54 protein-coding genes, 1 tRNA gene and 1 pseudogene (2 of these 56 cut by a window edge) are annotated in these 56,468 nt (G+C 69.0%); 39 read left to right on the top strand and 17 right to left on the bottom strand.

The features are described from left to right. Positions 1-683, top strand: the final stretch of a protein-coding gene (locus IEY84_RS06740) for a bifunctional metallophosphatase/5'-nucleotidase (protein ID WP_183543610.1). The gene continues 1,141 nt to the left of window position 1, outside the view; the window shows 683 of its 1,824 coding nt (coding positions 1,142-1,824); its start codon lies beyond the left edge, outside the window; its stop codon occupies positions 681-683. Between the two features lie 73 nt (positions 684-756). On the opposite strand, the gene IEY84_RS06735 is transcribed toward IEY84_RS06740, so the two are convergent. After that, a complete protein-coding gene (locus IEY84_RS06735) occupies positions 757-1,032 on the bottom strand; it encodes a hypothetical protein (protein ID WP_183543608.1) in 276 nt (91 codons plus the stop codon). Between the two features lie 89 nt (positions 1,033-1,121). Continuing rightward, complete coding sequence (gene nucS, locus IEY84_RS06730) at positions 1,122-1,796, bottom strand: endonuclease NucS (protein ID WP_183543606.1); 675 nt, start codon at positions 1,794-1,796, stop codon at positions 1,122-1,124. Between the two features lie 88 nt (positions 1,797-1,884). On the opposite strand from nucS, the gene IEY84_RS06725 reads away from it, so the two are divergent. Beyond that, a complete protein-coding gene (locus IEY84_RS06725) occupies positions 1,885-3,051 on the top strand; it encodes a 3-hydroxyacyl-CoA dehydrogenase NAD-binding domain-containing protein (RefSeq protein WP_221208629.1) in 1,167 nt (388 codons plus the stop codon). An 18-nt stretch (positions 3,052-3,069) separates the two neighbouring features. On the opposite strand, the gene IEY84_RS06720 is transcribed toward IEY84_RS06725, so the two are convergent. Beyond that, complete coding sequence (locus IEY84_RS06720; protein ID WP_229788409.1) at positions 3,070-3,561, bottom strand: SRPBCC family protein; 492 nt, start codon at positions 3,559-3,561, stop codon at positions 3,070-3,072. Between the two features lie 60 nt (positions 3,562-3,621). Here IEY84_RS06720 and IEY84_RS06715 point away from each other — a divergent pair, with 60 nt between their 5' ends. Genes IEY84_RS06715 through IEY84_RS06705 form a run of 3 tightly spaced genes read left to right on the top strand, consistent with a single transcriptional unit; the run spans position 3,622 to position 7,038 of the window. Beyond that, positions 3,622-5,400: a 3-hydroxyacyl-CoA dehydrogenase family protein gene (locus tag IEY84_RS06715; RefSeq protein ID WP_183543602.1), complete on the top strand. Its 1,779-nt coding sequence runs from the start codon at positions 3,622-3,624 to the stop codon at positions 5,398-5,400. Positions 5,401-5,445: 45 nt separating this feature from the next. Continuing rightward, positions 5,446-6,234 carry a hypothetical protein gene (locus IEY84_RS06710; protein WP_183543600.1) on the top strand — a complete coding sequence of 263 codons (789 nt, stop codon included), beginning with the start codon at positions 5,446-5,448 and terminating at the stop codon, positions 6,232-6,234. Positions 6,235-6,261: 27 nt separating this feature from the next. After that, complete coding sequence (locus tag IEY84_RS06705) at positions 6,262-7,038, top strand: alpha/beta fold hydrolase (RefSeq protein WP_183543598.1); 777 nt, start codon at positions 6,262-6,264, stop codon at positions 7,036-7,038. 35 nt (positions 7,039-7,073) lie between these two features. Here IEY84_RS06705 and IEY84_RS06700 read toward each other — a convergent pair whose 3' ends face one another. The 3 genes from IEY84_RS06700 to IEY84_RS06690 all read right to left on the bottom strand — a co-directional run bounded on the left by IEY84_RS06700 (position 7,074) and on the right by IEY84_RS06690 (position 10,424). Beyond that, positions 7,074-8,372 (bottom strand): HNH endonuclease, encoded by a 1,299-nt coding sequence (locus tag IEY84_RS06700; RefSeq protein ID WP_183543596.1) that lies wholly within the window; start codon positions 8,370-8,372, stop codon positions 7,074-7,076. Between the two features lie 445 nt (positions 8,373-8,817). Then, positions 8,818-9,480, bottom strand: coding sequence for a response regulator (locus IEY84_RS06695; RefSeq protein ID WP_183543594.1), 663 nt, complete (start codon positions 9,478-9,480; stop codon positions 8,818-8,820). Continuing rightward, on the bottom strand, positions 9,477-10,424 hold the full coding sequence (locus tag IEY84_RS06690) for a HAMP domain-containing sensor histidine kinase (protein ID WP_221208628.1): 948 nt from the start codon (positions 10,422-10,424) through the stop codon (positions 9,477-9,479). Before IEY84_RS06690 ends, IEY84_RS06695 begins: the two co-directional genes overlap by 4 nt. Positions 10,425-10,525: 101 nt before the next feature. Here IEY84_RS06690 and IEY84_RS06685 point away from each other — a divergent pair, with 101 nt between their 5' ends. After that, positions 10,526-11,815: an ArsB/NhaD family transporter gene (locus tag IEY84_RS06685; protein WP_183543590.1), complete on the top strand. Its 1,290-nt coding sequence runs from the start codon at positions 10,526-10,528 to the stop codon at positions 11,813-11,815. Here the strand turns inward: IEY84_RS06685 and IEY84_RS06680 are convergent. Beyond that, positions 11,794-12,348 carry a CGNR zinc finger domain-containing protein gene (locus tag IEY84_RS06680; protein WP_183543588.1) on the bottom strand — a complete coding sequence of 185 codons (555 nt, stop codon included), beginning with the start codon at positions 12,346-12,348 and terminating at the stop codon, positions 11,794-11,796. The two genes, IEY84_RS06685 and IEY84_RS06680, sit on opposite strands and share 22 nt — an antisense overlap. 38 nt (positions 12,349-12,386) lie before the next feature. Between IEY84_RS06680 and IEY84_RS06675 the strand changes: the two genes are divergently transcribed. Further along, complete coding sequence (locus tag IEY84_RS06675) at positions 12,387-13,403, top strand: EamA family transporter (protein ID WP_183543586.1); 1,017 nt, start codon at positions 12,387-12,389, stop codon at positions 13,401-13,403. 4 nt (positions 13,404-13,407) lie between these two features. Here the strand turns inward: IEY84_RS06675 and IEY84_RS06670 are convergent, their stop codons facing one another. From IEY84_RS06670 to mce, 4 genes are all read right to left on the bottom strand, one after another. Then, the gene (locus IEY84_RS06670) at positions 13,408-14,610 is read right to left on the bottom strand and encodes an AI-2E family transporter (RefSeq protein ID WP_183543584.1); all 1,203 of its coding nucleotides are present in this window, start codon (positions 14,608-14,610) and stop codon (positions 13,408-13,410) included. After that, positions 14,607-15,776 carry a hypothetical protein gene (locus tag IEY84_RS06665; RefSeq protein WP_183543582.1) on the bottom strand — a complete coding sequence of 390 codons (1,170 nt, stop codon included), beginning with the start codon at positions 15,774-15,776 and terminating at the stop codon, positions 14,607-14,609. The genes IEY84_RS06670 and IEY84_RS06665 overlap by 4 nt, the downstream gene beginning before the upstream one ends. A gap of 319 nt (positions 15,777-16,095) precedes the next feature. Beyond that, positions 16,096-17,436, bottom strand: a complete 1,341-nt coding sequence (gene ccrA / locus IEY84_RS06660) for a crotonyl-CoA carboxylase/reductase (protein WP_183543580.1) — start codon at positions 17,434-17,436, stop codon at positions 16,096-16,098. Positions 17,437-17,573: 137 nt separating this feature from the next. Continuing rightward, positions 17,574-18,023, bottom strand: coding sequence for a methylmalonyl-CoA epimerase (gene mce / locus IEY84_RS06655; protein ID WP_183543578.1), 450 nt, complete (start codon positions 18,021-18,023; stop codon positions 17,574-17,576). A 145-nt stretch (positions 18,024-18,168) separates the two neighbouring features. Here mce and IEY84_RS06650 point away from each other — a divergent pair, with 145 nt between their 5' ends. From IEY84_RS06650 to IEY84_RS06635, 4 genes are all read left to right on the top strand, one after another. After that, positions 18,169-19,356 (top strand): acetyl-CoA C-acetyltransferase, encoded by a 1,188-nt coding sequence (locus IEY84_RS06650; RefSeq protein WP_183543577.1) that lies wholly within the window; start codon positions 18,169-18,171, stop codon positions 19,354-19,356. Between the two features lie 152 nt (positions 19,357-19,508). After that, positions 19,509-20,474, top strand: coding sequence for a methylmalonyl Co-A mutase-associated GTPase MeaB (meaB, locus tag IEY84_RS06645; protein ID WP_183543575.1), 966 nt, complete (start codon positions 19,509-19,511; stop codon positions 20,472-20,474). Between the two features lie 225 nt (positions 20,475-20,699). Then, positions 20,700-21,203, top strand: a complete 504-nt coding sequence (locus IEY84_RS06640; RefSeq protein ID WP_183543573.1) for a PH domain-containing protein — start codon at positions 20,700-20,702, stop codon at positions 21,201-21,203. Between the two features lie 91 nt (positions 21,204-21,294). Beyond that, on the top strand, positions 21,295-22,254 hold the full coding sequence (locus IEY84_RS06635; protein ID WP_183543571.1) for a co-chaperone YbbN: 960 nt from the start codon (positions 21,295-21,297) through the stop codon (positions 22,252-22,254). Here the strand turns inward: IEY84_RS06635 and IEY84_RS06630 are convergent. After that, the gene (locus IEY84_RS06630; RefSeq protein ID WP_183543569.1) at positions 22,227-23,138 is read right to left on the bottom strand and encodes a LysR family transcriptional regulator; all 912 of its coding nucleotides are present in this window, start codon (positions 23,136-23,138) and stop codon (positions 22,227-22,229) included. The genes IEY84_RS06635 and IEY84_RS06630 overlap by 28 nt on opposite strands. A 73-nt stretch (positions 23,139-23,211) precedes the next feature. On the opposite strand from IEY84_RS06630, the pseudogene IEY84_RS06625 reads away from it, so the two are divergent. Then, a pseudogene (locus tag IEY84_RS06625) lies at positions 23,212-24,048 on the top strand (EamA family transporter); the annotation flags it as partial. 24 nt (positions 24,049-24,072) lie between these two features. Here IEY84_RS06625 and IEY84_RS06620 read toward each other — a convergent pair. Further along, complete coding sequence (locus IEY84_RS06620; RefSeq protein ID WP_229788407.1) at positions 24,073-24,816, bottom strand: NUDIX domain-containing protein; 744 nt, start codon at positions 24,814-24,816, stop codon at positions 24,073-24,075. An 83-nt stretch (positions 24,817-24,899) separates the two neighbouring features. Here IEY84_RS06620 and IEY84_RS06615 point away from each other — a divergent pair, with 83 nt between their 5' ends. The 3 genes from IEY84_RS06615 to IEY84_RS06605 all read left to right on the top strand — a co-directional run bounded on the left by IEY84_RS06615 (position 24,900) and on the right by IEY84_RS06605 (position 27,635). Then, the gene (locus IEY84_RS06615; protein WP_183543565.1) at positions 24,900-25,484 is read left to right on the top strand and encodes a carboxymuconolactone decarboxylase family protein; all 585 of its coding nucleotides are present in this window, start codon (positions 24,900-24,902) and stop codon (positions 25,482-25,484) included. Beyond that, on the top strand, positions 25,481-26,380 hold the full coding sequence (locus IEY84_RS06610; RefSeq protein ID WP_183543562.1) for an RNA polymerase sigma-70 factor: 900 nt from the start codon (positions 25,481-25,483) through the stop codon (positions 26,378-26,380). Before IEY84_RS06615 ends, IEY84_RS06610 begins: the two co-directional genes overlap by 4 nt. Before the next feature lie 64 nt (positions 26,381-26,444). After that, complete coding sequence (locus IEY84_RS06605) at positions 26,445-27,635, top strand: MFS transporter (RefSeq protein WP_183543560.1); 1,191 nt, start codon at positions 26,445-26,447, stop codon at positions 27,633-27,635. A 29-nt stretch (positions 27,636-27,664) separates the two neighbouring features. On the opposite strand, the gene IEY84_RS06600 is transcribed toward IEY84_RS06605, so the two are convergent. Beyond that, positions 27,665-28,708 carry an NAD(P)-dependent alcohol dehydrogenase gene (locus tag IEY84_RS06600; protein WP_183543557.1) on the bottom strand — a complete coding sequence of 348 codons (1,044 nt, stop codon included), beginning with the start codon at positions 28,706-28,708 and terminating at the stop codon, positions 27,665-27,667. A gap of 92 nt (positions 28,709-28,800) precedes the next feature. Next, positions 28,801-32,220 carry a M36 family metallopeptidase gene (locus IEY84_RS06595; RefSeq protein ID WP_183543555.1) on the bottom strand — a complete coding sequence of 1,140 codons (3,420 nt, stop codon included), beginning with the start codon at positions 32,218-32,220 and terminating at the stop codon, positions 28,801-28,803. A gap of 139 nt (positions 32,221-32,359) precedes the next feature. Here IEY84_RS06595 and IEY84_RS06590 point away from each other — a divergent pair, with 139 nt between their 5' ends. The 4 genes from IEY84_RS06590 (at position 32,360) to IEY84_RS06575 (ending at position 35,359) form a co-directional block, all read left to right on the top strand. Next, positions 32,360-33,139: an enoyl-CoA hydratase/isomerase family protein gene (locus IEY84_RS06590; protein ID WP_183543553.1), complete on the top strand. Its 780-nt coding sequence runs from the start codon at positions 32,360-32,362 to the stop codon at positions 33,137-33,139. Between the two features lie 5 nt (positions 33,140-33,144). Next, a complete protein-coding gene (locus IEY84_RS06585; protein WP_183543550.1) occupies positions 33,145-33,480 on the top strand; it encodes a hypothetical protein in 336 nt (111 codons plus the stop codon). A gap of 111 nt (positions 33,481-33,591) precedes the next feature. Then, positions 33,592-34,383, top strand: a complete 792-nt coding sequence (locus tag IEY84_RS06580) for an electron transfer flavoprotein subunit beta/FixA family protein (protein ID WP_183543548.1) — start codon at positions 33,592-33,594, stop codon at positions 34,381-34,383. A gap of 22 nt (positions 34,384-34,405) precedes the next feature. After that, entirely contained in the window at positions 34,406-35,359 is a 954-nt protein-coding gene (locus IEY84_RS06575) for an electron transfer flavoprotein subunit alpha/FixB family protein (protein ID WP_183543546.1), read from the top strand. Between the two features lie 151 nt (positions 35,360-35,510). Here the strand turns inward: IEY84_RS06575 and IEY84_RS06570 are convergent, their stop codons facing one another. Next, positions 35,511-35,783 (bottom strand): hypothetical protein, encoded by a 273-nt coding sequence (locus tag IEY84_RS06570; RefSeq protein ID WP_183543544.1) that lies wholly within the window; start codon positions 35,781-35,783, stop codon positions 35,511-35,513. Here IEY84_RS06570 and IEY84_RS06565 point away from each other — a divergent pair. From IEY84_RS06565 to IEY84_RS06525, 9 genes are all read left to right on the top strand, one after another. Continuing rightward, positions 35,665-36,852, top strand: a complete 1,188-nt coding sequence (locus IEY84_RS06565) for a phospholipase D-like domain-containing protein (RefSeq protein WP_268244438.1) — start codon at positions 35,665-35,667, stop codon at positions 36,850-36,852. The genes IEY84_RS06570 and IEY84_RS06565 overlap by 119 nt on opposite strands. A 23-nt stretch (positions 36,853-36,875) precedes the next feature. Next, on the top strand, positions 36,876-37,787 hold the full coding sequence (locus IEY84_RS06560; RefSeq protein ID WP_183543540.1) for a phosphotransferase family protein: 912 nt from the start codon (positions 36,876-36,878) through the stop codon (positions 37,785-37,787). A gap of 39 nt (positions 37,788-37,826) precedes the next feature. Then, positions 37,827-38,249: a hypothetical protein gene (locus IEY84_RS06555; protein ID WP_183543538.1), complete on the top strand. Its 423-nt coding sequence runs from the start codon at positions 37,827-37,829 to the stop codon at positions 38,247-38,249. 70 nt (positions 38,250-38,319) lie between these two features. Then, complete coding sequence (locus IEY84_RS06550) at positions 38,320-39,570, top strand: glutamate-5-semialdehyde dehydrogenase (protein WP_183543536.1); 1,251 nt, start codon at positions 38,320-38,322, stop codon at positions 39,568-39,570. Positions 39,571-39,613: 43 nt separating this feature from the next. Beyond that, positions 39,614-39,775 (top strand): hypothetical protein, encoded by a 162-nt coding sequence (locus tag IEY84_RS06545; RefSeq protein ID WP_183543534.1) that lies wholly within the window; start codon positions 39,614-39,616, stop codon positions 39,773-39,775. 11 nt (positions 39,776-39,786) lie between these two features. Further along, positions 39,787-40,431, top strand: coding sequence for a nicotinate-nucleotide adenylyltransferase (nadD, locus tag IEY84_RS06540; protein ID WP_183543532.1), 645 nt, complete (start codon positions 39,787-39,789; stop codon positions 40,429-40,431). Between the two features lies 1 nt (position 40,432). Then, positions 40,433-40,807, top strand: coding sequence for a ribosome silencing factor (gene rsfS, locus IEY84_RS06535; RefSeq protein WP_183543530.1), 375 nt, complete (start codon positions 40,433-40,435; stop codon positions 40,805-40,807). 6 nt (positions 40,808-40,813) lie between these two features. Then, positions 40,814-41,458: a histidine phosphatase family protein gene (locus tag IEY84_RS06530; RefSeq protein WP_183543527.1), complete on the top strand. Its 645-nt coding sequence runs from the start codon at positions 40,814-40,816 to the stop codon at positions 41,456-41,458. 62 nt (positions 41,459-41,520) lie between these two features. Continuing rightward, positions 41,521-41,593 (top strand) — tRNA-Ala (locus IEY84_RS06525). A gap of 145 nt (positions 41,594-41,738) precedes the next feature. On the opposite strand, the gene gdhA is transcribed toward IEY84_RS06525, so the two are convergent. Further along, positions 41,739-43,088, bottom strand: coding sequence for an NADP-specific glutamate dehydrogenase (gene gdhA / locus IEY84_RS06520; RefSeq protein ID WP_183543525.1), 1,350 nt, complete (start codon positions 43,086-43,088; stop codon positions 41,739-41,741). A gap of 216 nt (positions 43,089-43,304) precedes the next feature. Between gdhA and purU the strand changes: the two genes are divergently transcribed. From purU to IEY84_RS06465, 11 genes are all read left to right on the top strand, one after another. Next, positions 43,305-44,207, top strand: coding sequence for a formyltetrahydrofolate deformylase (gene purU / locus IEY84_RS06515; RefSeq protein WP_229788404.1), 903 nt, complete (start codon positions 43,305-43,307; stop codon positions 44,205-44,207). Positions 44,208-44,247: 40 nt separating this feature from the next. Beyond that, on the top strand, positions 44,248-46,752 hold the full coding sequence (locus IEY84_RS06510; RefSeq protein WP_183543523.1) for a GcvT family protein: 2,505 nt from the start codon (positions 44,248-44,250) through the stop codon (positions 46,750-46,752). Positions 46,753-46,844: 92 nt separating this feature from the next. Then, complete coding sequence (gene glyA, locus IEY84_RS06505) at positions 46,845-48,140, top strand: serine hydroxymethyltransferase (RefSeq protein WP_308424446.1); 1,296 nt, start codon at positions 46,845-46,847, stop codon at positions 48,138-48,140. Then, entirely contained in the window at positions 48,140-49,357 is a 1,218-nt protein-coding gene (locus IEY84_RS06500) for a sarcosine oxidase subunit beta family protein (RefSeq protein ID WP_183543520.1), read from the top strand. The genes glyA and IEY84_RS06500 overlap by 1 nt, the downstream gene beginning before the upstream one ends. Before the next feature lie 12 nt (positions 49,358-49,369). Next, positions 49,370-49,660, top strand: a complete 291-nt coding sequence (locus IEY84_RS06495; protein ID WP_183543518.1) for a sarcosine oxidase subunit delta — start codon at positions 49,370-49,372, stop codon at positions 49,658-49,660. After that, positions 49,657-52,566, top strand: a complete 2,910-nt coding sequence (locus tag IEY84_RS06490; RefSeq protein WP_183543516.1) for a sarcosine oxidase subunit alpha family protein — start codon at positions 49,657-49,659, stop codon at positions 52,564-52,566. The genes IEY84_RS06495 and IEY84_RS06490 overlap by 4 nt, the downstream gene beginning before the upstream one ends. Next, positions 52,559-53,191, top strand: coding sequence for a sarcosine oxidase subunit gamma (locus IEY84_RS06485; RefSeq protein ID WP_183543514.1), 633 nt, complete (start codon positions 52,559-52,561; stop codon positions 53,189-53,191). The genes IEY84_RS06490 and IEY84_RS06485 overlap by 8 nt, the downstream gene beginning before the upstream one ends. Then, positions 53,191-54,564: an L-serine ammonia-lyase gene (locus IEY84_RS06480; protein ID WP_183543512.1), complete on the top strand. Its 1,374-nt coding sequence runs from the start codon at positions 53,191-53,193 to the stop codon at positions 54,562-54,564. The genes IEY84_RS06485 and IEY84_RS06480 overlap by 1 nt, the downstream gene beginning before the upstream one ends. A 29-nt stretch (positions 54,565-54,593) precedes the next feature. Further along, complete coding sequence (locus tag IEY84_RS06475) at positions 54,594-55,478, top strand: bifunctional methylenetetrahydrofolate dehydrogenase/methenyltetrahydrofolate cyclohydrolase (protein WP_183543510.1); 885 nt, start codon at positions 54,594-54,596, stop codon at positions 55,476-55,478. Further along, positions 55,475-56,356 carry a dihydropteroate synthase gene (gene folP, locus IEY84_RS06470; RefSeq protein WP_183543508.1) on the top strand — a complete coding sequence of 294 codons (882 nt, stop codon included), beginning with the start codon at positions 55,475-55,477 and terminating at the stop codon, positions 56,354-56,356. The genes IEY84_RS06475 and folP overlap by 4 nt, the downstream gene beginning before the upstream one ends. Then, positions 56,353-56,468 carry the 5' end (the start) of a bifunctional folylpolyglutamate synthase/dihydrofolate synthase gene (locus IEY84_RS06465; protein WP_183543506.1) on the top strand. It continues 1,222 nt past the right edge of the window, so only the first 116 of its 1,338 coding nucleotides appear in the window; it begins with the start codon at positions 56,353-56,355; its stop codon lies off the right edge, out of view. Before folP ends, IEY84_RS06465 begins: the two co-directional genes overlap by 4 nt.

Here is a 56,468-nt window from a genome sequence, read left to right as displayed (position 1 = left end):
GAGCGGTCGTCGAGGACGTACCCATCATCGACTTCGTCAACTACGTCCAGGCTGACGCGGTCAAGGCCGCGCTGACCGGCGATGACGCGGCGCTGCCGGTGATCTCGATCGCGGCTCCGTTCAGCCGTGCCGCCTCCTTCCCTGCGGGCGAGGTGACCGTACGCGACGTGGCGGGCCTCTACATCTACGACAACACGCTGATGGCTGTGCGGGTGACCGGAGCCCAGCTCAAGGACTACCTCGAGTTCAGCGCGCGCTACTTCAAGCAGGTCAGCGGTACAGGTCCGTTCCCGATCGCGGACGTGACCAACGCGCCGACCGACACCGCGCCCAACGGCACGCCCGACTACAACTTCGACACCATCGCCGGCCTCGACGCCGCGCTGACCTACGACATCGACGTCTCGGCCCCGGTCGGCTCGCGGATCACCGCCCTCGCCTACGACGGGGTCGCGGTCACCGATGCGCAGGAGTTCGTGCTCGCGGTCAACAACTACCGCCAGTCCGGCGGCGGAGGCTTCCCGCACGTCACCGACGCCGCGGTGGTCTACAACCAGCAGGTCGAGATCCGGCAGCTGCTCATCGACTGGGTCACCGCCAACCAGGTCATCGACCCCGCGGCCTTCGCCTCGGTCGACTGGCGCCTGGTCTCCGGCGGCGAGCCGATCACCGTCAGCTCCTGAGCGCCGAGTCGGCTCGTTGTGACCGAAGATCTCGCCGAGTCGGCTCGTCATGACGAGCCGACTCGGCGAGTGTTCAGGTCAGTTTGCGCCGACTCGATGAGTCGGCGGGCTTGATCCAGTTGAGCAGCTGACTCATCGAGATCAGTAGGTCGTCCAGTCTCCGCTCCACGCCGTCCAGGCGCGCGTTGACCGCCTCGATCGCAGCGTCGGTGCGCTCCATCCGGCTCTTGATCGCGTGGAACTCTGCCGTGTGCATCTGCTGCATCGTCAGGAGGTCGATCATGATCGCCTCCACGTCGCTCACGGACAGGCGGCCCCCAACGCCATGCCCCGAGTAATTGATGGACATGGTGTGAATCTTGTCACGCTATTTCATGCGAAACGTAGGGAAAGGTGTTTCGCCGAGGTGAACTTGCCTGGACGTGCACCAACTGTTGATCAGAAGAGTCTCTCGGTCGGGTCGTCGAGGCCGCGGAGCGCGTCGTAGTCGACGATCGCGCAGGTGATCCCGCGATCTTCGGCGAGCACGCGCGCCTGCGGCTTGATCGCCTGGGCGGCGAAGATGCCTCGTACCGGAGCAAGCAACGGGTCGCGGTTGAGCAGCTCGAGGTAGCGGGTCAGCTGCTCGACCCCGTCGATCTCACCGCGCCGCTTGATCTCGACCGCGACCGACTTCCCGTCGGAGTCGCGGCACATCAGGTCGACCGGGCCGATCGGGGTGGGGTACTCGCGGCGTACGAGGGTCAAGCCCTCGCCCAAGGTCGCCGGGTGGTCGGCGAGGAGCTCTTGGAGGTGCTTCTCGACGCCGTCCTTCTGCAGGCCGGGGTCGATGCCGAGCTCGTGGGAGGACTCGTGGTGGATCTCGTCGATCAGGATGCGCAGGGTGTCAGCCGTCTTGGAAGTGACCGTCCACTCGAGGCGGCCGTCGTCGGCCTTGCTCTCCGAGAGGGTGCAGGGCGGCGACATCCAGTTGAGGGGCTTGTAGGAGCCCCCGTCGGAGTGGACCAGCACCGATCCGTCGGCCTTGAGCATCAACACCCTGGTGGCCATCGGTAGGTGGGCGGTGAGCCGCCCCGCATAGTCGACCTGGCAGGTGGCAACGACGAGTCTCACCGGGAGAACGTATCGCATCGCCCCATGTGAGCAGCGTCACGCCATCGGGGGTTACTCATGGGTAATAAATTTGGCAGTCTTCCGTCGCATGACGGTTTCGACCCAGGGTTCCATCCACGACGTGCTCGTACTGCCCTACCTCAACCACGCCATCCGCATGCTCGAGTCCGGCTACGCCAGCGCCGCCGACATCGACAACGCCATGCGCTTCGGCTGCGGCTACCCCCAGGGACCGCTGGCCACGGTCGACGAGATCGGCGCGTCCGCCGTACGTGACGCACTGCTCGCCCGGTTCGAGGAGACCGGCGACAACCTCCACAAGCCGGCTGGTCTGCTCACCGAGATCGCCGACGGCGCCGGCTCCTTCACCGCAGCGGCCGGGGATGACGTACGGCCTCCGCAGCTGCGCCACACGATCGAGAAGATCGGCGTGGTCGGCACCGGCACGATGGCCTCGGGCATCGTCCAGGTCTTCGCCCAGGCCGGGTACGACGTCGTCTTCGTCGGACGCTCGCCGGAGAAGGTCGACGGGGTCGTCGCCGGGATCACCAGGTCGCTCGACAAGGCCATCGCGAAGGGCCGCTCGGACGAGGAGACCAAGGCCGCCGTCCTCGGTCGTCTGACCGGCACCACCTCGCGCGAAAATCTCGCCGACGCCGACCTGGTCGTCGAGGGCATCGCCGAGGATCTCGACATCAAGACCGAGCTCTTCAAGGACCTCGACCGGATCACCAAGGCGGGCGCCATCCTGGCCACGACCACCAGCTCGATGCCGATCACCGAGCTCGCCAAGGTCACCTCGCGTCCCGGCGACGTCATCGGGATGCACTTCTTCAACCCGGCGCCGGTCATGAAGCTCGTCGAGGTGGTCACCACCGACCTGACCTCGCCCGAGGTCGACGAGACCGTGCGCGCGCTGTCCGCGGCCGTCAAGAAGGTGCCGGTCTCCTGCGGCGACCGCTCCGGCTTCATCGTCAACGCGCTGCTGTTCCCCTACCTCAACGACGCCGTCAAGCTGCACGAGGCCGGCGTCGCGATGGACGAGATCGACGCCACGATCAAGGAGACCGCCGGGTTCCCGATGGGTCCCTTCGAGCTCCTCGACGTCGTCGGCAACGACGTCTCCCTCGCCATCCAGTCCGAGCTCCGCAACGAGTTCGGCGAGCCCGGCTTCGACCCCGCCGCACTGCTGATCCAGAAGGTCCAGGAAGGCAAGCTCGGCCGCAAGACCGGCGAGGGCTTCCACACCTACTGACCCACCCTCCCCGGGCTGTCAGGGGTGGGGGTAGCCGCGGCGTACGGCTCGGTCCAGGATTCCTAGGGTGGCCCGGATCGACTTCTGGTCGATGACCGGGAAGATCGCCTTCCACTCGGGGAGGGCGGTGGACCAGTCACAGTAGGAGGTGACGCGGGTGTCGCCGGAGTCGAGCTGCTCGAGCACGTAGCCGAAGCGGTGGCCGATCGGCGGCTTGATGGTGCCGTCGATCGTCCACTCGATGGCCCTGCCGGGCTCGAACCCGGTGATGATCACAGTGACGTCGTACCTGCCCATCGGGTAGTCGCCGAGGGCCTCGCGGTCCATGTGGACGACGAACCGGTCGCCGACCGCGGCGACCACGGGTCCCTCTGCGGACTGGAGCATGCCCGAGGAGTCGATGGCGACGTGGCCGTCGGGGTCGGTCAGGACGGCGAAGATGTCGGTGGGGGAGGCGGGGATGATCCGCTCGGCGTCGATGCGCTCGCTGGTCTGGGTCTCGTCGGTCACGGGAGCCGAATCTAGCGGCATCCCGGCGTGCCTCGATCGCGCCATGGCAGGATGCGGGACATGAGTGAGCGCACGATCGAGACAGTCGGAATCGTCGGCCTGGGCACCATGGGTGCCGGGATCGCGGAGGTGTTCGCCCGCAACGGGTTCACCGTCGTCGGGGTGGAGCGGGACGAGGAGGGCCTCGAGCGCGGCAAGGAGCACCTGGCTCACTCGACGGGGCGCGCGGTCAAGCGCGGCAAGCTGAGTCCGGAGGAGCAGGACGCCCTGCTCGGCCGGATCTCCTTCGCCACCGACGCGACGGCTCTCAAGGACGTCGACATGGTCGTCGAGGCGGTCGTGGAGTCGATCGAGCTGAAGAAGTCGATCCTCGCCACCCTCGACGAGATCGTGGCTCCCGAGACGATCCTGGCGACGAACACCTCGTCGCTGTCGGTGACCGAGATCTCGACCGCGTCCAAGCACCCCGGCCGGGTCGTCGGCGTGCACTTCTTCAACCCGGCGCCGGTGCAGAAGTTCGTCGAGATCGTACGCACCGTGGTGACCGAGCCCGACGTGCTCGAGGACGCCCGCGAGGTCGTCGGCAAGCTCGGCAAGTCGCCGGTGGTCTGCGGCGACCGGGCCGGGTTCATCGCCAACGCGCTGCTCTTCGGCTACCTGAACCACGCGGTCTCGATGTTCGAGGGCCACTACGCGACCCGCGAGGACATCGACACCGCGATGCGGCTGGGCTGCGGCTACCCGATGGGGCCGTTGGCGCTGCTGGACCTGATCGGGCTGGACACCTCCTACGAGATCCTCGACACGATGTATCGCCAGGGTCGCGACCGGCTGCACGCCCCGGCGCCGATCCTGAAGCAGATGGTCACGGCCGGGATGCTCGGGCGGAAATCGGGCCGCGGCTTCTACACCTACGAGGGCGCCGACTCGCCGATCGTGGTCCCGGACGCCCTCACCCCGAGCGCCGACGCGACCCACGAGCTGCGCCGTGAGATCACCAAGATCGGCGTCGTCGGAACCGGCACGATGGCCTCCGGGATCGTCGAGGTCTTCGCCAAGGGCGGCTACGACGTGACGTACGTCGGGCGCAGCCAGGACAAGGTCGACGGTGTCGCCGCGCGGATCACCAAGAGCCTCGACAAGGCGATCGGCCGCGGCAAACTGGAGGAGTCGGCGAAGCCGGAGATCCTCGGCCGGCTGACCGGCACGACCTCGCTGGACGACTTGGCCGACGTCGACATCGTCGTGGAGGCGATCGCCGAGGACCTGGCCATCAAGACGACGCTCTTCGAGAACCTCGACGACATCTGCAAGCCCGGTGCGATCCTGGCGACGACGACCTCGAGCCTGCCGGTGATCGAGCTGGCGAAGGTGACCAAGCGGCCCTCCGACGTCGTCGGGATGCACTTCTTCAACCCGGCGCCGGTGATGAAGCTGGTCGAGGTCGTCTCGACCGTCACCACGTCCGAGGAGGTATCCGAGACCGTCCGGGCGCTGTGTGCGAAGGTCGGCAAGTCGCCGGTCTCGTGCGGGGACCGGGCCGGTTTCATCGTCAACGCTCTGCTCTTCCCCTACCTCAACGACGCGGTCAAGATGCTCGAGGGCCACTACGCGACTGCCGATGACATCGACACCGCGATGAAGCTCGGCTGTGCGCTGCCGATGGGGCCCTTCGAGCTGCTCGACGTGGTCGGCAACGACGTCTCGCTGGCCATCGAGCGGGAGCTCTACCTGGAGTTCCGCGAGCCGGGCTTCGCGCCTGCGCCGCTGCTGGAGCACCTGGTCACCGCGGGCTACCTCGGCCGCAAGACCGGTAAGGGGTTCCGCGACTACTCGTGACGCGGTCACCGCGGGCCCGACCACCGTGGCAGTACGCTGAATGACGTGGGACTTCTGATCGCACTCCTCATCGTCGTCGCGGTGATCGGGACCGTGGTAGTGACCAACAAGCGCTCGCAGGCGCGAGCGCTGGAAAAGCAGCGCGCTGACCTCGAGCCGGTCAAGCAGCTCGCCTTCGAGGACGTGACCGCGTTCGGTGAAGAGCTGCAGAAGCTCGACCTGGACATGGCCGGCAAGGAGCTCGACGAGGGCGCCAACGCTGACTACCAGCGCGCGCTGGACGAGTACGAGACGGCGAAGCGCACGGTCGACAAGATGACCGTGCCCGACGACGTCAAGAAGATCACCACGATCGTCGAGGACGGCCGCTATGCGATCGCCTGCGTCGAGGCTCGGGTCGCCGGCGAGCCGCTGCCGAAGCGCCGCCCGCCGTGCTTCTTCGACCCGCGCCACGGCCTCTCGGTCGAGGATGTGGAGTGGGCGCCGCCGGGCGGCACTCCTCGTGACGTACCGGCCTGCGCGCTCGACGCAGAGCGGGTCAAAGCCGGTGCCGAGCCCGACACCCGGAAGGTGATGGTCGGCAACGAGCGCGTTCCCTACTGGCAGGGTGGCCCGGCCTACCGGCCCTACGCCGCCGGCTACTTCGGCGCCTTCTCGCCGATGGACTGGATGTTCGCCGGACTGATGTTCAGCGCCTTCGGCGGCTTCGACGCCTTCGGGGAGATCGGCGAGGGCATGGGCGATGCGATCGGTGGCATCGGCGAGGGCATGGGGGACATGTTCGGCGGCATCGGTGACGGCATCGGCGACATGTTCGACGGCTTCGACTTCTAGCCTCGGCCGCTCCCGTACGATCCTTCGGTGACTCTTCATACGCTCGAGCTCGGCGAGACCGGTAGTCGTGTCGTCTTCCTGCACGGACTCTTCGGCCAGGGACGCAACTGGAACACGCTCGGCAAGCAGCTGGCCGACAAGCACCGGGTCACGCTCGTGGACCTGCCTCACCATGGCCGCTCCCCGCAACCTGACACCTTCGACTACCTCGAAGTGACCGCGGCCGTCGCCGAGCTGCTCTCGGCCGAGGAGCCCGCAACCGTGGTCGGCCACTCCATGGGCGGCAAGGTGGCGATGCTGCTCGCGATCACCCGTCCCGAGCTGGTGGCGAAGCTCGTCGTGGCCGACATGTCTCCGGTCGTCTATGAACGCGTCGGCGGCTTCAAGACATACGTCGACGCCATGCAGAGCCTCGACCTGGACTCCATCACCCGCCGCGAGGAAGCTGATGCCGGGCTGCAGGAGGCGGTCCCCGACCCGACGGTCCGTGGCTTCCTGCTCCAGAATCTGCGCCGCGACGGCGACAGCTGGCGCTGGTCGATGAACCTCCGCGTCCTCGGCCGCGACCTCGACCAGATCGGCGCCTGGCCGGCCGACCAGCTGAAGGCGTACCAGCCTTACGACGGTCCGGTGCTGTGGGTGGCCGGCGAACGGTCGAACTACGTCACCGACGAGTACGCGCCTGAGATGAAGGCCTGGTTCCCGCGCTACCGCAAGGTGACGATCAAGGGCGCCGGACACTGGGTCCACTCCGAGAAGCCGGAGACCTTCCTCGCGGCTCTCCGTCAGTTCCTCGGCGACTGAGACTCTCCGCCAGCCGGGGCCGCAGTCGACTCCGGTCAGGCGGCGAGGTCGTGGTCGAGGAGTACGTCGCGCAGGGTGAACTCGGCTTTGGACAGTGGCGGTTTGTCCGGTTGCCAGGTGTCGGGTGGCGGGCTGGTGTAGGTGTGTCCGGTGGGTGTGATGGTGATGATGCTGCCGTCTGGTCCGGGTCTGGCTTGCCAGCCGAGGGCCTCCTTGGCTTGATTGCATCGCTCGCACAAGCCTTGGAGGTTCGTCGCGCTGGTCTTCCCTCCGTCCGCGTGGCGTTCGATGTGGTCGACGTTGCGGGTCGGGGCGTCGCAGCCGTTGGTGCGGCAGATCCCGCTGTCGCGGGTGGTGATGAACTCCGCGAGCCCGTCGGGGGCTTTCCTGGAGCGTGATTCCATCGCGATCAGCCGCCCTGCAGGGTCGGTGAACAGCCGCCGGACGAAGACCTCGGCATCGGCGAGCGCGTCACGGGCCCAGGTCGCGGGGACGGGCCCGTAGCCCTCGACCATCGCGGGCCGATCTGTGTCATTGGCGAGGGAGTCTGCGGTCATGACGATCTTGACCTCGATCCGAGGCTTCACACCTTCGGCGCCTGCGCGTCCGGTGACCCTGTCGACCAGCGTGTCGGCCATGACCTGGCCCCGGGTCCGCCCATCACCAGCCGCCTGGGCAGTCTTCGCGGCCTGATCCAATGCTGCGTAGACAGCGACACCGTCCTTGACCGGAAGCAGCGCTCCGAGCCAGGTCATCGTGTCCGGTGCCGGCCGGACACTGACCCGACGGTCCTTCTCCGCACTGGCAGCACGAGCCACGACGGATTCCTGGTCGAGGGTGATCGCGACCTTCTTCGCGGCGTTCTCGAGCTGCTTGAACCCCATTGACACGACCGCCGGCGGTTCGCCGCCGGGGTCGAGAGCGCAAAGCTGGTAGTCGATGACCCGCCGGTCCTCCACCGACAGGCAGGCGGTCTCGCGGGCGAGGATGCTGGCCTGCCACTGCGAAAACAACCCGGTCTTCATCAACGCATACGTGTGCGGCATCTCTGCCACCAAGACCTTCGCCAGCCCCAACGCGCTTGCACCTTTGGCGGGTGAGATCCGTCGCGCCAACGCGATCTGGGAGGCGACCCCTTCACCGAGCTTCCGGTCAGGAACCCCAGCCTCAGCCTGCCGGACGCGGACAGCGTCCTCGAGACGTACCGCCGCTTCTGCCTGCACGGCCTCCGCGACGCACTTGACCTCTTCGAGCCGAGTGATCCAGTCGACCAATTCCCCCTCGGCCGCACCCACAGGTGGCCCGGTGAGGAGCTGGTCGACGGTCTCGTTCATACCCGCAATTATATGCGAAACAGCACCCCGAATCTACCTGTTTGCGCAGGTCATCCTCGAATTACGCGGTCCGTGAACATGTAACGTGATCTCCGCGCCACACCCTCGCCGCCGCCCCGATACTGGCGAAATTCTTTCTCGATCGGGTGCCGGGTCAAGGATGGCCGTAGGCCACCGCGAAGCGGCGCCCGAAGGGCGTCCTTGAGGCGGTGGCTGATCGAGAAACACTCGAGATCGGGTCGGCGGCGAACCTTGAAACGAAGAAACAGTCGCGTAGCGAGGTGTCCCGAACCGACCGCGTTGGTCTCGACACGCCTCCGCCTAGCGGCTCCGGCGGCTCGACCAGCGGGGTGGCCCGGCGGCTCGACCAGCGGGAGCTGGGTCTCGACCAGCGGGGAGAGGCGGCTCATCCACCGGGGAAAGCGGCTCATCCAGCGGAACGAGCTCACGGCTCGATGAGCCCAGCCCGAATCGCGTACCGAGTCACCTGAGTCCGATCACGAAGCCCTAGCTTGGCGAGGATGTTCTCCCGATGCCGCTCGACGGTCTTGTAGGAGATCGTGAGCTCACGCGCGATCTCGCGAGTCGAATGCCCCTCGGCGATGAGCTTGAGGACCTCGTCCTCGCGTTCGGTCAGCACGGTCCGCGGCAGACTCTCTCCGCGCCGGAGCCGATCGAGATAGTCGCGAACCAGCGCGCTCATCGCCCCGGGATAGACGAAGGCCTGACCTCGCATGGCGGTTCGACAGGCATCGACCAGGTCCTCGTCGGCGACGGACTTGAGGACGTAGCCGCTCGCGCCGACCTTGAGCGCCTCGAAGAAGTACTGCTCGTTGTCGTGCATCGAGAGCATCAGCATCTTGGGAGGCGTACGCATCCGAGCGATGGTGCGCGCGGCCTGCAGCCCGGTCATCCGGGGCATGGCGACGTCCAGGATCACCAGGTCGACCTGGACATCGCGGAGGGCGGCGACGGCCTCGGCACCGTCGGCCGCCTCGGCGACCACCTCGAGGTCCGGCTCGGCGTCGAGGATGAGGCGGACCCCGCGGCGTACGAGGGTGTGGTCGTCGGCCAACAGGATCCGGATCTTAGGCGGCGTGGGAGTCACAACGGCACCTCCAGGCGGACGGTGGTGCCGTGGCCAGGGGTGCTGGTCACGCTCAGATCGGCGCCGACGAGCAGGGCCCGCTCCCGCATGCCGCTGATCCCGGCGCCGGCCACGAGGTCGGCGTTGCCGCGGCCGTCGTCGGAGACGGTGAGGACGACCTTGTCGCCGACCTTGCACAACGAGAGCTCGGCGGTAGCGGCGTGGGCGTGGCGGACGACGTTGGTGAGCGCCTCCTGGGCGACCCGGTAGATCACCAGCTCGCGGTCCTGCGGCAGCTCGGGAAGCCCGCGCCCGATGGTGCGGCGTACGGTCGTGCGGCCGAGGGCGCCGACGTCGGTGGCCAGCGAGGCGAGCGCGGCGTGCAGGCCGAGGTCCTCGAGGACTCCGGGCCGCAGCTGCCGGGCCACGCGGCGTACGTCGTCGATGCCGGTCCGGGCCGACTCGCGGACCGCGGCGAGCTCGGGGCGGACCGTCTCGGGCACCTGTCGCTCCAGCCTCTTGAGCCCCAGGAGTACGACGGTGAGCGACTGCCCGACCTCGTCGTGGAGCTCCTGGGCGATCCGGTGGCGCTCGGCCTCTTGAGCGGCGAGCGCCTTGGCGTTGCTGGTGCTCCGCTCGGTCTCCAGGCGCTCGAGCATGGCGTTGTAGCTGGCCACCAGGCGTGCGCCGGCGCCATTGCCGAGGGTCGGCAGACGCTGGTCGGGGGAGAGGTGGTCGACCGAGTCCATGGTGCGGATCACCCGGTCGATCGGCGCCAGACTGCGCAGCAGCAGGAGTGCGTTGAGCGTCGCCATCACGACCAGCCCGACCGCCAGCACCACCGCCTCCGAGGCCAGGACCCGCTCCGAGACCCGGGCCGGCGACAGCGCCAGGACCAGGGTGCCGACACAGAAGAGCGTGCCGTTGGTCAGGCAGACCCGCCAGTAGAGCGGTAGATGACTCATGTACCAACCCTGACATGTCCTCTGGTCAGGACTTATGGGTGGCAGCACCCATTCGGATCAGGTCTCCGGTAACGGAGGGTCGATGGCATGGAGCTCAACGCATGATCGTGTACGCAGCGGTGGCGATCTTCATCGTCACCTACGGCCTGATCGCCACCGAACGCGTCCACCGCGTCGCCGCCGCCCTGGGTGGCGTCGCCGCGATGGTCGCGCTCGGGATCATCAGTGCCGAGTCGGCCTTCTACAGCCACGAGACGGGGGTGGACTGGGACGTCATCTTCCTGCTCTTCGGGATGATGGTGATCGTCGGTGTCCTCAAGCAGACGGGCCTGTTCGAGTTCCTCGCGCTGTGGGCGGTCAAGCAGTCCGGTGGCCGCCCTGCCCGTCTCGCCACCCTGCTGATCCTGGTCACCGCGGCGCTCTCTCCGATCCTCGACAACGTGACCACGGTGCTGCTCGTCACGCCGGTCACGCTGTCGGTCTGCGAGCGCCTGGGCCTGAACCCGATGCCGTACCTGATCTCGCTCATCCTGGCCGCGAACGTCGGCGGCACCTCGACGCTGATCGCCGACCCGCCCAACATCATCGTGGCCAGCCGGGCCGACCTGACCTTCACCGACTTCCTGGTCCATTCACTGCCGCTGTGCCTGATCCTGCTGGTGGTGCTGATCGGGCTGGTCCGAGTGCTCTTCCGCACGGAGCTGCGTGGCAAGGTCGACCTGAACGGCTTCATCGAGCCACCCGCCTCGGCGATCCCGGACCGCGGGCTGCTCTACCGCTGCCTGGCCGTCCTGGCCCTGGTGATGCTCGCCTTCGGCCTGCACACCGAGCTCCATCTGGACCCGTCCCTGGTTGCGATGCTCGGGGCCGGTGCGATGGTCGTCGTCTCCCAGACCAGGACGGAGGCGTTCCTGGCGGAGGTCGAGTGGTCGACGCTGGCCTTCTTCATGGCGCTGTTCGTGCTGGTCGGCGGGCTGGTCGAGGTCGGCGTGATCGGATCCCTGGGGTCGTATGCCGCCGACCTGATGGGCGACAACGAGCTCGCCGGGGTGACCGGTCTGATGATCGGATCGGCAGTCGTCGGCGGGTTCGTCGACAACATCCCCTATACCGCGGCGATGGTGCCGATCGTGGAGGAGATGGTCGCCGCGACACCGTCCTCGGGCGCCGACAGCCCGCTGTGGTGGGCCCTCGTCTTCGGCGCAGATCTCGGCGGCAACACCACGGCCGTCGCCGCGGGCGCCAACGTGGTCGTGCTCGGTCTCGCAGCCAAAGCCGGTCATCCGATCAGCTTCTGGACGTTCACCCGGTACGGGATCGTGGTGACCGCCGTGACGCTGGCAGTCGCCTGGGTCTACGTCGCCCTCCGCTACTTCGTGCTCGCGGCCTGACGCTCCCGATAGGCGGCAACGGCGTTGCGGTTCGTGCAGGTCGGCGAGCAGTAGCGCTTCGAGCGGTTGCGGGACAGATCGACGACGACTCCCTCACAGCCTTCGTCGGCACAGATCGAGAGCCGAGACAGCTCGTCGGCGCGGATGACGTCGACCATGGCCATCGCGGTCTCGACGGCGATCCTCGTCGCCAGCGGCGCGTCGGGCTCCGTGGCATGGATGTGCCAGTCGTAGCTCGTGTGGCGTACGAGCTGAGGCGTCGCGCGGTGCTCGGCGAGCATCTCGTTTGTCAGGCGCACGGCCTCGTCGCGCTCGGCGGTGAGCAGATCGCGCAGCCGGACGCGGAGGGCGCGGACCTCGTCGAGCTCGGCTCGGTCGCGGTCGTGCCGACCCGTGTAGTCGTACGTCACGAAGAGCTCGTCGAGCGCCGCCACGGTCGCCAGCTCGTCGACCGAGCCGGGGGAGAGGGCGAGGGTGTTCGCCAGCGCCGCGGCCGCCTGGAGGCCTACCTCGGTGTCATGGGTGAAAACCATGTTGACACATTACCGTGTCGCTGGGATCGTCATGTGCCATGACGACTTTGACCAATGACGAGGCGGTGCCGCAGAGCACGCAGAAGACGCCGCTGGTGGCTGCCGGACTGTTCTTGGCGGTCGTCTCGGCGGTCACGTTCAGCCTTTCCGGACCGCTGGGACGCGGCCTCTTCGACACCGGCTGGTCGACGGGCGGCGTGCTGATCTTCCGCGTCGGCATCGGTGCCCTCGTGCTCGCGCCCTTCGCGGTGCGCGCGCTCGCTGGGCGGTGGCGCAGCGTCATCGCGAGCTGGCGGGTCGTGGTGGCGTACGCACTGCTGGCCATCGTGGTGCCGCAGTTCGCGTTCTTCTCCGCGGTGCAGTGGATGGCGGTCGGGCCGGCCCTGCTGATGGAGTACATGGGAGTGGTGCTCGTCGTCGCCTGGATGTGGCTGCGTCATGGGGAGCGGCCCTCGAGGCTGACGATGGTGGGCGCGCTGGTCGCGATCGCCGGGCTGGTGCTCGTCCTCGACCTCGTCAGCGGAGCGAACGTCCATCCGGTCGGGATCCTGTGGGCTGCCGGGGCCGCCGTCGGCCTGGCCGGCTACTTCGTCCTCAACGCCCACTCCAGCACCACGCTGCCGCCGCTGGCACTGGCCTGGCTCGGCCTGACCGGCGCAACGATCCTGCTGGCACTGCTCTGTCTGATCGGGGCCATCCCGTTCGCGATCGAGACGTCGCCGGTCGTGATGGCGGGCATGGAGGTAGCGTGGTGGGTGCCGCTGATCGGCCTCGGTGTGCTGACCTGCTCGGTCGCGTACGCCACGGGCATCGCCGCCACTCGTAACCTCGGTTCGCGGCTCTCGTCCTTCGTCGGGCTTCTCGAGGTCGTCTCGGCCGTCGTCTTCGCCTGGCTGCTCCTCGGCGAGGCGCCCGGGCTGATCCAGCTCATCGGTGGGCTGGTCGTGCTGGCCGGCATCATCGCGGTCCAGCAGGGGGAGCGCTCGACGACGGCCTCCGTGAACCAGGAAGTGCCGCCCGCGGCAGAGGCGGACGGCACTTCACAGGTCGACTGATGCGCTAACGCTCGTCCTGCGCTCTGACGAAGACCTCGCGCACCAGCATCAAGATCGCGGCCGCGGCCGGGATCGCCAGCAGAGCGCCGACGACACCGAGGAGCGAGACGCCGATGAGGGCCGCGATCACGGTGACGACCCCGGGAATGTCGACGGAGCGCGACATCACCCGTGGATACACCACGTAGTTCTCGAACTGCTGGTAGGCGATGTAGAAGATGACCGCGATGAGCCCCGTCTTCAGGTCGGTCGTCGCGAAGGTGATCGCACAGACGATGACCGCGCCGATGGTGGCACCGATCATCGGGATCACATCGGTGACCATGACGACGAAGGCGAGTGCGACGGCGTACTCGCCCATCCCGATGACGAAGAGCAGCACCAGGGTGGACAGGCCGGCGCAGAGCGCGACGATGAAGGCTCCGGATACATAGCCCCCGACACCGTCGAAGACCCGGTCGCCGAGCTTGCTGACCCGCTCGCGGCGCGAGGCCGGGGCGAGGCGGTAGATGGCGTTCTTCGTCTGGTCGTAAGCGGCGATGAAGTAGAGCGTCAAGACGATGACGATGAACCCCGTGACGAGCACATTGATCACCGCCAGGCCCACACCGAGCGCCCCGCCGAAGGCGCTGCTGGCGAAGTCACCGCTGGCGACGAAGTCCTGCACCTTGTCGAGGATCCGGTACTTGTCGTTGAGCTGCTGGATGCGCTCGTTGCGCTGGAGCTCCTCGATCCAGCCGGGGACGTTGGCCGAGATCTTGGCGATCTGGTCGCTGATCACCGGCACGAGTGCCAGGAAGAAGAGCGCGAGCATGCCCAGGAGTCCGAGGATGACGGTCACGACCGCCCACGGACGGGGGAAGCCTCGCCTCTGCAGGAAGACCACCATCGGGTTGATGCCCGCGGCGATGAAGAGCGAGACCACCACCTGGAGGATCACGCTCCCCATCGTGGCGAGGAGGTTCGACGCCGCGTAGGCGGTCAGCAGGCCGAGGCCGAGGAGCAGTCCGAACAGGTAGGGAGACTTCTTGTCGAAAGGCGGTCCGGGCTTGCCGTACCGCTCGTCGCGTTCACTCTCCGCATCCGGCTCCGGCTCCTCGACGGCGATCGTGGTCCCGCTGTCGACCATCGCGTCATCGCGGGAGCCGGTCTCGGCAGACGTCGTCTCCGGACCGTCCCCTGGACGGTCGGCAGCGGCGGCGTTCACCTCTCGGACTTAGCTGTCTCGGGCTCGCGGATCGCGGTCTTCTCCGACGGCTCGTCGTAGTCGTCGTAGTCGTCAGCGAGGTCGTCCTCGGAGTCGACCACGGTGACACCCTCGTCGACCTGGTCGACGAGCTCGCCGTCGACGATGTCCTCGTCCACGGTGATCGGCTTCGGCGCCTCGAGCTCGGCCGGGTCCTCGGTCTTGCCGAACCCGGAGACCAGGTCGGTGAGCGAGGAGAGCTGAGCGGCGATCGCATCGCGACGCTTGGTGAGGCGGTCGACCTCGGCCTTGATGATCGCGTGACCCTTCTCGGCCTCGACGGTCGCGGTGGAGGCGAGGTGGTCGGCCTCGGCGCGAGCCTTGGACAGGATCGCCTCCGCGTCGCGGCGGGCGCGGGCGATGATCCCCTCGGACTCCTTGGCCAGCTCGGCCCGCTGGTCGGCGACGTGCTGGGCCGCGATCCGGGCCCGCTCCTCGGCGTCGGCGGCGCGGGTCTCGCCCTCGGTGACGATGCGAGCGGTCTCGGCCATCGCCTGGTCGTGGTGGTCGGCCGCCTCGCGAGCCAGACGCTCGCGCTCGACGGCGAGCATCCGCCGGGCCTCCTGGACCTCACGGTCGGCGCCGGCACGAGCCTTCTCGACCTCGCGCTGGGTCGACGTACGCAGCTGGGTGACCTCCTGCTGCACGGCCAGCCGGATCTGGTCGGCCTCGCGCTTGGCGGCGGCGAGCAGCTCGTCGCTCTCGGCCTGCACCATCTTGCGGGCCTGCTGGACCTCCGACGTCACCTTCTCGCGGTGGTCGTCGATCTCCTTGTAGTGAGTCGTACGCAGCGACTCGATGTCACGCTGGGCGGACGCCTTGGTCGCGGCGGCCTCGCGCTGGGCGGCCTCACGGATGACCGCGGCCTCCTTCTCGGCGGCCTCCTTGACGGCTGCGGCCTCTTCCTCGGCCAGGCGGAGCATCGCGCTCGCACGGCCACCGAGGGACGCGTAGGACGGTGCTTCGGTGCCCTGGGCAGCGGCGGCCTTGAGGTCGGTGACCTTGCGCTCGAGCTCGGCGATGCGTCGCTGCGCGTTGCGCAGAGCCGACTGGCCCTGGCCGTTGGCCTGGAGCAGCTGCTGGACCCGCGCGTTGACCGTGCCGGGGTCGTATCCGCCACGTCGCACGACCGGGAAGGCTGGGAGTGAGCCTGGCGCAGGTGGTGGGGAGTTGTGGCCGGATGTGGGCGACCCGGAGGCGCCGGGGACCCGGGGAAGGACCTGTGTCTCGGTCGAGTCCTGCTCGGGGTTCTTCCGAGGCTCTGAAGCCTCGTTGAAGATGGACAGTCCCTCATTCGTCATTTGTGGCGGATTCCTCACACTGTAGGTCGTCTACGAGCTGCCTCTGCTCCCAAAGGGCAAGACTACGGCCGGTCGCCCCTCACGCAAGGGGGGACCGGCCGTGAATCCAGTCTCAACCGGGATCTATTTACCGAGACGAAGAGTCTCAGATTCCGCGGAAGAGGTTGATCTTGTCGATGTGGGCCGCACGCTTCTCCTCGTCGAGGACGCCGAGACCTTCCTCGGGGGCGAGGCAGAGCACGCCGACCTTGCCCTGGTGCTTGTTGTGGTGCACGTCGAGCGAGGCCTGGCCGACCTCTTCGAGGGTGTAGGTCCGCGACAGCGTCGGGTGGATCTTGCCCTGCGCGATGAGGCGGTTGGCCTCCCACGACTCGCGGTAGTTGGCGAAGTGGCTCGAGATGATGCGCTTCAGGTTCATCCACAGGTAGCGGTTGTCGTACTCGTGCATGTAGCCCGAGGTCGACGCGCAGGTGGTGATGGTGCCGCCCTTGCGGGTGACGAACACGCTCGCGCCGAAGGTCTCGCGGCCGGGGTGCTCGAAGACGATGTCGATGTCCTCGCCGCCGGTGAGGTCGCGGATGGCCTTGCCGAGACGCTTCCACTCCTTCGGGTTCTGCTGGGTGCCCTCCTCGTTCCAGAACTTGAAGTCCATCTCGGAGCGGTTGATGACCATCTCGGCGCCCATGTTGCGCACGATCTTGGCCTTCTCCTCGTTGGAGACCACGCAGACCGGGTTGGCGCCGCCGTTGAGGGCGTACTGCGTCGCGAAGCCGCCGAGGCCGCCGGAGGCGCCCCAGATCAGGACGTTGTCGCCCTGCTTCATGTTGCCGCCGTTGGCGGAGACGAGCTGGCGGTAGGCGGTGCAGTTGACCAGGCCGGGGGAGGCGGCCTCCTCCCAGGTGAGGTGCTCCGGCTTCGGCATCAGCTGGTTGGCCTTGACCATCGCGACGTCGGCGAGGCCGCCGAAGTTGGTCTCGAAGCCCCAGATGCGCTGGGAGGGGTCCATCATCGTGTCGTCGTGGCCGTCGGGGGCCTCGAGCTCGACGCTCAGGCAGTGGGCGACGACCCGGTCGCCGGGCTTCCACTTGGTCACACCGGCGCCCACGGCCAGCACGACGCCGGAGAGGTCGGAGCCGACGACGTGGTAGTCGAGGTTGTGGCGGGCGCCGAGCTCGGACTCCTTGCCGTAGCGCTCCAGGAACCCGAAGGTCGAGACCGGCTCGAAGATCGAGGTCCACACGGTGTTGTAGTTGATCGCCGAGGCCATCACCGCGACGAAGGCCTCGCCCGGGCCGAGCTCGGGCAGGGCGACGTCCTCGACGTGGAGGGACTTGCGCGGGTCCTTCTCCTTGGTCGCGACGCCCTCGAACATGTCGACCTCGTCCTTGTGGACGGTTGCGGCACGGTAGTGATCGGGGATCTCGAGGTTCGCGAACTCCTCGCCGGGCGTATCGCCGGCGAGGATCGCGTCGAGGATGTGTTGCATGTGGTCGGCTCCTGCGTCGTCGTAGGGGTCGCGGTTGACTCTATTGCGCTGGACATTACTGGTGAGTAACCGTCTTGACCAGCCTGATGTGACACATGACTCTTGGATCGTTCACGTGCCGTGGTGGACCGTCGGGATCAGTGGGCGGTGTCCGCGGCCGGCTCGACGAGCTCGACCAGGACGCCACCGGCGTCCTTGGGGTGGACGAAGTTGATCCGGGAGTCGGCGGTGCCGCGTCGCGGTGCGTCGTACAGGAGACGTACGCCGCGCTCCCTGAGGATCGTGGAGACCTGCTCGACGTCGGTGACCCGGTAGGCCAGCTGCTGCATGCCGGGGCCGTTGCGGTCGAGGAACTTGGCGATGGTGCTGTTCTCGTTGAGCGGCGCGAGCAGCTGGAGCTTGTTGTCGGAGTCGCCGATCGCGATCATCGCCTCCTCGACGCCCTGCTCCTCGTTGGTCTCGCGGTGGGCGAGCTTCATGCCGAAGGTCTTCTCGTAGAGCTCGATCGCGGCGTCGAGGTCGGCGACGGCGAGCCCGACGTGGTCGATCTGGGTGAACAGGTGCGGTGGGATCTCGACTGATGTCATGGGCCTACTCTCCTTGAGCTCGGGTCCAACGGGCACAATGTGTGATGACAGCCACACCAAGCTGCAGTCAACACTCTTCCCACGGAGGTTACTAATAAGTAACCTCATGGGCGGATCAGCACCAGCAAACTTTCTTGGAGGACCCATGTCCAACGTCATCGTCGCCGGGGCGCGTACGCCGATCGGCCGCCTCCTCGGCGGGCTCAAGAGCCTGTCCGCGGCCGATCTGGGCGGCGTCGCCATCAAGGGCGCCCTGGAGAAGGCGGGCGTCTCGCCGGAGCAGGTCGACTATCTGATCATGGGTCAGGTCATCCTGGCCGGTGCCGGCCAGAACCCGGCTCGGGCGGCCGGTATCGCCGGCGGTCTGCCGATGAACATCCCCTCGATCACCATCAACAAGGTGTGCCTCTCCGGCCTCAACACCATCGCGATGGCCGACCAGCTGATCCGCGCCGGCGAGGCGGAGATCATCGTCGCGGGCGGCATGGAGTCGATGACCAACGCGCCGCACCTGCTGCCGAAGTCGCGTGAGGGCTTCAAATACGGCGACACCGCGCTGGTGGACTCGATGGCCTATGACGCGCTCTACGACCAGGCCACCCAGCAGGCGATGGGCGGTCTCACCGAGCAGGTCAACGCCGAGGGCGTGAAGCTCACCCGCGAGGAGCAGGACGCCTTCGCCGCCACCTCGCACCAGCGCGCGGCCGCGGCTCAGAAGAACGGCGTCTTCGACGAGGAGATCGTTCCGGTGTCGATCCCGCAGCGCAAGGGCGAGCCGATCGTCGTCAGCGCCGACGAGGGCGTACGCGGCGACACCACCGTCGAGTCCCTCGGCAAGCTTCGTCCGGCCTTCTCCAAGGAGGGCACCATCACCGCCGGCTCCGCCTCGCAGATCTCCGACGGTGCTGCTGCCGTCGTGGTGATGTCGAAGGCCAAGGCCGAGGAGCTGGGTCTGGAGTGGCTCTGCGAGATCGGCGCCCACGGCATGGTCGCCGGCCCCGACTCGAGCCTGCAGCTGCAGCCGGCCAACGCCACCGCCAAGGCGCTCGAGAAGGAGGGCATCACCGCCGCCGACCTCGACCTGGTGGAGTTCAACGAGGCGTTCGCCGCGGTCGGCATCGAGTCGACCAAGAAGCTCGACCTCGACCCCGAGAAGGTCAACGTCAACGGTGGCGCCATCGCGCTCGGCCACCCGGTCGGCATGTCCGGCACCCGGGTCGTGCTGCACCTCGCCCTCGAGCTCAAGCGCCGCGGTGGCGGCACCGGTGCCGCCGCGCTGTGTGGCGGTGGCGGTCAGGGTGACGCCCTGATCGTGCGTGTGCCCAAGGCCTGAGTGATCATCGGCGACCGGACGGGGAGTGCAGCCGTGGTCCAGGTGCGTGCAGCGCAAGGCGACGCCGCGTTGGACTACCGGGCGTCTTGTGAGCGGCGTCGCCGCCGCGATGTGCGTGCCTGGGCCGCGGCTGCGCCCGCGGCCGGGTGGCGATGATCGCTTTGATCGCTGATGTGAGCGACCTGGTCGCGCGCGCCCGGGGCGGGGAGCCCCGGGCGGTCGCGCGGCTGGTGTCGTACGTCGAGAACGCCCCCGTCGGCGGGGGTGAACGGCTCCGCGAGGTGATGGCCGCGCTCGCGCCGCACGGCGGGCACGCCCACATCGTGGGGCTCACCGGCGCGCCCGGGGTGGGGAAGTCGACCACCACCTCCGCGCTGGTCCGCGAGCTGCGCGCCGCGGGGCGCACCGTGGCGGTGCTGGCCGTCGACCCGTCCTCGCCGTTCTCCGGGGGCGCGCTGCTGGGGGACCGGATCCGGATGACCGACCACGCCACCGATCCGGGTGTCTTCATCCGCTCGATGGCCTCGCGCGGCCACCTCGGCGGGCTGGCGTGGTCGGCGCCGCAGGCGCTCCGGGTGCTGGACGCCGCCGGGTTCGACGTCGTCCTGGTCGAGACTGTCGGGGTCGGACAGTCGGAGGTCGAGATCGCTGGGCTCGCCGACACCACCGTGGTGCTGCTCGCACCAGGGATGGGCGACGGGATCCAGGCCGCCAAGGCCGGAATCCTGGAGATCGGCGACCTCTACGTCGTCAACAAGGCCGACCGCGAGGGTGCGAGCAAGGTCCAGCGCGACCTGCGCGGGATGCTGCGCTTGGCCGACCGCCCTGCCGAGTCCTGGGCACCACCGGTCCTCGCCGCGGTCGCCCAGTCGGGCAAGGGCATGGCCGAGGTCGTCGCCGCGCTCGACGAGCACCGCGAGTGGCTGCGCTCCAGCGGAACCCTCGACGTACGCCGCACCCGTCGCGCCCGCGCCGAGGTCGAGGCCATCGCCGTCGAGACCCTCCGCGCCAGGTGGACGACCGTAGGCGCGGCAGACGACCTGGACGCCCTGGCCGCCGAGGTGGTCAAGGGCGTGCGCGATCCGTACGCAGCAGCCGACACCCTCCTCGCCGAGTAGTCAGTTCCTGACGCCGAGAGGTCGGTTTCTGACGTCGAAGGGTCAGTTGTCGACGCCGAGATGGCGCGGCGTACGTCGAGAATCGACCTCTCGGCGTCAAAAACTGCCGTCTCGGCGTCAAGAACTGACCTTTCGGCGTCAGAAACCGACTTCTCGGGGGAGGTTGTCCCGGCGTACGGCTTGTTTGGTCGACTCCTGCTCCCTCGGATCACTATCGTTGACTCCGTGAACCTCTTCGGTGTCGATATCTCCAAGCACCTTCTGCGTGACGAAGGTGAGGTCGTCGTCGACGAGGTGACCCATCACTGGGTCTCCTACATCCGGTCGGTGGTGGAGGTGATTCTCGGGCTGGCGCTGATGATCGTGGCTGCGACGATCGACATGAACGTCGCCTGGATCATCGTGCTGCTCGCGTTCGGGCTGGTCGGCCATGCGTTCTGGCGGGCGCTGGTGGTCAGCCGGGACCGGTTCGTGGTCACCAACATGCGCATCTTCCGCGTCCACGGGGTGCTCTCGAGCGAGCTGGCGACGATGCCGCTGGCGCGAGTCCTGGACATCACCGTGAAGCAGTCGTTCACCGGCCAGATCCTCAACTACGGCCACTTCGTCTTCGAGTCCGCTGCTCAGGAGCAGGGCCTGAACAACATCTACTTCGTCGGCCGGCCGAACGAGCGGGACCTGACCATCCAGCGCGTCGTCCAGCGTGCCGGCCTGCGCGGCAGCGTCTGATAACCAGCGTCGGTGCCACGCCGCCCATTCCGCGACCTGGACGACGTGGCCCTCGGCGCTGCATTCCGAAGCAGCCCCTAGGATTGACGACATGACGCAGCAGCCGTTCTCCCGCCCCGGAGCCGTCGACCTCTCCGGGCTCGCCAGCACCACTCCCGCACAGGACGCCTCGTTCGGCGGTCCGGCCGACGCGGCTCCCGCCCAGGGGCGGAGCGCCGGCTCCTATACCGTCGAGGTCGACGAGCAGATCTTCCAGTCGGTGCTCGAAGCGTCGATGACCGCTCCGGTCGTCCTGGTCTTCTACTCGGCCTCCCGCGCCCCCGAGAGCGTCACCTACGCGGGTGACGTCTCGACGGTCGTGGAGGAGTACGACGGCCGCTTCCTCCTCGGCCGGGTCGACATCGACAAGAACCCGCAGATCGCGCAGGCGCTGCAGGTGGCCCAGGTGCCGCTGCTCTACATCCTGCTCGACGGCCGGCCGGTCACCCAGCCGATCCCGGGTGCGCTCAGCCTCGAGGAGCTGCGTACGGTCTTCCAGCAGCTCGGCCAGCAGCTCACCACCCAGGGGATCGGTGGGCGGCACAAGCCCAACGCCCTCGGCGGTGCCGTGGCGACCGAGGACGGGGACGAGCCGGCGATGGATCCGCGCTACGCCCCGGCCCAGGACGCGCTGGAACGCGGCGACATCGACGCTGCGGTGGCCGAGTACGAGAAGCTGATCGCCTCCAACCCCGCCGACTCCGAGGCCGCAGCCGGGCTGGCGATGGCCAAGGTCCTGCAGCGTACGCAGGGCGTCGACCTCAACGCGGCCCGTGCCGCCGCCGCGGCCGCGCCCGACGATGTCGAGGCGCAGACGCTCGTCGCCGACCTGGACCTGCTCGGCGGCCACGTGGAGGACTCCTTCCTCCGGCTCGTCGAGCTGGTGCGGCGTACGTCCGGCGACGAGCGCAACAAGGCCCGCGAGCACCTGCTGGGGCTCTTCGCCGCGGTCGGCAACGACGACGAGCGCGTGCTCAAGGGCCGTCAGTCGCTGGCCTCTGCGCTGTTCTGAGCCGCGAGAGCCGTCAGCACGGCGTTGACCGCCGGCGAGGCGGCCATCGTGCGCCGGTGCAGCGCGAGGATCTCGCGCGTGGGGACCGGGTCGACGACACGTACGGCGACCAGGTCCCCACCCAATGCTGCGCGCCCCATACGCGGGATGAGCGCGATCCCGAGCCCGGCTCGGACCAGGGCCAGATGGCTGTCGAACTCCATCGAGACGTGCGCGATCCGCGGCAGCTGGCCGGTGCCGGCGTACATCCGGTTCAGCCACTGCCGGCAGATCGTCCCCTCCGGTGTCGCGATCCAGTCCTCGGCGACGAGGTCGTGCGGGGTCACCTTGGCGAGCTGGGCCAGCGGATGGTCGCGATGGGCGATCACGTCGGCGATGTCCCGGTGGAGCTCGGTGGTGACGAGATGGTCGGGGATGGAGAGCGGCACGTCGCCCCAGGAGTGCACGACGCCGATCTCGCTGTGACCGGTGGCGACCAGGTCGACGGTGTCCCACGGCTCGCGCTCGGAGAGGGTGAGAGCGAGGTCGGGATGGGCGGTGCGGAGCTCGCCCGCGACCGGCGCCACCATCCCGCGCATCGCGGTCGAGAAGGCGGTCAGCCGCAGCCGCCCGGCCACGGTGGTGGCCTGCTCGTGCAGCCTGGACTCCAGCGACTCCATGTCGGCGAGCAGCCGCGAGCCCTCGTCGACCAGGTGTCGGCCGGCGTGGGTGAGCATGACGCCGCGGCCGACCCGCTCCAGCAGAGGTACGCCGACCTGTCGTTCGAGCCGCTTCACCTGCTGTGACACGGCGCTGGGCGTGAAACCCAGGGCGTCGGCGGCCGCCACGACCGAGCCGTGGGTGTCGACGGCGCGGAGGGCGACGAGCGAGGCGAGGTCGATCATGAAGTGATGCTACGTCATTGGATGAAGAATCATTCGCTGGTGCTTCATTGTCTTTGTTGTCATCGTTGGAGGCGTGACCCGTCGTGACTCGCTGCTCGCCGTTCTCGTCGCCGTCCTGTGGGGCTTCAACTTCGTCGTCATCGACTGGGGCCTCGAGGAGCGCGCCGGGCAGTCCGTGCCGCCGCTGTTGCTGCTTGCCGCGCGCTTCGTCCTGGTCGCGTTCCCGGCCGTCTTCCTGCTCCCGCGGCCGAAGGCGTCGTGGCGGGTGATCGCTGCGGTGGGCGTCTTCATGAGCCTGGGTCAGTTCGGGCTGCTCTACACGAGCATGGCCGCCGGGATGCCGCCCGGGCTCGCCGGGCTGGTGCTCCAGGCTCAGGTCGTGCTCACCATCGTGATCGCGGCTGGTGTGCTGCGTGAACGCCCGACCCTCCTGCAGGTCGTCGGCGTCGTCGCAGGTGCCCTCGGGCTCATCGTCGTGGCGTTGGGACGAGGCGGACACGTGCCCGTCGTCGCGCTGGTGCTGTGCCTGCTCGCCGCGCTGTCGTGGGCGATCGGCAACGTGATCTCACGGGCGGCCAAGGTGCCCGGTGGGCTCTCGCTGACCGTCTGGTCCGCCCTGGTCGTGCCGGTCCCGCTGCTCGCGCTCTCGCTGGTGCTCGACGGGCCCGAGGGGATCCGCGAGGGAGTGGCCGCCTTCGGCTGGGAGGCGCTCGTCTCGACTGCCTACACGGTGGTGCTCGCCTCGTTCGTCGGCTACGGCATCTTCAACTCGCTGCTGGCGCGACACCCGGCGTCGTCGGTGGTCCCGTGGATCCTGCTGGTGCCGCCGGTCGCGATCGGCTCCGCGTGGCTGCTGCTCGGCGAGGTGCCGAGCGCCGGCGAGCTCGCCGGCGGTGCGCTCCTGGTGCTCGGTGCGCTCGTCGCGCAGGGAGTGCTACGCGTGCCCCGACTCGGTGTAGCCGCGGCCGCCGCGCAGCGCGGCGAGAGCGGCCTCGACGCGGCGGGCGGTGAAGTCGGCGGCCCGGTCGCGGACCTCGTCGAGGGTGCAGAACGCCACTGAGCGGATCTCGCGCGGCTGGAGGGTGGTCTGCTCGACGATCGAGGAGGGCCGGATGCCGCCGTCGAAGACGAGGCAGATGGCGTCATCCCAGCCGCCCCACGGTGGCAACCAGTCGGTGAGCAGCAGGTCGCCGGCGGGGATGAGGAGGGCGAGCTCCTCCTCGATCTCGCGGGTGGTCGCCAGCTTCGGCGACTCGCCGACCTCGACGATGCCGCCGGGCAGGTCCCAGTCCTTCTTGTAGGTCAGCTGGCACATCAGGACCCGGTCCTCGGGGTCCCGGACCAGCATCTGCCCGATCGCGCGCTTGCGCGGAAGGAACGAGTTGAGGAGCGCCCGGAAGCCCTCGGGCGCCTCCACCGGTGCATCGCTGGCCACCCGGGCGTAGATCATCCGGTCCTTGCCGCCCGACACGCCCCGGAGCAGGCCCTCGCGGTGGAGCCCCGACCAGGTCGCGGTGCGCTGCTCGGTCGGGTCGTCCGGGTCGACCAGCGCCTCCACCCGGTGATGGGTGAGCAGCGCGGCGGCCACCTCGCGGCGTACGACATCGACGGTCTCGCCCGCGGCCCACTCGATCCGGGCAACGCCCTCCGCCACCGTCGTCGTCTCTGGCTCGCTCACGGCGCCAACCCTAGTGTCACATCCTGATGAGTGCCGGTGTCTGGATGGTGACGAGATGCTCCGCACGACACAGGAGGGCGACGATGCCCAGCACGTTCAGGATCCCCAAGGCAGATCTGACCGGTCTCTACGGCGCGGTGGTGCGGCGGGTGAGCAGGAAGATGTACGGCGAGGTCCCCGACGTCGGCTACGTCCTGTTCCACAACAAGCCGGTGCTGCGCGCGGTGATGGGGTTCGAGACCAAGGCGGGGAAGTGGAAGGCGCTCGACCCGACGTACAGGTCGCTGGCCGAGATGGCCGCGGCGAGCACGATCGGCTGCAGCTGGTGCCTGGACTTCGGCTACTACCTCGCCCGCAACGAGAACCTCGACCTCGAGAAGATCAGCCAGGTGCAGGTGTGGCGGACCTCCGACGTCTTCGACGAGACCGAGCGGAAGGTCATCGAGTACGCCGAGGCGATGACGACCACGCCGATGACCGTCACCGACGAGATGGTCGCGGCCCTGCTGGCCGAGCTGGGCGCCGAGGCGATGGTGGAGCTGACCCAGATGATCGCGCTGGAGAACATGCGCTCGAGGTTCAACTCCGCCGCCGGGCTGCAGAGCCAGGGCTACTCCGACGTCTGTGAGATCCCGTTGGCGCCGGCGCCGGTAGGGTCCGAGGCATGACTGAGTCCCGCGGGGCCGGCGCGGATGCTGCCACTGAGGCCTTCGTCGACCACCGCAACCTGCTCTTCACGGTGGCCTACGAGATGCTCGGCTCGGCCGCCGACGCCGAGGACGTGCTCCAGGAGACCTGGCTGCGCTGGGCCGAGGTGCCGCTGGAGGAGGTGCGCGACCACCGTGCCTACCTGGTGCGGATCACGACCAGACTCGCGCTCAACCGCATCCGCACGCTGTCGCGCCGCAAGGAGACGTACGTCGGGCCGTGGCTGCCCGAGCCGCTGCTGACCGCGCCGGACGTCGCCGAGGACGCCGAGCTCGCCGACTCGCTCTCGACCGCGGTGCTCCTGGTCCTGGAGACCCTCTCGCCGACCGAGCGGGCGGTCTTCGTGCTGCGCGAGGTCTTCGCGCTGGGCTATGACGAGATCGCGGCGGCGGTCGACAAGTCACCGGCCGCGGTGCGACAGATCGCTCACCGCGCCCGCGATCACGTCGCCGAGCGGCGACCGCGCGAGACGGTCTCGGCCAGCGACGCGCGCCGAGCCCTGGAGCGGTTCCGCGACGCCGCGACCGGCGGCGACCTGCAGTCGCTCCTGGACGTCCTCGCCCCCGACGTCGTGCTCTTCTCCGACGGCGGCGGTGCGGTCCAGGCGGCCCGCAAGCCGATCCACGGCGCCGAGAAGGTGCTGCGGTTCTTCGCGGGGCTGGCGACGAAGTACGGCATCCCCAGGTTCGAGTTGACCAGTGTCAACCGCGCGCCGGGGATGCTGCTTTACTTCGGCGACGAGGTCGACGGCGTCGTCACGCTGCACGTCGAGGACGGCATGGTCACCGGCCTCTACTACGTACGCAACCCGGCCAAGCTCAGCGGCGTCCTCGAGCAGGTCCACCTGGAACGCTGAACCCGGGCCGACACGGCGCGTGCGCGGGGGTCACGAACGTACGTGCTGCTTGGAGGTCTGGGACGTGGAACGGCGGGTCGAGGGTCGGCCACTGCGAGCGGTGCTCGTCTCGCTCTGCGTGACCGTCACGGCGGCGTACGGCGTCCTCTACTACGCCTTCACCGTCCTGCAGCCGCGAATCGTGGACGCCACCGGATGGTCGGCGGCCGCGATCACCACCGCCTTCTCCGCAGGCACGCTCCTCGGGGCGGTGGCGGGCATCCCCGTCGGGCGGATCATCCAGCGCTACGGACCGCGGTGGGTGATGGCGGGGGCCAGCCTGCTGGGAACGGTGGCGCTGCTCGTGGTCGCTGCTGCGCCGTCGTACTGGATCTTCGCGCTGGGCTGGCTGCTGGTCGGGCTCTCGACCGCCGGCACCTTCTACCCGCCGGCCTTCGCGGCGCTGACGCACTGGTTCGGTACGCGGCGGGTGGATGCGATCACGACGCTCACCCTCGCCGGAGGCTTCGCCTCGACGATCTTCGCGCCGCTCACCGACGCGCTGGCGGGCTGGGTCGAGTGGCGATGGACGTACGTGATCCTGGCCGGTGCCTTCGTCGTGCTGACCTTCGTGCCGAGCGTCGTGGTGCTCGACCTCGCCTGGGCGCCGGCGGCACCGAGCCAGGACGGTCGGCCGATGCGGGACCGGGACGTGCTGCGGAGCCGTCGGTTCGTGCTGCTCACGGTCGCGGGCACGCTGGTCACGATGGTCGTGTTCGCCTCGATCGTCCACCTGGTGCCGTTCCTCGTCGGGCACGGGCTGAGCCCGACCACCGCCGCCTGGGCGCTCGGGCTCAGCGGCGCCGGCCAGGTCGCGGGGCGGGCGTTCTACCCGCTCCTGGCGCGGCGTCTCGGCGTCCGGGCTCGGATGCTCGGGGGAGTGCTGTGGTTCGCGGCCTCGGTCGCGCTGCTCCCGCTGCTGCCCGCGGTCGGCTGGGTGATGATCGTCGTCGCGGTGCTCACCGGGACCGCCCGCGGGCTCTACACGCTCATCTCCGCGACCGTCGTCAGCGACGTGTGGGGTCCGGAGAGGTACGCCGCGCTCAACGGGGTCTACTCCGCGCCCGCAGGTGTCGCAGGTGCGCTCGCTCCGGCTGTGGGGGCTGCGCTTGCTGCGGTGATGGGTGGGTATGACGCGCTCTTCTGGGTGCTGGCCGCGACCGCGCTGGTTGCTGCGGGGCTGGCTGGGGTCGGGTTGTCGTTCGATCGGCGCTGATGCCGGCTTCACCCAGCTCCGAGAACGGTTCAGGGAACGACGACGGCGCGGCCGCGAAGCGTGCCTTCATGAAGCCTCCGGTACGCCTCCGGTGCCTCGTCCAGGGAGAACCGCTCCGTCTCCACGTGCACGAGCCCGGCACGGGCGAGGTCGAAGACCTCCATCAGCTCCGAGCGCGAGCCCCAGTACGGAGCCCGGATCGCCGCGTCGTACGGCTTGGCGAGCGCGCCTACCTGGGCGTTGGCGGCGCCGATGCCGACGATGACCAGGTCGCTCTCCACGCCGATCACGGACGAGGCCAGGTCGACGGTCGGCTGGGCACCGACGAAGTCGAAGACGGCGGTGGCGCCGCGGGCGCCGACCACCTTGCGGATGTTGTCGGCGGCCGTCTTGTCGGACAGGAAGGCGTGGTGGGCGCCGACGTCGGTGGCCAGGGCGAGCTTGTCCTCGCTGAGGTCGAGCGCGATCACGGTCGCGGGGGAGAGGGCCCGCAGCAGCTGGATCGCGACGTGGCCGAGGCCGCCCGCGCCGATCACGACGGCGGTCGAGCCGGCGATCAGCTTGGGCAGCGAGCCCTTGATGGCGTGGTAGGGCGTCAGGCCGGCGTCGGTGAGCGCCACGTTGGCGACCGGGTCGAGGTCACCGAGCGGCAGCAGGTGGCGGGCGTCCGGCACGAGGACGTACTCGGCCATGGTCCCGTCGGTGCCGAGGCCTGGTGGGGTGATGTGGAGCTCGGCGGCGCGCTCGCAGTAGTTCTCCTTGCCCTGGGCGCAGGGGTAGCAGCGGCCGCAGCCCTGCGGCCCGTAGATCGCCACCGGCTCACCGGGCTCGATCCCGTGCGCCCCCTCGCCGAGGGCGTCGACGACCCCGACGCCCTCGTGGCCGAGCGTCATCGGCAGCGGGTAGCCGAACGACTGCCAGGCGTCCTCCGCCAGGCCCATCAGGAAGGAGTCGGAGTGGCAGGCGCCGGCCGCGGTGATCTTCACCCGCACCTGGCCGGGCCCCGGCTCCGGCACCGGAACCTCGCTGATCTCCGGCGCAGCGCCGATCGTGACGTACCTCAGAGCCTTCATCGTCGATCTCCAGACCGGCAGGACCCCCGCCCGCCGCTGTGTCCCGTTCTACCCTGGCGTCGGCGGAGACGCCAGGGTAGAAGCGGGTCCGGCTACTGCCCGAAGACCTGCAGCTCGGCCGCGTGGACGATCGTGCCGCGGTCGGAGCCGGTCTTGCAGTCGGTCGTGGTGAGCGGGTCAGCGTCCTGCTCACCGGCATAGCCGACATAGCCCGTGCACTGGTTCTCCAACGCCACCAGACGGACCGCCGCGGCGGACGTGTCGGGAACGTCGAAGGGGCGCAGGTTGAGGTTGGGCGCTACCGGCCTGGGGCGCTTTCCGGGGAAGGCGTCGTCGGCCGAGGTGTAGAAGCGCTTCCAGGTCGCGCCGGCCGTGTCGCAGGCGGAGACGCATGCCTCCAGTGCGAACTTCCGGAGTGCGGTGAAGCGCGATCCTGAGTCGGCGTCCGTGTCGGTGGCCGGCGACAGGTAGGCGCTGACGTTGACCGTCTTCACGGTGCGCGTCCCGCCGGCCAGGTCGACGGCGATCGAGGGCGTGATGGCGTCCACGTTGTCCGCGGTCACCCCACCCCAGTTGGTGGCCTCGGTGCCGTCGATCAGGGCTGCCGGGTTGCGGGAGCCCTCGGTCGAGGAGAGCACCTTGGCTCCGTTGGCGGCCGCGGCCAGGTTGGTCCCGGTCGCGAACGAGACGGTCTTGGTGATCTCCGCGGGGGAGACCGTGACTGTCTTGCGCTGGGCGCCCCCGGTGGCGGAGACGTAGAGGAGGTCGTACGTCCCCGGCACGAAGTGAGCCACCGACCCGAGCGCGGTGTTGGAGAGCGTGTCGGCGATCGGGGTCGCCCGCGCCTCGAAGCGGCCGACGTAGACCTTCCCAGGCGCCGGCGCGCTGAAGGTGACCTTGACGTTGCGCGAAGCCGGCGAGGCGAAGCTCGGGGTCGGCTCGTGGTCGTCGGCGGTCGTGGTGGCGTACTGGCCCATGCCGCGCCGGGCGAACGCATCGGCGATCACCTGGCGGTTGGCGCCGCCGAAGCGCATCTGGTCGGCGGCGAGGAAGGCGTCGCGGGCGTCCAGCATCGAGGTCGCACCCTGCTGGAGCAGGAACGAGTCGAAGACCAGCTGGATCCAGCGGCGGTTGCCGGGGCAGTGGTCCGGCGCCAGCGGGGAGGCGGACGCGGTGCCCACCGAGCAGCGCCGCTGCAGTGCCTTGTCGGCGTAGGGATGAGTGGCGTCGTACTTGTCGACCAGCGCCTGCCGGACCGACCACATCGTCCCATTCCAGATCTCGCCGTCGGCGTGGACCTCGGGCCCGGTGCTGTCGAAGCCGTAGTCGGAGAAGTTGAGCGGGTTCTCGTCGATGGCGAAGTCGCGGATCGCGATGTCGGTGTTGCCGGTGGCGTAGGAGCCGACGGCCCACGGGCTGCCGCCGTTGTAGAGGTCGTGGGCGAACATGTGCTCGGCCGCGGCCAGGTCGCTCCAGGACTCACCCATCGCGCCGCCCTGCTCCGAGGTCAGGCCGTCGTCGGGACCACCGACCATCCGGTTGGAGATGGCGTGGGTGTACTCGTGGCCCACGATCCCGAAGTCCAGCGACCCGTCGGTGCAGGGTGCGTAGAAGGCGCCGGCGGCGGGCTGGAAGAGGTATTGGTTGGTGACACCCGGAACGCCGTCCATCAGGGTCAGCTGGTTGGCGTTGTTGCGGCCGGTCAGCAGCCCGCTCTGCTCGATGACCTGCGAGTCGAGCGCGGCGGCCTGCGCGTTGCCGACCTCGGCGTCGAGACCGCGACCGCCACGGCCGAGGTTGTCGGTCTGCAGGTTGTAGTTCTCCTCGGTGAAGCCGAGGAAGTAGGACCAGTCATGCATCCGGTTGTGGCTGGCGAAGAGGTTCCCGACCACGTAGTTCACGTCGTTGCCGCCGGGGACCAGGGTCGTCGGCGAGCACTTCGAATTGTTCCAGGCGTCGGTGAACTTCCCGGTGTAGTCGCGCACCGGCGAGACGGGCGCCTGCTCGAGGCCACCGGCGGCCAGCGGCGAGAGCCAGCCCTCGTGGGTGTTGGCGTTGTTGCCGATCGTGGTCAGGCTCGGCACGCCGACGGTCGTGTTGAGCAGCGTGTCCCAGGGACCGGCGTTGGCCAGGCTCTTCAGCTCCGGCCCGGTGCACTCGGCGACCTTGGTCCAGCACGCGATCACGTCGTTGGCGGGAACCGCGTCACCGCCGGTCGAGGCGGCGTCCGGCGTGCCGGGGAAGTAGGACCAGCGCGGGTTGCTGCCCGGCAGGTCACCGGTCTCCGCGCCGGCATCGGAGGACGCGACGGTGACCGTGTAGCTGCCGACGAGGAGCGAGTCGTCGAAGGGACAGACCTGGACCGCGTACGTCCCGGGGTCGATCTTCTCCGCGGTGTAGGTCGCCGTCTCGGGGCTGGTGAGCAGGTCACCCTCCACCAGCAGCTTCCCGTCCGGGGCGAAGAGCTTCACGGTGAAGTCGTCGGCCGGCAGCCCGACCGCGACCGCGGCCAGCGTGCGGGTCTTGTCGTCGGCGATCTCGAAGGGGTGCTTCGGCCCGCAGGCGTTGAGCGCCGTGCCGGCGAACGGTCCCTCGATGTCGTTCTCGTGGTCGACGTTGTCGCGACGCAGGAGCACCTCGCCGGTGACCGCGTCGACCAGCACCGTCTGTCCGAGCAGGGTCGCGGCGGCGGAGTCGACGACGGTGGCCTGGAAGACGGGACGTACGCCCTCACCGGGGACCGGGAGCGCGCGCAACCGCACCAGCTGGTCGGTGGCGAGGCCGGGCACCGTCAGCTTCGTCCAGTCGGTCAGCTTCGCGGCGGCGTCGGTCACGATCTCGCCGGTCTTCGAGCCGGTGATCGGCCGCCCGGCCGCGGCCGCCGCCTTCAGCCACGCCTCGGTCGGGCTGAGCTTCGCCTCCGCGACGCTCCCGGTCACCTTCGACAGCGACGAGGAGACGTAGGCGATGTCCCCGTCAGCGACTCCGACGGTGACCAGACCCTCGGTCGCTGCCGGCAGGCCGTCGTAGGCCTGCCGGAAGAGCACCGCATGGCCGCCGCCGGCGGCCAGCTTCTGGTCGCTGACCAGCTCGAGGCCGTCCAACCGGCTCGCCGAGAGCCCGAAGACCTCCGCGTTGTCCTCGAGGAACCCGCGAGCTGCCGCGACGGGGTCGGACGATCCGGCGGGGGCCAGCACGCCGTCCGAGGTGATCAACGATGTCGGCGTGCCGTGGGCGTTCCAGCGGATGTCGACGGCGTCCAGGGCCTTGGCGGCGGACTCCTGGGCCGGGGTGGGCAGCACGCGGTCGCGTACGTCCAGGCCGGTGTCGGCCTCGTGGCCGAGCAGCCCACCGGAGCGGGCCGTCTCGGTCGTGTCGTCTGCGTTGTCGGTGTTGTCAGTGGTGGAGAGCGCGGCACCCGAGACCGGCGTCGCCAGCACGAAGGCGCCGAGGGCGAGGCTCAGCGCGGCACCGATGCCCACCCGGGCGCGGCTGGAACGTGTTGCGGTCATATGGGCCAAACGTCCCTTTACCGGCTGGGGTTACGCGATACACGCAACGCCTGTACCGCGAACCGGCACACGAGACGTCCCAGGCACCCGATAGGGTTCCGGACACATGTAACCGCCTTCACAGACAGGGAGCGCCACGATGGGTGACTTCGTCAACCTCACCGTCGAGGACGGCGTCGGCACGATCCGACTCGACCGTCCCAAGATGAACGCGATCAGCTTCCAGGTGCAGGCCGAGCTGCTCGAGGTAGCAACCGAGGCGGCAGCCGACGACGACGTACGAGCGGTGGTCGTCTACGGCGGCGAGCGGCTGTTCGCCGCCGGCAACGACGTCAAGGAGATGGCCGGCCTCTCCTACTCCGAGATGGCCAAGCGGGTCGCCGGTGTCCAAGCAGCGGTGACGGCTGTCGCGGAGATCCCCAAGCCGGTGGTGGCCGCGGTGACCGGTTACGCACTGGGCGGCGGATGCGAGCTCGCGCTCGCCGCCGACTTCCGGATCGCCGCCGACGACGCCACCTTCGGTCAGCCGGAGGTCCTGCTCGGCATCATCCCCGGTGCCGGGGGCACCCAGCGGCTGGCGCGGCTGGTCGGGCCGTCCAAGGCCAAGGATCTGATCTTCTCGGGCCGCTTCGTCAAGGCAGACGAGGCGCTTGCTATCGGCTTGGCCGACCGGCTCGTGCCGGCGGCCTCGGTCTACGAGGAGGCGCTCGCGTGGGCGAGCCAGTTCAAGAAGGCGGCCCCGTACGCCCTGGCGGCGGCGAAGACGGCGATCGACAAGGGGCTCGGGGTGGACCTCGCCACCGGGCTGGCCATCGAGCAGCAGCAGTTCGCCGGCGTGTTCGCGACGCAGGACTCCCAGATCGGGATGGGGTCGTTCCTCGAGAACGGCCCGGGCAAAGCCAACTTCGAAGGGAAGTGACTCTCGTGTCCGACACCAAGACGTCCTCCGGTCCGGGCATGGTCAAGACCGTCCGGTCCTACGCCTCCAGAGTGGTCTGGGTGATCGCGTTGATCGCCGCCCTGGCGCTGGCGATCGGCGCTCTGCTGATCGCGCTCGACGCCAATCAGAGCAACACGCTCGTCGCCTTCGTGCTCGATGCGGCCGACGTGGCCGATCTGGGCCTGTTCTCGCGCGAGAACGGCATCAAGCAGTTCGGCGGCGAGGACGCGGTCACCAAGAACGCGCTCTTCAACTGGGGTATCGGCGCTCTGGCCTGGCTGATCGTCGGCCGGATCGTGGCTGGTTTCATCCGGCCATGACCGCATGTGACATTCTCAACGCGAAGGCACCTGTCGTCCATATGTGACTGACCGGTAACATCGCTGGCGAACTACGACCATTCCAGGAGGGGCCGGCAAGGCCGCACCATCATGAACATTGTTGTGCTTGTGAAGTACGTACCGGACGCGACCGCGGACCGGCAGTTCGAGGACGACTTCACCGTCGACCGCGTGAACGTCGACGGTCTGCTCTCCGAGCTCGATGAGTACGCGGTCGAGCAGTCGTTGCAGATCAAGGAGAAGCGTGACGGCGAGGAGATCACCGTCACCGCGCTGACCGTTGGTCCCCAGGCCGCCGAGGCTGCTGTGCGCAAGGCGCTGCAGATGGGCGCCGACAAGGGCGTCCACGTCGTCGACGACGCGATCGCCGGCTCCGACTCGATCGCCACCTCGCTGGTGCTCGCGAAGGCGATCGAGAAGCTCGGCCCGGTCGACCTCGTGGTCGGCGGCCTGGCTTCGACCGATGCCGGCATGAGCGTCGTCCCGGCGATGCTCGCCGAGCGCCTCGGCCTGCCGCAGGTCACCCTGGCCTCGGTCGTCGAGACCCAGGGCGACCAGATCCGCATCAAGCGTGACGGCGACGTCGCCACCGAGGTCATCGGCGGCACGCTGCCGCTGGTCCTCTCGGTGACCGACCAGTCGGGCGAGGCCCGCTACCCGTCGTTCAAGGGCATCATGGCGGCCAAGAAGAAGCCGCTGGAGACGTGGTCGCTGGCCGACCTCGGTGTCGACGCCGGCCAGGTCGGCCTCGGTGCCGCCTACACGGCGGTCGAGGAGACGGCGGCCCGTCCGCCGCGTACCGCTGGTGAGATCGTCACCGACGAGGACGGCTCGGGCGCCAAGGCGCTGGCCGAGTTCCTCGCGTCCAAGAAGTTCATCTGAGGCCGAGAAAGGATTTTGAATCATGGCTGAAGTTCTCGTTCTCATCGACCACGTAGCTGGTCAGGTCAAGAAGCCGACCTACGAGCTGCTGACCCTGGCCGCCAAGCTCGGCGAGCCGTCCGCTGTCTACATCGGCGGTGCCGACGGCGCCGCTGGTGCCGCGGAGGCCGTCAAGGGCTACGGCGCCGAGAAGGTGTACGTCATCGACGACGCCCAGATCAAGGGCTACCTGGTCGCCCCGAAGGCCGAGGCGCTCGCGCAGCTGGCCGGCACCGCCTCCCCGGCAGCGATCCTGCTGCCTTCCTCCGCGGAGAACAAGGAGGTCGCCGCCCGGCTGGCGATCAAGCTCGACTCCGGCCTGATCACCGACGCCGTGGACCTGGATGAGTCCGGTGTGGCGACCCAGTCGGTCTTCGCCGGCAACTTCACGGTCAAGGGCAAGGTCACCAAGGGCACCCCGATCATCACGGTCAAGCCCAACTCGGCCGCTCCGGTCGAGAAGGCCGGCGCCGCCGCGGTCACCCCGTTCGAGGTGACCATCTCGGATGCCGCCAAGACCGCCCAGATCGTGGCCTCCCAGCCGCGTAAGGCCTCCGGTCGCCCCGAGCTGACCGAGGCCGCGATCGTGGTCTCCGGTGGTCGTGGCACCGGCGGCGACTTCTCTGCCGTCGAGGGTCTCGCCGACGCGCTCGGTGCCGCTGTCGGTGCCTCGCGTGCCGCCGTCGACTCGGGTTGGATGCCGCACACCTTCCAGGTCGGCCAGACCGGTAAGACCGTCTCCCCGCAGCTCTACGTGGCCAACGGGATCTCCGGTGCGATCCAGCACCGTGCCGGTATGCAGACCTCGAAGACCATCGTCGCGGTCAACAAGGACGAGGAGGCACCGATCTTCGAGCTCGTCGACTTCGGTGTGGTGGGCGACCTGCACACCGTTCTCCCGGCCGTCACCGACGCGGTGAAGGCCGCTAAGGGCTGACGAGCGAGGCCGAGTGCCGAGCTTGCTCGTGTACTCGCGCCGAGCGAGGAAGTCCCGCCGCCGAAGGCGGCCGGGCTGACAACCCGGGACGTACGTCCCGAAAACCCGTCTCCAAGCATCGGCTTGGAGACGGGTTTTTTACTGTTTGGTGTCATGTTCGGCGAATTGTCGCCTGGGAGATACATCGCTGGGTATAGTCCGGGGCCATGTGGGTCAATTTGCTGAGGTCGAAGACGACCCGGAGAATCTCGATCGCCTCGGCGGTGGCGGGTTGTGTTGCGGCGTTGGTCATGGCGACGATGTCGGTGGTCTCGACGCCGGCGACGGCGGCGCCCTGGTCGCCGCCCGCGGGCCCGTTCTTCAACAACCCGACCGGCTCGGCGGCGCAGCGCAACGCGGTCGTCAGCCGGATCAACAACAGCATCCGTTACTCGGTGCGAGGGTCGTACATCCGGTTCGTGACCTATAACCTCGACCGCGGTGACACCGTCAACCAGCTGATCGCCGCACACAAGCGCGGCGTCCACGTGCAGATCCTGGTCAACCGGAAGATGTGGAGCAGCGGCGAGCGGAAGCTGGCTGCGACCCTCGGCACCAAGCGTCACCGGCCGAGCTTCATCTACGGCTGCGCCGGCGCCTGCCGTGGATACAGCAAGGGCAACCTGCACATCAAGATCCACTCGTTCACCCAGGTCGGCTCCAAGCGCAACATCGTGATCAACAGCTCCGGCAATCTCGGTGGTGGTGCGGCCGGTTCCCAGTGGAACGACGCCCAGACGATCTACGCGAGCGCCAGCCTGTGGCGGACCTGGCTGCGGATGTTCAACGAGCTCAAGGCCGACCGGAAGGCGACGCCGCGTTACGTGTCGTGGACCGGTGGCGGGACCTCTGTCGGGTTCCAGCGCACTCGTCCCGGGGCGACCAGCGAAGAGGTCTACGCCCGCGGCTCCGGCGACCGGGTGATCGACCGTCTGCGCCGCGTGGGCTGCCGTGCGCCGAAGGGCTACGGCACCAAGGGCAAGACGATCCTGCGGATCCACATGTACGCGTGGTACAGCCGCCGTGGCGAGCGCATCGCCGACGAGGTCGTCCGGCTGAAGAAGCGCGGCTGCGTGGTCCGGGCGATCGGCTCGGTCACCAGCGACACGGTCTACCGCAAGCTCAAGCGGGTCGGCATCCCGGTGCGCGACGCCGCCTGGGACTGGGGTCAGAAGAAGTCGACGAGCGGTGACAACATCGTCTATGGCTCGCGCTGCTACTCCCACTACAAGTGGATGAGCGTCAACGGCAGCTTCGGCGGCCGGGGCACGAACAGCGTCTGGACCGGTTCGGAGAACTGGTCGCCGCCGTCGTTCAGCAACGACGAGGTCACCTTCCGCTTCACCTCGAAGACCTACTACAACGCCTACACCGATCGGTTCAACAAGATGTGGAACAGCTCGAAGGCGACCCACAAGGTCTACAGCGAGCCGAGGTACCGACCCTGCGCCTGAGGTCGGGACGCTAGCCTCGGCGAGTGAGCTTCGGTGAACTCGATGGAGGCCTGCGGCCGCTCGACGGCGGCTGGTCGGGAGAGACGTTCCTGGCAGAGGCCGGTGGGGAGAGGTCGGTCGTGCGGGTCTTCGCCGACCCGCGCCATCACCCGCAGGCCGCGGAGATCCACGAGGCCCTGCACCGTCTGGTGCGGGGCCTCGTCCCGGTCCCGGACGTCCTGGAGGTACGCCGCGCCGACCCCGCCATGGGCACGCCCGCACTGCTGGTGACCGAGTTCGTCGAAGGCGTACGCGGCGACCTGCTGCTTCCCGACCTGGACGAGGACCAGCAGGCTCGGCTCGGGCGCGGCCTCGGGGAGATCGCGGCCACCTTGGCCGGGATGCCGTTCCTGACCGCAGGGACCTTCGCCGACAAGGAGCTGCGGGTCGAGGCGTACGCGCTGGACCTGACCGACTGGGTCGAGGCGTACGCGGATCGCCTCGACTGGTCACCGACCGATCTGGAGGGTCTGCGCGACGCGGCCGCGGACGCGCAGGACCTGCTCGACACCGTCGCCAGGGTCAGCCTGGTGCACAGCGATCTCAACCCCAAGAACCTGATCCTCGACCCCGAGACGCTGGGCGTGCGTGCGGTCCTCGACTGGGAGTTCGCCCATGCCGGCTCCCCGTTCGCCGATCTCGGCAACCTGCTGCGGTTCGACCGGCGGGAGGCGTACGTCTCGGGGGTGCTGGAAGGCTACGTCTCGGTGCGCGGTGGCAGCACGGCGGAGGCACTGGATCTGGCGCGCTCCGCGGATCTGGTCGCGCTGGTGGAGCTCGGTGCGCGGCGTACCGACAATCCCGTGGCCGCCCGGGCGCACGATCTCCTGCTCGAGATCGCGCGATCCGGTGATGTCCACCGCCCCGAAGGGCTCGGTTCACCACTAGAATGCTGAGCGCGTCGGACGGTGCCGGCGCTACCTGGGGGAATGGTTGTGGGAGCGAGTGAGGTCGACGGGGCCCGGGGTCCCGCCGGACGTTGGTGGCGCGGCTGGGCGCCCTGGATCTCGGCGCTGGTGCTGTCGGCACTCTTCGCCGGCACGATGTCGGGGATCGCGTTCGTCAGGAAGTCCTACCAGCCGCCGGTGGACTACCCGGCGATGAACGAGACCGAGCCCGTGGCGACCGCATCGACCGCGGCGAGTCCGGCCGGCAAGCAGGATCGGCTCGAGACGTCACCACGAGCCCGACCTGCGGGCAAGGACAGCGAGTCGAAGCCGGCGAAGCCGCCTCGGAAGGTGCGGCCCTCGGCGTCCGCGTCGGCGAGCGATGAGCCGACGGCGACGGCAGCACCCTCCGAGCGACCTCTCGGCCCCCTCGAGGGGCTGAGCGCTCTGTTGGGGCTGGGCGGGGACTGACCCGGTCGTCCGCGTCCGCACGGCGATTAACGCGATGCCTGCCTCCGCAGGACGGCATAGGCTTCTGGCTATGAGCGCAGAGGCAGTGATCCGTGAGGTGGCGGCGAAGGCACGAGAGGCGAGCTACGAGCTCGCGGTCGCGCCGCGCAGCGTGAAGGACGCGGCGCTGCACGCGATGGCCGACGCGCTGCTCGCGCGGTCCGACGAGGTGCTGGAGGCCAACGCGAGCGACGTCGCCCGTGCCGAGGCGTCGGGCAGCCCGGCCAACATCGTCGACCGTCTCACGCTGACCCAGGAGCGCCTCGACGGGATCGCCGCCGCGCTCCGCGAGCTGGCCGCTCTGCCGGACCCGGTGGGAGATGTCGTCCGCGGCAGCACCCTCGCCAACGGTCTGGAGCTGCGCCAGGTGCGGGTCCCCTTCGGCGTGGTTGGAATGATCTACGAGGCCCGTCCCAACGTCACCGTGGACGCGGCCGGGATCTGCCTGAAGTCCGGCAACGCGGCGCTGCTCCGGGGTTCCTCCAACATCGTGGACAGCAACGTGGCGATCGCCGCCGTGCTTCGCGACGCCGTGGTCTCCGTCGGCCTCCCGGCCGACGTGATCCAGGTCGTGCCCGGTGAGGGTCACGACTCGGTCAAGGCCCTGATGCGTGCTCGCGGGCTGGTCGACGTGCTCATCCCGCGCGGTGGTGCCGGCCTGATCCGCAGCGTCGTCGAGGAGTCCACGGTGCCGGTCATCGAGACCGGGGTGGGCAACGTACACGTCTATGTCGACAAGGCCGCCGACCTCGACAAGGCGCTCGCGATCGTCATCAACTCCAAGACCCAGCGCACCAGCGTGTGCAACTCCGCCGAGTCGCTGCTCGTGCACGCCGACATCGCCCAGGAGTTCCTGCCCACGGTGATCCCCGCGCTCCAGGAGCGTGGCGTCGAGATCCACGGTGACGACGCCTTCCAGGCCTACGACATGGTCGAGCCGGTCACCGACGAGGACTACGCGGCCGAGTTCCTGGCACTGAAGATCAGTGCCGCGGTCGTCCCGTCTCTCGATGCTGCCGTCCAGCACATCCGACGATGGTCGAGCGGTCACACCGAGGCGATCGTCACCGAAGACCTGGGCGCGGCGCGGCGGTTCACGGCAGCCGTCGACTCCGCGGCGATCATGGTCAACGCCTCGACGCGGTTCACCGACGGCGGCGAGTTCGGATTCGGCGCGGAGATCGGGATCTCGACCCAGAAGCTGCACGCGCGAGGCCCGATGGGCTTGCCCGAGATGACCTCGACGAAGTACGTCGTCACCGGCGAAGGACACCTACGCTAGTCCGAAGCGGCTACCCGAGCTGTCACAAGGTAATCTGTGCGCCATGTCGAACTCCGTTCTGTCGAGCATCATCACCTCCGCTGAGCACGGGGCCGAGCACGGCACCTCTGGCATCGAGTGGGTCATCGGTGGCGGGACCCTGGCGATCCTGGTCTTCGCGCTGATGGCGCTGGTCTGGTTCGCCGGTGGCCGTGAACACTCCTGAGCGCTGATCAGATGGGCAGCGGGGGAGCGCCCGAGCCAGGCCTGGAGGGCCTGACCGGCAAGCGTCGTGTCGGGGTGATGGGCGGCACCTTCGATCCCATCCACCACGGCCACCTGGTGGCGGCCTCCGAGGTGCAGTCGTTCTTCGACCTCGACGAGGTCGTCTTCGTGCCGACCGGCGACCCGTGGCAGAAGGCCGACCGGGACGTCTCGCCGGCCGAGCACCGCTATCTGATGACGGTCATCGCGACCGCCGCCAACCCGCGCTTCACGGTGAGCCGGGTCGACATCGACCGGGCGGGCCGGACGTACACCATCGACACGCTGCGCGATCTCGCCAAGGCGCTCCCCGAGGCCGAGCTCTACTTCATCACCGGGGCCGACGCGCTCGCCGAGATCTTCACCTGGCGCGACACCGACGAGCTCTTCGAGCTAGCCCAGTTCGTGGGCTGCACGCGCCCGGGCTATGCGATGGATCCCGAGGTCATCTCGAAGATCCCCGCCGACCGCATCACCATGCTGGAGATCCCGGCTCTGGCGATCTCTTCCTCCGACTGCCGCGAACGGCGTCATCGTGGCGAGCCGGTCTGGTATCTCGTCCCCGATGGTGTTGTGCAGTACATCGGCAAACACGCTCTCTACGCTCCCAAGGACTGAAATGACTGCAACCGAGCACGCTCTCGAGCTCACCATCACGGCCGCCCGCGCGGCCTCGGACAAGAAGGCCGGTCACATCCTCGCCTTCGACGTCAGCGACCAGCTGGCGATCACTGACACCTTCGTGCTGGCCTCCGCCCCCAACGAGCGTCAGGTGCAGTCGATCGTCGACGAGGTCGAGCTCAAGCTGCGCGACCTCGGCTCCAAGCCGCTGCGGCGCGAGGGCCACAAGGAGGGGCGCTGGGTGCTGCTCGACTACGGCGAGATCGTCGTGCACGTCCAGCACGAGGAGGAGCGCCAGTTCTACGCCCTCGAGCGGCTCTGGCGCGACTGTCCCGCCATCTCGCTGCCCGCCGACATCGTCTCTGAGGGCTGAGGGCCGGTGGCCGAGCCTGCCGTCCCGGTGGAGCCCCGTCGTCTCATCCTGCTCCGCCACGGCGTCACCGGCTGGAACGCCGACGGACGCTATCAGGGCCAGACCGACATCGAGCTGGCCGAGACCGGCCACCAGCAGGCCAAGGCCGCCGCTCGTGCGCTCGCGACGACGTACGCCGTGACCCGCCTCGTCTCCTCCGACCTGATGCGGGCACGCCAGACCGCTGCGTACGTCGCCGAGGAGACCGGCCGAGAGGTTGCCCACGATCCTCGCCTGCGGGAGGTCAGCGCCGGACAGGCCGAGGGGATGAACCGCGCCCAGATCTATGAGCGCTTCGGTGAGATGCCGGCCAGCTGGGAACCTCACGGCGGCGAGTCCTGGCCGACCGTGGCGGCGCGCTTCAGTGCCGCGCTCCATGAGGTCGCCGAGACCGTCGCGCCCGGCGAGACCGTCGTGGTCGTCGCTCACGGCGGCGCCATCCGGCAGGGCCTGGCCGCCTTCCTCGGCTGGGACCCGTCCGTCGTCACCACCCTCGCCCCGCTGACGAACTGCGCCTGGATCGAGCTCGTGGCCCGAGAATCCACTCATGGACTCATCCCATCAGCGCCATGGCGACTCGCTTCGTACGGAATGGGGGCCCCGATTTCGTGATCGCGAGACGGGTCCGCTAATGTTCTTCTCGTTGCCCGGGCTGATCACCGGGACAACGCCACGGGGGTGTGGCGCAGCTGGTAGCGCATCTGCATGGCATGCAGAGGGTCAGGGGTTCGAGTCCCCTCACCTCCACCGAAGTAGCAGGTCAGGGCCGTGTTCCAAACCTTCACCGAAGGTCGAGAACACGGCCCTGATCTGATTTGTCCCCGACCCGCTTTCGGCCGCGAAAGAGCTGCTGCACGAGCCGGATCGGGGCCGTGCAGCAGCTCCGGTCGGGTCAGATGACGCCGAGGGCCAGCATCGCGTCGGCGACCTGGGTGAAGCCGGCGATGTTCGCGCCCGTGACGTAGTTGCCCGGGGCGCCGTACTCCTCGGCGGTGACCAGGCAGCGGTCGTGGATGTCGACCATGATGTTGCGCAGCCGCTCCTCGGTGTAGTCGAAGCTCCACGAGTCGCGAGAGGCGTTCTGCTGCATCTCCAGCGCGCTGGTCGCGACCCCGCCCGCGTTCGCGGCCTTGCCGGGGGCGAAGGCGACCCCGGCGTCGGTGAAGACCTTGACCGCCTCCGGGGTGCAGGGCATGTTGGCGCCCTCGGCGACGACGGTGCAGCCGTTGCGTACCAGCGTGGTGGCGTGGGTGGCGTCGAGCTCGTTCTGGGTCGCGCAGGGGAGCGCGATGTCGCACGGGACGTCCCACACCGAGCCGTCCGTGACCAGCCGTGCCGAGCCACCGCGCTCGTCGACGTAGGCGGAGATGCGGGCGCGGCGTACCTCCTTGACGTCCTTGAGCAGATCGAGGTCGATCCCCTTCTCGTCGACGAGGTAGCCGCTCGAATCGGAGCAGGCGACGACGGTCGCGCCGAGTGCCGCGGCCTTCTCGGCGGCGTAGATCGCGACGTTGCCGGAGCCGGACACCACGACCGTCTTGCCCTCGAAGGAGCCGTTGCGTGCCTTGAGCATCTCGTTGGCGAAGTAGGCGGTGCCGTAGCCGGTCGCCTCGGTGCGCGCCAGCGAGCCGCCCCAGCCGATGCCCTTGCCGGTCAGTACGCCGGACTCGTAGCGGTTGGTGATCCGCTTGTACTGCCCGAAGAGATAGCCGATCTCGCGGCCGCCCACGCCGATGTCGCCGGCAGGAACGTCTGTGTACTCACCGATGTGCCGGTAGAGCTCGGTCATGAACGACTGGCAGAAACGCATGATCTCGGCGTCGCTGCGACCCTTGGGGTCGAAGTCCGACCCGCCCTTGCCGCCGCCGATCGGCATGCCGGTCAGAGCGTTCTTGAAGATCTGCTCGAAGCCGAGGAACTTCACGATGCCGAGGTAGACCGACGGGTGGAAGCGGAGGCCGCCCTTGTAGGGGCCGAGCGCGGAGTTGAACTCGACGCGGAAGCCGCGGTTGAGGTGGACCTGACCGGCGTCGTCGACCCACGGGACCCGGAAGATGATCTGCCGCTCCGGTTCGCACACGCGGCGGATGATCGCGGCCTCGGCGTACTCCGGGTGCCGGGCAACGACCGAGTCGAGGCTGTCGAGCAGCTCCCGGGCAGCTTGATGGAACTCGGTCTCGCCGGGATTGCGGGTCAGGATCTCGTCGTAGATCGGCTGCAGGGTGCTGTTCAGGGAAGTCATGTAGCGGGCTCCTTCGTCGATTCCTGCGCACTGCCCCGACGACGTTGGCGGGCTCAGAACGCCGACGCCTACGTTCTCACGTGCGCAGGCGCCCGCCGGCCGACGGCAAAGAAATGAGAACGGCCGGAGGGGCAGACCCTTGACGACGATCTGAGAGCCGATCTACGATCGTTCTGATATATGAGTTGTGTATCTCATTGACACCAGGAGCCCAGCATGACCATCAGCCCGCCCAGCTCGACCGCTGTTGCGCCCATGGCGACCGCCTCCACCGCGACGACCAACGTGCTCACGCTCTCGTGCCAGGAGCGCCCGGGGATCATGCAGGCGGTCACCAGCTTCCTGTACGACCGCGGGTTCGACATCCTCGAGCACCAGCAGCACGACGACCGGATGGGGGAGCTCTTCTTCCTCCGGACCGAGTTCGCCGCGGCTGACGGGGCCGACGTCGACGAGCTGACTGCCGCGTTCGGGTCGATCGCTGATCGGTTCGGTATGTCGTTCACCTTCCACGACGAGCGCAAGCCGCGGCTGCTGGTGATGGTCTCCAAGTTCGGCCACTGCCTCAACGACCTCATCTTCCGGTGGCGTGGGGGGACCCTGGGCGCCGAGATCGCGGTCGTCGCGTCCAACCACGAGGATCTCCGCCCGATGGCGGAGGCGGCCGGTCTGGAGTTCATCCACATTCCGGTCACGCCGGAGACCAAGCCGCAGGCCGAGCAGCGCATGCTCGACCTGGTCGAGGCGTACGACGTCGACCTGGTGGTGCTCGCCCGCTACATGCAGATCCTCTCGGACAGCCTGTGCCGCCAGCTCGAGGGGCGGGCGATCAACATCCACCACTCGTTCCTGCCCGGTTTCAAGGGGGCCAAGCCCTACCACCAGGCGCACGCGCGCGGGGTGAAGCTCGTCGGTGCCACTGCTCACTACGTCACCGGCGACCTCGATGAGGGGCCCATCATCGAGCAGGAGGTCAATCGGGTCGACCACACCTACACGCCGCAGGCGCTGGCCAACGTCGGGCAGGACGCCGAGTGCCTCGCGCTCTCGCGTGCCGTCCGCTGGCACTGCGAGCACCGCGTTCTCATGCACGGCTCCAGCACCGTCGTGTTCCGCTGACCACCCGCCCCATACCACCCGAATTCTCACGGAGAAGCTCATGCCATCGTCCCGCAGCACCGCCTCGCCCCGCACAGTCATCATCGGCGCCGGCATCGTCGGCACGAACCTCGCGGACGAACTCGTGTCCCGCGGGTGGTCCGACATCACGGTCATCGAACAGGGTCCGCTCAGCCTGCCCGGCGGCTCGACGTCCCACGCTCCCGGTCTCGTCTTCCAGATCAACCCCTCGAAGACGATGACCCTGTTCGCCAAGTACACCGTCGAGAAGTTCCTGTCCCTGGAGAAGGACGGGGTGAGCTGCTTCAACCAGGTCGGTGGCCTCGAGGTGGCGACCACCGAGGCCCGCGTCGCGGAGCTCTACCGCAAGCTGGGCTACGCGAAGTCCTGGGGGATCGACGCCCGGGTCATCGGCCCCGCCGAGTGCAAGGACCTCTACCCGCATCTCGATGAGGCGCAGGTCCTCGCCGGTCTGCACATCCCCACCGACGGCCTCGCCCGGGCGGCCCATGCCGTCGACATCCTCATCGAGCGTACGCAGGCGGCCGGGGTCACCTACCTCGAGCACACCACGGTGACCGGAGTCCTCCAGGAGGGCGGCCGCGTCACCGGCGTCGAGACCACCAATGGCGTGGTCGAGGCAGACATCGTCGTCTCCTGCGCCGGGTTCTGGGGCGTCGAGGTGGGTGCGATGGCGGGCACCACGGTGCCGCTCCTCCCGCTCGCCCACCAGTTCGTCAAGACCACTCCGGTCCCGGCTCTGGCAGGCAAGCACAAGCAGTCCGACGGCGCGACGCTGCCGATCCTGCGCCACCAGGACCAGGACCTCTACTTCCGGGAGTGGGGCGAGGCGTACGGGATCGGCTCGTACGCCCACAAGCCGATGCCGTACGTCGCCTCCGATCTCGGCCCGACCCCAGAGCACGTCGACCACGACAACATGCCCTCGCGGCTCGACTTCACGCCCGAGGACTTCGAGGGCCCGTGGGACGAGTGCCGCAAGCTGCTTCCATGCCTGCGGGAGACGGAGATCGCGGAGTCCTCGTTCAACGGCATCTTCTCGTTCACGCCGGACGGCGGTTCCCTCGTCGGTGAGTCCCGCGAGGTCGACGGCTTCTGGGTGGCCGAGGCCGTCTGGGTCACCCACTCCGCCGGCGTCGCCCGGGCTGTGGCCGAGGTGCTGACGACCGGGCGCTCGCAGTACGACCTCGCCGACCTCGAGCTCAACCGCTTCGAGGAGACCCAGCTGGCCCCGGCGTACGTCAGCGAGACCTCGCAGCAGAACTTCGTCGAGATCTACGACATCCTTCACCCGCTGCAGCCCAAGGAGTCGCCGCGCGACATCCGGGTCAGCCCCTTCCACGCCCGTCAGGTCGAGCTCGGTGCTTTCTTCCTCGAGGCCGGCACGTGGGAGCGCCCGCACTGGTACGAGGCCAACGCGGCTCTGCTCGACGAGCTGCCGGAGGAGTGGAAGGCGCCGACGCGCGACGACTGGTCGGCCCGGTACCACTCGCCGATCGCGGCGGTCGAGGCGTGGAAGACCCGCACCGCCGTCGCCATGTACGACATGACGCCGCTGCGCCGCCTCGAGGTCTCCGGTCCTGGGGCCGAGACGCTGCTGCAGCGGCTCACCGCCGGCGACGTGAGCAAGAAGCCCGGAGCGGTGACCTACACGCTGTTCCTCGACGAGCAGGGTGGGATCAAGAGCGACATCACCGTCGCGCGCCTCGAGGACGAGCTCTACCAGGTCGGGGCCAACGGGACGGTCGACCTGGCGTACCTCCGCCGGGAGGCGCGCAAGCTGCGGGCCGAGGACGCTTCCCTCGCCACGGACATCCGTGACACGACAGGAGGCACCTGCTGCATCGGCCTGTGGGGGCCGCTGGCCAGGGACCTGATCGCGAAGGTCAGCGCCGACGACTTCACCAACGACGGTCTGAAGTACTTCCGTGGCAAGCGGGCCACCATCGGCGGGATCCCGGTCACGGCTCTGCGGCTGTCCTACGTCGGAGAGCTCGGCTGGGAGATCTACGCCTCCGCCGAGAACGGCCAGAAGCTGTGGGACGTCCTGTGGGCAGCCGGCCAGGAGCACGGCGTCATCGCCGCCGGCCGGGCCGCGTTCGGCGCGCTGCGGCTGGAGAAGGGCTACCGGTCCTGGGGTGCCGACATGACCACCGAGCACGATCCGTACGAGGCGGGCGTCGGGTTCGCGGTGAAGACCGCCAAGGAGGACTTCGTGGGCAAGGCCGCGCTCGAGGGCCGCTCGGTGGAGACCTCGGCCCGCCGGCTTCGCTGCCTCACCGTCGACGACGGCAAGTCCATGGTGCTCGGCAAGGAGCCCGTCCTGTCGGGGGAGACCGCCGTCGGGTACGTCACGAGCGCGGCGTACGGATTCACGATCGGCAAGCCGATCGCCTATGCCTACCTGCCGGCGGAGATCGGGGAGGGCGACCAGGTCGAGATCGAGTACTTCGGCCAGCGGATCCCCGCGACGGTCACGCCGGAGCCGCTCTTCGACCCGCAGATGAGCCGTCTGCGCGGCTGACCATCGGCCGTTGACAGGTCTCTCGACAACGCAGCATACTGTGATCTAGAACTGATATATCAATGGTACTTCAAGAACTTGGGAGCTCACCCGTGGTTGACGTCCTGACTGCCTCGCTCGCAGACCTCGATCCCGAGGTCAGCGAGCAGATCGACGCCGAGCTGAGCCGCCAGCAGACGACGCTGGAGATGATCGCCTCGGAGAACTTCGCCCCCGCCGCCGTCATGGAGGCGCAGGGCTCGGTCCTCACCAACAAGTACGCCGAGGGCTACCCCGGCCGTCGCTACTACGGCGGCTGCGAGCACGTCGACGTCATCGAGCAGCTCGCGATCGACCGGCTCAAGGCGCTCTTCTCCGCCGAGTACGCCAACGTGCAGCCGCACTCGGGCGCCCAGGCCAACGCCGCCGCGATGTTCGCGCTCCTCGAGCCGGGCGACACCATCCTCGGCCTCTCGCTGGCCCACGGCGGCCACCTCACCCACGGCATGAAGATCAACTTCTCCGGCCGCCTCTACCAGGTCGTTCCGTACGAGGTCAGCCGTGAGGACTTCCTGATCGACATGGCCGAGGTCGAGCGTCTCGCCCTCGAGCACCGGCCCAAGCTGATCGTCGCGGGCTGGTCCGCCTATCCCCGTCAGCTGGACTTCGCGGAGTTCCGCCGGATCGCGGACCTGGTCGGCGCTCGGCTCATGGTCGACATGGCGCACTTCGCGGGCCTGGTCGCGACCGGCCTCCACCCGAACCCGGTGCCCTTCGCCGACGTCGTCACCTCGACGACTCACAAGACCCTGGGTGGCCCGCGCGGTGGCGTCATCCTCACCAACGACCCCGCCGTCGCCAAGAAGATCAACTCCTCGGTCTTCCCCGGCCAGCAGGGTGGTCCGCTCGAGCATGTCATCGCCGGTAAGGCGGTCGCCTTCAAGGTCGCCGCGGAGCCCGAGTTCCGCGAGCGCCAGGAGCGTACGCTGCGAGGCGCCCGCATCATCGCCGAGCGGCTGCTCGCCGACGACGTCGCGGCCGCGGGCGTCTCGGTGGTCAGCGGCGGCACGGACGTACATCTCGTGCTTGTCGACCTGCGCGACTCCGAGCTCACCGGCCAGGACGGGGAGGACCGGCTCCACCGGATCGGCATCACGGTCAACCGAAACGCGGTCCCGTTCGACCCGCGTCCGCCGATGGTCTCCTCCGGTCTGCGGATCGGCACGCCGGCTCTGGCCACCCGCGGGTTCGGCGACGCCGACTTCAGCGAGGTGGCCGACATCATCGCGGCCGCGCTGAAGGACGACTTCACCGACGAGACGGCCGATGAGCTGCGCAGCCGGGTCACGGTCCTCGCGGAGAAGTACCCGCTCTACCCCCACCTGACCGAGTCGAACGGAGCCGAGTGATGGCAGATCTGCTGCCCGAGCACCCCGACTTCCTCTGGCGCAACCCGGAGCCCAAGTCGTCCTACGACGTCATCATCATCGGCGGCGGCGGGCACGGCCTGGCGACGGCCTACTACCTGGCGAAGAACCACGGCATCACCAACGTCGCCGTCCTCGAGCGTGGGTGGCTCGCGGGCGGAAACATGGCCCGGAACACGACGATCATCCGGTCGAACTACCTCTGGGACGAGTCCGCGGCGATCTACGAGCACTCCCTCAAGCAGTGGGAGGTGCTCCCCGAGGAGCTCGACTACGACTTCTTGTTCAGCCAGCGCGGCGTGCTCAACCTCGCCCACACGCTGCAGGACGTACGCGACTCGGTGCGGCGCTGCGAGGCCAACCGCCTCAACGGGGTCGACGCCGAGTGGCTCGACGCGGACCAGGTGAAGGAGGTCTGCCCGATCATCAACACCAGCGACAACATCCGCTACCCGGTCATGGGCGCGACCTACCAGCCGCGCGCGGGCATCGCCAAGCACGACCACGTCGCCTGGGCGTTCGCCCGCAAGGCCGACGAGCTCGGCGTCGACCTGATCCAGGACTGCGAGGTGACCGGCTTCGTCAAGGACGGCAACCGGGTGGTCGGCGTGCAGACCAGCCGCGGCACGATCGCGGCCGGGAAGGTCGCGCTGTGCGCGGCGGGACACTCCAGCGTCCTGGCCGAGATGGCCGGCTTCGACCTGCCGATCCAGTCGCACCCGCTGCAGGCGCTCGTCTCCGAGCTCCATCAGCCGGTCCACCCGACCGTGGTGATGTCGAACCACGTCCACGTCTACGTCTCCCAGGCCCACAAGGGCGAGCTCGTCATGGGCGCCGGCGTCGATGCGTACAACGGCTACGGGCAGCGTGGCGGGTTCCATGTGATCGAGGAGCAGATGGCAGCGGCCGTCGAGCTGTTCCCGATCTTCGCCCGCGCCCACCTGCTGCGCACCTGGGGCGGCATCGTCGATGTCACCCCGGACGCCTCTCCGGTGGTGAGCAAGACGCCGATCGACCAGCTCTACGTGAACTGCGGCTGGGGCACCGGCGGCTTCAAGGGCACTCCCGGTGCCGGTTGGACGATGGCGCACACGATCGCCCACGACGAGCCGCACGAGTACAACGCCCCGTTCGCACTGGAGCGATTCAGCACCGGTGCCCTCATCGACGAGCACGGCGCAGCCGCCGTGGCCCACTGAAAGGAGCCGACGATGATTCTCATCAGCTGCCCCGACTGCGGCTCCCGCGACGAGACCGAGTTCCACTACGGCGGCCAGGCCCACGTCCCCTACCCGGAGGACCCGAACGCCCTCACCGACGAGGAGTGGGGCCGCTATCTGTTCTACCGCGAGAACACCAAGGGCATCTTCGCCGAACGCTGGGTCCACAGCTCTGGCTGCCGCAAGTGGTTCAACGTTCTTCGCGACACCGTCACCTACCGCATCGCCGCCGTCTACCGGACCGGCGAACCGCGCCCCACCCTGGATGGAGGCTCGCAGTGAGCACGACGTCTTACCGCCTCGCGGCCGGCGGGCGGATCGACCGATCCACCCGTCTCACCTTCCATGTCGACGGGCAGGAGTACGCCGGTCACGCCGGTGACACCCTCGCGTCGGCGCTGATCGCCAACGGCGTGCTCGAGTGCGGGCCGTCGCTGTACCGGCAGCGACCGCGCGGTGTCATCGCCGCGGGGGTCGAGGAGCCCAACGCGCTGGTCAAGCTGAGGCGTCCGGGTGACTCGGTCACCGAGTCCATGCTTCCCGCCACGACCGTCGAGCTCGTCGACGGGCTCGAGGCCCACTACCTCAGCGGCCTCGGCGAGCTCGACCCCGCCGACGACACCGCGATCTACGACAAGTCGTACGTCCACACCGACGTGCTCGTCATCGGCGCCGGCCCCACCGGGCTGGCGGCGGCCCGCACCGCCGGCGCGTCCGGCGCCCGGGTGATCCTCATCGACGACCAGCCCGAGCTCGGCGGGTCCCTCCTCTCGACCCGCGGCCTAGAGATCGACGGCGTGGACAGCGACACCTGGCTGCGCGAGGTCGCCGAGGAGCTCGCGGCCTCCCCGGAGGTCACCGTCCTCACTCGGACCAACGCCTTCGGCAGCTACGACGCCAACTACGTGATCGCGCTCGAGAGTCGGCTCGACCCCCTCGACGCCTCCGCCAAGGAAGCGCTCACCGGCCTGTCGCGGCAGCGCCTGTGGCACATCCGGGCACAACAGGTCATCGTCGCGACCGGGGCTCACGAGCGCCCGCTCGTGTTCGCCGACAACGACCGCCCCGGCGTCATGCTCGCCTCTGCCGTCCGCACCTACCTGAACAGGTACGGCGTCGCGGCAGGAGCCGAGATACTGCTCGCCACCACGAACGACAGCGCCTACGAGGTCGCCGCCGACCTGACGGCCGCCGGAGTCACCGTCGCGGCCGTCGTCGACGCCCGCGCCGAGCAGTCCGAGGCCGCTCGACGGGCCGAGGAGGCCGGCATCGAGGTGCTCTTCGGCTCCGCCGTCCTCGGCACCGCCGGCGACCCGCGGGTCACCGCCGCGACCGTGTCGGCGATCGACGCCGACGGCACCGCGGTCGGCGGTCGGCGGGAGATCGCCTGTGACCTGGTCGCCGTCGCCGGCGGCTGGAGCCCGGTGGTCCACCTGCACAGCCAGCGGCAGGGCAAGGTCCGCTGGGACGAGGACCTGGCCGGCTTCGTCCCCGACGGGGAGGTCCCCGGCCAGCAGATCATCGGATCGGCCCGCGGCAGCTACAGCCTCGACGCGTGCCTCGCCGAGGGCCGGTATGCGGCCTCGACGGCTCTGCTTGCTGCCGGCTTCGTCGGTGAGCTGGAGGCGCCGATCGAGCCCTTGCCCGCAGTGACGGGCAGCGGTACGACCCGCAGCCTGTGGCTCGCGGCCGAGGACGGCGTACCGCTCGAGGACCTGGTCGACCACTTCGTCGACCTCCAGCGGGACCAGACGGTGCACGACGTACTACGCGCCACCGGCGCCGGCATGCGCAGCGTCGAGCACATCAAGCGCTACACGTCCATCAGCACCGCCAACGACCAGGGCAAGACCTCCGGCGTCAACGCCATCGGGGTCATCGCGGCCGCGCTCAACGACGGTCGCAGCCCGGGTGAGATCGGCACGACGACGTACCGTGCGCCGTACGCTCCGGTCCCGTTCGTCGCGCTCGCCGGACGCGAGCGTGGCGACCTGTTCGACCCGGCCCGGCTGACCTCGATCCACCCCTGGCACGTCGCGCACGGGGCGGAGATGGAGATCGTGGGACAGTGGCTGCGGCCGTGGTACTACCCGCAGAACGGCGAGTCGCTGGACGAGGCCGTGCTCCGCGAGTGTGCCGCGGTCCGCGAGTCGGTCGGCATGATGGACGCGACCACGCTGGGCAAGATCGAGGTGTGGGGGAGCGACGCCGGTGAGTTTCTGAACCGGATCTACACCAACGGCTTCAAGAAGCTCGCGCCCGGTTCCGCCCGCTACGGCGTCATGTGCACGCCCGACGGGATGATCTTCGACGACGGTGTCACGCTCCGCCTCGACGAGGGCCGCTACTTCATGACGACGACCACCGGCGGCGCCGCCAAGGTCCTCGACTGGCTCGAGGAGTGGCACCAGACCGAGTGGCCGGCCCTCGAGGTCAGCTTCACCTCGGTCACCGAGCAGTGGGCCACCGTCGCCGTCGTCGGGCCGAGGTCGCGCGACGTGATCGCCAAGATCGCGCCGGACCTGGACGTCAGCAACGACGCGTTCCCGTTCATGACCTTCCGCGAGACCACGCTCGCCTCGGGCATCCCGGCGCGGGTGTGCCGGATCTCCTTCTCCGGGGAGCTCGCCTTCGAGGTCAACGTCGAGGCCTGGTTCGGTCAGCGGGTGTGGGAGGAGATCCACGCCGCCGGCCAGGAATGGTCGATCACCCCGTACGGCACCGAGACCATGCACGTCCTCCGCGCGGAGAAGGGCTACCCGATCGTCGGACAGGACACCGACGGCACGGTCACCCCGCAGGACGCGGGCATGGAATGGATCGTCTCCAAGGTGAAGGACTTCGTCGGAAAGCGGTCCTACAGCCGGGCCGACACCGCCCGCACCGACCGGAAGCACCTCGTCTCGGTGCTGCCCGTCGACACGACCTTCCGGCTACCCGAGGGCACCCAGCTGGTCGAGGCCGGTACGCCGATCACCCCCGCCGACGGACCGGTGCCGATGCTCGGGCACGTGACCTCCAGCTACCACAGTGCCGCGCTCGGGCGCTCGTTCGCCCTGGCGCTCATCAAGGATGGCCGCAACCGCATCGGCCAGACCCTCGTCGCGCCCGTCGGAGACCGACTGGTCGACGTCGTCGTCGCCGAGACCGTCCTCTACGACCCGGAAGGAAGCCGCCGCGATGGTTGAGACCACGATCGAGCCGCTCGACAAGACGATCAACGAGTTGCGTGTCAGCCCGGCCCAGCATCTCCACGGTGACTTCGTCGACGCCGGCGTCTCGGGCGCGCGGGGCGTTCGGGTGCGTGAGGAGCAGTTCCTCACCATGGTGGGCCTGCGCGTGCCGATCGGCTCGCCCGACCGGGAGCGTCTGGCCAAGGTCCTCGGCACCGAGCTCCCGGCTCGTTGCGGTGAGGTCGCTGTCGGCCACGACGTCGCGGTCCTGTGGCTCTCGCCCGACGAGTTCCTCGTCATCTCCCAGAACGTGGCCGGCTCCACCCTGGTGTCCTACCTGCGCGCGGGCGCCTCGGAGGATGGTGTCGCGGTCCTCGACCTCTCGGCCAACCGCACCACGCTCCGGCTCGAAGGCGCGTCGGCGCGGGCGGTGCTCGAGAAGGGCTGCCCGCTCGACCTCCATCCCCGGGCCTTCGCGCCCGGAACCGCGGTGGCCACCAGCATCGGACGTGTCCCGGTGCTGCTCTGGAAGGTCGAGAACGACTCCTATCGAATCCTTCCGCGCGCCTCGTACGCCGACTTTCTGGGCCGCTGGCTGATCGACGCCATGGCCGAGTTCAAGGTGTCGGGATCCGGCTGATGGCACTCAGCGTGTTCGACATGTTCTCCGTCGGCATCGGGCCGTCGTCGTCCCACACGGTCGGCCCGATGCGCGCGGCGGTGCAGTTCACCGACGCCCTGAAGGAAGGCTCGCTGCTCGACGGTGTGGCCCGGGTCGAGGCGGAGCTGTTCGGGTCGCTCGGCGCCACCGGCCACGGTCACGGCTCCGACAAGGCGGTCATCCTCGGTCTCGAGGGCAACCGACCCGAGACGGTCGACACGGACAACGCCGATGCTCGCGTGGACGAGGTCCGTGCCGTCGGTCGGCTGCGGCTCTGCGGTGCACGGGACATCGAGTTCGGTGCCGACGACGTCGTCATGCATCGCACCAAGACCCTTCCCGCGCACCCGAACGGCATGATCTTCCGCGCCTTCGACGGCACCGGGGCGCGGCTCCTGGAGAGCACCTACTACTCGGTCGGTGGCGGCTTCGTCGTGGACGAGGCCGCCGCCGGTGCCGACCGGATCGTCGCGGACGCGACCCCGATCCCGTACCCCTTCACCACCGGTGCTGAGCTGCTCGCGACCTGCGCCAGGTCCGGCAAGCGGATCAGCGACGTGATGATGGCCAACGAGATGTCGTGGCGCACCGAGGACGAGGTGCGCGCCGAGCTGCTGCACATCTGGTCGGTGATGCAGGAGTGCGTGCACAACGGCTGCACCCGCACCGAGCCCACGCTGCCCGGCGGGCTGAAGGTCCCACGACGCGCCCCGGGTCTCTACACCCACCTCCACTCCGTCACCGACGACACCGACCCGCTCCGGGCGATGGACTGGGTCAACCTCTTCGCCCTCGCCGTCAACGAGGAGAACGCGTCCGGTGGACGGATCGTGACCGCGCCGACCAACGGTGCGGCCGGTATCGTCCCGGCCGTCCTCCACTACTACGAGAAGTTCGTGCCCAGCGCGGACGAGGACGGGATCGTGAGGTTCCTCCTCGCCGCCGCCGCGGTCGGGATCCTGTTCAAGATCAACGCGTCCATCTCCGGTGCCGAGGTCGGCTGTCAGGGCGAGGTCGGCTCGGCCTGCGCGATGGCGGCCGGTGCCCTCTGTGAGGTGCTGGGCGGCAGCCCGGAGCAGGTGGAGAACGCCGCCGAGATCGGGATCGAGCACAACCTCGGTCTCACCTGCGACCCGGTCGGCGGGCTGGTGCAGATCCCGTGCATCGAGCGCAACGCGATCGCCAGCAACAAGGCCATCAACGCCGCCCGCATCGCCGCCCGCGGCGACGGCAGCCACCGGGTCTCTCTCGACGCCGCGATCAAGACCATGCGCGAGACCGGGGCCGACATGAAGATCAAGTACAAGGAGACCTCTCGCGGAGGCCTCGCCGTCAACGTCATCGAGTGCTGACATCGGCGCCTCGCGACAAGGAGAAGCGCATGAGCATCGCAGCAAAGATCGACGGCAGGCGCGTCGCTGCTGACCTGAAGGCCGGCCTCGCCGAACGGGTGAAGGCACTGCACGAGGCGGGTATCGACCCCGGACTCGGCACCATCCTCGTCGGTGAGGACCCGGGTTCCCGGTCGTACGTCGCGGGCAAGCACCGCGACTGCGCCGAGGTGGGCATCGCCTCGATCCGGATCGAGCTCCCTGCCTCCGCATCGCAGCCGGAGATCGAGGCCGCGGTGGAACAGCTCAACGACGATCCGACCTGCACCGGCTTCATCGTCCAGCTGCCGCTGCCTCCGCACGTCGACACCCACCGGGTCCTGGAGCTCATCGACCCGGCCAAGGACGCCGACGGGCTCCACCCGACGAACCTCGGCAAGCTGGTGCTCGGGACCCCGGGGCCTCTGCCGTGCACGCCGCGCGGGATCATCGAGCTCCTGCGACAGCACGACGTGCCGATCACCGGACAGCGGTTCTGCATCATCGGCTGCGGCCTGACCGTCGGCAGGCCCCTGGGGCTCATGCTCACCCGCCCGACCGAGCACGCCACCGTGACCCTGTGCAACATCGAGACCCGCGACGTCGCCGCCCACGCCCGGGCCTCGGACGTCATCGTCGCCGCGGCGGGCGTCGCGCACCTGGTGAAGCCCGACTGGGTCAGCCCCGGTGCGACCGTCCTGTCGGTTGGCATCACCCGCACCATCGAGGGCATCCTGGGCGACGTCGACCCGAACGTGGACGTCGTCGCAGGGAAGATGAGCGGCGCCACCGGGGGAGTGGGACCGATGACCCGCGCCATGCTGCTGACCAACATCGTCGAGATCGCCGAACAGCAGCTGGCTGATCGGGTGACGATCGCCGGGGCGCTGGCATGAGCACCGCGGACGTCCCGACGGCCGCTCAGCGCTGTCAGGTGATGGGCATCATCAACGTCACCCCCGACTCGTTCTCCGACGGTGGACTCTTCCTCGACGTCGACGCGGCCGTACGCCGGGGGCACGAGCTCATGCAGGACGGCGCCGACCTCCTCGACGTCGGCGGCGAGTCCACCCGGCCCGGTGCGCGGCGGGTCGACGAGGCCGAGGAGCTAGCCCGGGTGATCCCGGTGGTCGAGGCGCTCGCCCGCCACGGGTTCCCGGTCTCGGTGGACACCATGCGCGCATCGGTCGCCCGGCAGGCCGTCGCGGCCGGGGCCGTCATCGTGAACGACGTCTCCGGCGGGCTCGCCGACCCGGAGATGCTGCCCTTCCTCGCCGAGGTGGACGTCACCTGCGTACTCATGCACTGGCGGGCGCACTCCACCCGGATGGACGACTTCTGCTTCTACGACTCCGTCGTCGACGACGTGTGCGCCGAGCTCCGTGGCCGGGTCGACGCCGCACTCCACACAGGAGTACGTCCCGAGCGGATCATCCTCGATCCGGGGCTGGGTTTCGCGAAGAGCTCCGCCCAGTCCTGGGAGCTGCTCGGGGCCCTGGAGACGCTGCGTGGGCTCGGCTTCCCGGTCCTCGTCGGCGCCTCCCGCAAACGATTCCTCGCCGACGCCTCCGCGTACGGCAGGCGTGCCCCGGACGTCGCCGCCGACCGCGACGAGGCGTCCGACGCCGTCGCGGCCATCGCGGCGTACGGAGGTGCCTGGGGAGTGCGCGTGCACTCGGCCTCGGGTCCGGCTGCCGCCGCCAGGGTCGCCGCCCGCCTGCACGGCCGCGCGCTCGGAGCCGAACGGGTTGCCGCCCTGGCAGGGGAGCGATGAGCCACCGGCCGGCCGTTGCGACGGCTCCGGCTGCCGAGCTCGACGCCACCGAGGTGGAACGTCAGCTCCTCGCCCGTTGGCCCGAGACCAGGATCGCCCCGTCGCTGGAGCG

Source organism: Nocardioides albus (assembly GCF_014648255.1).
GTDB lineage: Bacteria > Actinomycetota > Actinomycetes > Propionibacteriales > Nocardioidaceae > Nocardioides > Nocardioides albus.
The sequence above is the reverse complement of the archived record's forward strand: the minus strand, read 5'-3'. Positions and strand labels throughout refer to the sequence as shown.

Coding starts and splice junctions, on each gene's coding strand:
- IEY84_RS06735 (WP_183543608.1), bottom strand. CDS start 1,032: ATGTCCATCAATTACTCGGGGCATGGCGTTGGGGGCCGCCTGTCCGTG.
- IEY84_RS06725 (WP_221208629.1), top strand. CDS start 1,885: ATGACGGTTTCGACCCAGGGTTCCATCCACGACGTGCTCGTACTGCCC.
- IEY84_RS06715 (WP_183543602.1), top strand. CDS start 3,622: ATGAGTGAGCGCACGATCGAGACAGTCGGAATCGTCGGCCTGGGCACC.
- IEY84_RS06700 (WP_183543596.1), bottom strand. CDS start 8,372: ATGAACGAGACCGTCGACCAGCTCCTCACCGGGCCACCTGTGGGTGCG.
- IEY84_RS06690 (WP_221208628.1), bottom strand. CDS start 10,424: ATGAGTCATCTACCGCTCTACTGGCGGGTCTGCCTGACCAACGGCACG.
- IEY84_RS06685 (WP_183543590.1), top strand. CDS start 10,526: ATGATCGTGTACGCAGCGGTGGCGATCTTCATCGTCACCTACGGCCTG.
- IEY84_RS06680 (WP_183543588.1), bottom strand. CDS start 12,348: ATGGTTTTCACCCATGACACCGAGGTAGGCCTCCAGGCGGCCGCGGCG.
- IEY84_RS06675 (WP_183543586.1), top strand. CDS start 12,387: ATGACGACTTTGACCAATGACGAGGCGGTGCCGCAGAGCACGCAGAAG.
- ccrA (WP_183543580.1), bottom strand. CDS start 17,436: ATGCAACACATCCTCGACGCGATCCTCGCCGGCGATACGCCCGGCGAG.
- mce (WP_183543578.1), bottom strand. CDS start 18,023: ATGACATCAGTCGAGATCCCACCGCACCTGTTCACCCAGATCGACCAC.
- IEY84_RS06650 (WP_183543577.1), top strand. CDS start 18,169: ATGTCCAACGTCATCGTCGCCGGGGCGCGTACGCCGATCGGCCGCCTC.
- meaB (WP_183543575.1), top strand. CDS start 19,509: ATGATCGCTTTGATCGCTGATGTGAGCGACCTGGTCGCGCGCGCCCGG.
- IEY84_RS06635 (WP_183543571.1), top strand. CDS start 21,295: ATGACGCAGCAGCCGTTCTCCCGCCCCGGAGCCGTCGACCTCTCCGGG.
- IEY84_RS06630 (WP_183543569.1), bottom strand. CDS start 23,138: ATGATCGACCTCGCCTCGCTCGTCGCCCTCCGCGCCGTCGACACCCAC.
- IEY84_RS06615 (WP_183543565.1), top strand. CDS start 24,900: ATGCCCAGCACGTTCAGGATCCCCAAGGCAGATCTGACCGGTCTCTAC.
- IEY84_RS06610 (WP_183543562.1), top strand. CDS start 25,481: ATGACTGAGTCCCGCGGGGCCGGCGCGGATGCTGCCACTGAGGCCTTC.
- IEY84_RS06600 (WP_183543557.1), bottom strand. CDS start 28,708: ATGAAGGCTCTGAGGTACGTCACGATCGGCGCTGCGCCGGAGATCAGC.
- IEY84_RS06595 (WP_183543555.1), bottom strand. CDS start 32,220: ATGACCGCAACACGTTCCAGCCGCGCCCGGGTGGGCATCGGTGCCGCG.
- IEY84_RS06590 (WP_183543553.1), top strand. CDS start 32,360: ATGGGTGACTTCGTCAACCTCACCGTCGAGGACGGCGTCGGCACGATC.
- IEY84_RS06580 (WP_183543548.1), top strand. CDS start 33,592: ATGAACATTGTTGTGCTTGTGAAGTACGTACCGGACGCGACCGCGGAC.
- IEY84_RS06575 (WP_183543546.1), top strand. CDS start 34,406: ATGGCTGAAGTTCTCGTTCTCATCGACCACGTAGCTGGTCAGGTCAAG.
- IEY84_RS06570 (WP_183543544.1), bottom strand. CDS start 35,783: ATGCTGTTGTTGATCCGGCTGACGACCGCGTTGCGCTGCGCCGCCGAG.
- IEY84_RS06550 (WP_183543536.1), top strand. CDS start 38,320: ATGAGCGCAGAGGCAGTGATCCGTGAGGTGGCGGCGAAGGCACGAGAG.
- IEY84_RS06545 (WP_183543534.1), top strand. CDS start 39,614: ATGTCGAACTCCGTTCTGTCGAGCATCATCACCTCCGCTGAGCACGGG.
- nadD (WP_183543532.1), top strand. CDS start 39,787: ATGGGCAGCGGGGGAGCGCCCGAGCCAGGCCTGGAGGGCCTGACCGGC.
- rsfS (WP_183543530.1), top strand. CDS start 40,433: ATGACTGCAACCGAGCACGCTCTCGAGCTCACCATCACGGCCGCCCGC.
- gdhA (WP_183543525.1), bottom strand. CDS start 43,088: ATGACTTCCCTGAACAGCACCCTGCAGCCGATCTACGACGAGATCCTG.
- purU (WP_229788404.1), top strand. CDS start 43,305: ATGACCATCAGCCCGCCCAGCTCGACCGCTGTTGCGCCCATGGCGACC.
- IEY84_RS06510 (WP_183543523.1), top strand. CDS start 44,248: ATGCCATCGTCCCGCAGCACCGCCTCGCCCCGCACAGTCATCATCGGC.
- IEY84_RS06500 (WP_183543520.1), top strand. CDS start 48,140: ATGGCAGATCTGCTGCCCGAGCACCCCGACTTCCTCTGGCGCAACCCG.
- IEY84_RS06495 (WP_183543518.1), top strand. CDS start 49,370: ATGATTCTCATCAGCTGCCCCGACTGCGGCTCCCGCGACGAGACCGAG.
- IEY84_RS06485 (WP_183543514.1), top strand. CDS start 52,559: ATGGTTGAGACCACGATCGAGCCGCTCGACAAGACGATCAACGAGTTG.
- IEY84_RS06480 (WP_183543512.1), top strand. CDS start 53,191: ATGGCACTCAGCGTGTTCGACATGTTCTCCGTCGGCATCGGGCCGTCG.
- IEY84_RS06475 (WP_183543510.1), top strand. CDS start 54,594: ATGAGCATCGCAGCAAAGATCGACGGCAGGCGCGTCGCTGCTGACCTG.
- folP (WP_183543508.1), top strand. CDS start 55,475: ATGAGCACCGCGGACGTCCCGACGGCCGCTCAGCGCTGTCAGGTGATG.